At 37.3% G+C, this 51,279-nt stretch carries 57 protein-coding genes and 1 pseudogene (1 of these 58 cut by a window edge); 32 read left to right on the top strand and 26 right to left on the bottom strand.

Annotated features, from left to right (window positions below):
• The 3 genes from EXE09_RS11220 to EXE09_RS11210 form a co-directional block, all read right to left on the bottom strand.
• Positions 1-899: NACHT domain-containing protein (locus tag EXE09_RS11220; RefSeq protein ID WP_130117328.1), on the bottom strand; the 899-nt coding region annotated here is incomplete at its 3' end.
• Positions 856-1,593: an NACHT domain-containing protein gene (locus tag EXE09_RS11215; protein WP_130117327.1), complete on the bottom strand. Its 738-nt coding sequence runs from the start codon at positions 1,591-1,593 to the stop codon at positions 856-858. The genes EXE09_RS11215 and EXE09_RS11220, both read right to left, overlap by 44 nt.
• 67 nt (positions 1,594-1,660) lie before the next feature.
• Positions 1,661-2,383: a YgfZ/GcvT domain-containing protein gene (locus tag EXE09_RS11210; RefSeq protein ID WP_130117326.1), complete on the bottom strand. Its 723-nt coding sequence runs from the start codon at positions 2,381-2,383 to the stop codon at positions 1,661-1,663.
• A 236-nt stretch (positions 2,384-2,619) separates the two neighbouring features.
• Between EXE09_RS11210 and acnD the strand changes: the two genes are divergently transcribed.
• The 10 genes from acnD to EXE09_RS11165 all read left to right on the top strand — a co-directional run bounded on the left by acnD (position 2,620) and on the right by EXE09_RS11165 (position 12,501).
• A complete protein-coding gene (gene acnD, locus EXE09_RS11205; RefSeq protein WP_130117325.1) occupies positions 2,620-5,238 on the top strand; it encodes a Fe/S-dependent 2-methylisocitrate dehydratase AcnD in 2,619 nt (872 codons plus the stop codon).
• A 76-nt stretch (positions 5,239-5,314) separates the two neighbouring features.
• Entirely contained in the window at positions 5,315-6,982 is a 1,668-nt protein-coding gene (locus EXE09_RS11200; protein WP_130117324.1) for an ATP-dependent nuclease, read from the top strand.
• A 94-nt stretch (positions 6,983-7,076) separates the two neighbouring features.
• Entirely contained in the window at positions 7,077-7,238 is a 162-nt protein-coding gene (locus EXE09_RS18820; RefSeq protein WP_165382058.1) for a hypothetical protein, read from the top strand.
• A 32-nt stretch (positions 7,239-7,270) separates the two neighbouring features.
• Positions 7,271-7,633, top strand: a complete 363-nt coding sequence (locus EXE09_RS11195) for a hypothetical protein (RefSeq protein WP_130117323.1) — start codon at positions 7,271-7,273, stop codon at positions 7,631-7,633.
• Positions 7,634-7,864: 231 nt separating this feature from the next.
• Positions 7,865-8,008 (top strand): zinc ribbon-containing protein, encoded by a 144-nt coding sequence (locus tag EXE09_RS11190; RefSeq protein WP_086322766.1) that lies wholly within the window; start codon positions 7,865-7,867, stop codon positions 8,006-8,008.
• Between the two features lie 118 nt (positions 8,009-8,126).
• On the top strand, positions 8,127-8,705 hold the full coding sequence (locus EXE09_RS11185; RefSeq protein WP_130117331.1) for a DUF4126 domain-containing protein: 579 nt from the start codon (positions 8,127-8,129) through the stop codon (positions 8,703-8,705).
• A gap of 245 nt (positions 8,706-8,950) precedes the next feature.
• The gene (locus tag EXE09_RS11180) at positions 8,951-9,154 is read left to right on the top strand and encodes a hypothetical protein (protein WP_130117322.1); all 204 of its coding nucleotides are present in this window, start codon (positions 8,951-8,953) and stop codon (positions 9,152-9,154) included.
• A 282-nt stretch (positions 9,155-9,436) separates the two neighbouring features.
• Positions 9,437-9,880 (top strand): hypothetical protein, encoded by a 444-nt coding sequence (locus EXE09_RS11175; RefSeq protein ID WP_068974935.1) that lies wholly within the window; start codon positions 9,437-9,439, stop codon positions 9,878-9,880.
• A gap of 555 nt (positions 9,881-10,435) precedes the next feature.
• On the top strand, positions 10,436-11,137 hold the full coding sequence (locus EXE09_RS11170) for a DUF1003 domain-containing protein (protein ID WP_068974934.1): 702 nt from the start codon (positions 10,436-10,438) through the stop codon (positions 11,135-11,137).
• A gap of 515 nt (positions 11,138-11,652) precedes the next feature.
• Positions 11,653-12,501, top strand: a complete 849-nt coding sequence (locus EXE09_RS11165; RefSeq protein ID WP_130117321.1) for a GGDEF domain-containing protein — start codon at positions 11,653-11,655, stop codon at positions 12,499-12,501.
• Here the strand turns inward: EXE09_RS11165 and EXE09_RS11160 are convergent.
• The 5 genes from EXE09_RS11160 to EXE09_RS11140 all read right to left on the bottom strand — a co-directional run bounded on the left by EXE09_RS11160 (position 12,496) and on the right by EXE09_RS11140 (position 16,246).
• Positions 12,496-13,029 (bottom strand): GTP-binding protein, encoded by a 534-nt coding sequence (locus tag EXE09_RS11160; protein WP_087552312.1) that lies wholly within the window; start codon positions 13,027-13,029, stop codon positions 12,496-12,498. The genes EXE09_RS11165 and EXE09_RS11160 overlap by 6 nt on opposite strands.
• A 12-nt stretch (positions 13,030-13,041) precedes the next feature.
• Positions 13,042-14,007 (bottom strand): hypothetical protein, encoded by a 966-nt coding sequence (locus tag EXE09_RS11155; RefSeq protein WP_130117320.1) that lies wholly within the window; start codon positions 14,005-14,007, stop codon positions 13,042-13,044.
• A gap of 449 nt (positions 14,008-14,456) precedes the next feature.
• Positions 14,457-15,116: a hypothetical protein gene (locus EXE09_RS11150; RefSeq protein WP_130117319.1), complete on the bottom strand. Its 660-nt coding sequence runs from the start codon at positions 15,114-15,116 to the stop codon at positions 14,457-14,459.
• 15 nt (positions 15,117-15,131) lie between these two features.
• Positions 15,132-15,569 (bottom strand): ClpXP protease specificity-enhancing factor, encoded by a 438-nt coding sequence (locus EXE09_RS11145; RefSeq protein WP_087552314.1) that lies wholly within the window; start codon positions 15,567-15,569, stop codon positions 15,132-15,134.
• Entirely contained in the window at positions 15,569-16,246 is a 678-nt protein-coding gene (locus EXE09_RS11140; RefSeq protein ID WP_130117318.1) for a glutathione S-transferase N-terminal domain-containing protein, read from the bottom strand. Before EXE09_RS11140 ends, EXE09_RS11145 begins: the two co-directional genes overlap by 1 nt.
• Before the next feature lie 155 nt (positions 16,247-16,401).
• On the opposite strand from EXE09_RS11140, the gene EXE09_RS11135 reads away from it, so the two are divergent.
• Positions 16,402-16,671 carry a hypothetical protein gene (locus EXE09_RS11135; RefSeq protein WP_130117317.1) on the top strand — a complete coding sequence of 90 codons (270 nt, stop codon included), beginning with the start codon at positions 16,402-16,404 and terminating at the stop codon, positions 16,669-16,671.
• Between the two features lie 147 nt (positions 16,672-16,818).
• Here EXE09_RS11135 and rpsI read toward each other — a convergent pair whose 3' ends face one another.
• Positions 16,819-17,205 (bottom strand): 30S ribosomal protein S9, encoded by a 387-nt coding sequence (gene rpsI, locus EXE09_RS11130; protein ID WP_068974925.1) that lies wholly within the window; start codon positions 17,203-17,205, stop codon positions 16,819-16,821.
• A gap of 12 nt (positions 17,206-17,217) precedes the next feature.
• Positions 17,218-17,646: a 50S ribosomal protein L13 gene (gene rplM, locus EXE09_RS11125; protein WP_068974924.1), complete on the bottom strand. Its 429-nt coding sequence runs from the start codon at positions 17,644-17,646 to the stop codon at positions 17,218-17,220.
• 334 nt (positions 17,647-17,980) lie between these two features.
• Between rplM and pdxA the strand changes: the two genes are divergently transcribed.
• The 7 genes from pdxA to EXE09_RS19065 all read left to right on the top strand — a co-directional run bounded on the left by pdxA (position 17,981) and on the right by EXE09_RS19065 (position 22,958).
• Entirely contained in the window at positions 17,981-18,952 is a 972-nt protein-coding gene (pdxA, locus tag EXE09_RS11120; RefSeq protein ID WP_130117316.1) for a 4-hydroxythreonine-4-phosphate dehydrogenase PdxA, read from the top strand.
• 64 nt (positions 18,953-19,016) lie between these two features.
• Complete coding sequence (locus tag EXE09_RS11115; protein ID WP_130117315.1) at positions 19,017-19,865, top strand: pilus assembly protein PilJ; 849 nt, start codon at positions 19,017-19,019, stop codon at positions 19,863-19,865.
• Positions 19,866-20,231: 366 nt separating this feature from the next.
• Positions 20,232-21,044: a 16S rRNA (adenine(1518)-N(6)/adenine(1519)-N(6))-dimethyltransferase RsmA gene (rsmA, locus tag EXE09_RS11110; protein ID WP_130117314.1), complete on the top strand. Its 813-nt coding sequence runs from the start codon at positions 20,232-20,234 to the stop codon at positions 21,042-21,044.
• A 3-nt stretch (positions 21,045-21,047) separates the two neighbouring features.
• Complete coding sequence (locus EXE09_RS11105) at positions 21,048-21,899, top strand: symmetrical bis(5'-nucleosyl)-tetraphosphatase (protein ID WP_130117313.1); 852 nt, start codon at positions 21,048-21,050, stop codon at positions 21,897-21,899.
• Positions 21,900-22,112: 213 nt separating this feature from the next.
• Complete coding sequence (locus EXE09_RS19075; protein WP_228257202.1) at positions 22,113-22,265, top strand: hypothetical protein; 153 nt, start codon at positions 22,113-22,115, stop codon at positions 22,263-22,265.
• Between the two features lie 72 nt (positions 22,266-22,337).
• Entirely contained in the window at positions 22,338-22,526 is a 189-nt protein-coding gene (locus tag EXE09_RS19070; RefSeq protein ID WP_228257201.1) for a hypothetical protein, read from the top strand.
• Positions 22,527-22,583: 57 nt separating this feature from the next.
• On the top strand, positions 22,584-22,958 hold the full coding sequence (locus tag EXE09_RS19065) for a hypothetical protein (protein WP_228257200.1): 375 nt from the start codon (positions 22,584-22,586) through the stop codon (positions 22,956-22,958).
• A gap of 119 nt (positions 22,959-23,077) precedes the next feature.
• On the opposite strand, the gene EXE09_RS11095 is transcribed toward EXE09_RS19065, so the two are convergent.
• The 6 genes from EXE09_RS11095 to hflX form a co-directional block, all read right to left on the bottom strand.
• Positions 23,078-23,527: a DUF2147 domain-containing protein gene (locus EXE09_RS11095; RefSeq protein ID WP_068974918.1), complete on the bottom strand. Its 450-nt coding sequence runs from the start codon at positions 23,525-23,527 to the stop codon at positions 23,078-23,080.
• Positions 23,528-24,038: 511 nt separating this feature from the next.
• A complete protein-coding gene (locus EXE09_RS11090; protein WP_130117312.1) occupies positions 24,039-24,485 on the bottom strand; it encodes a DUF2147 domain-containing protein in 447 nt (148 codons plus the stop codon).
• A gap of 262 nt (positions 24,486-24,747) precedes the next feature.
• Positions 24,748-25,197, bottom strand: a complete 450-nt coding sequence (locus EXE09_RS11085) for a DUF2147 domain-containing protein (RefSeq protein WP_068974916.1) — start codon at positions 25,195-25,197, stop codon at positions 24,748-24,750.
• 91 nt (positions 25,198-25,288) lie between these two features.
• Positions 25,289-25,957, bottom strand: a complete 669-nt coding sequence (locus tag EXE09_RS11080) for an LrgB family protein (RefSeq protein ID WP_130112554.1) — start codon at positions 25,955-25,957, stop codon at positions 25,289-25,291.
• 9 nt (positions 25,958-25,966) lie between these two features.
• Positions 25,967-26,338 (bottom strand): hypothetical protein, encoded by a 372-nt coding sequence (locus EXE09_RS11075; RefSeq protein WP_087552323.1) that lies wholly within the window; start codon positions 26,336-26,338, stop codon positions 25,967-25,969.
• A 43-nt stretch (positions 26,339-26,381) separates the two neighbouring features.
• Entirely contained in the window at positions 26,382-27,713 is a 1,332-nt protein-coding gene (gene hflX / locus EXE09_RS11070; RefSeq protein ID WP_068974913.1) for a ribosome rescue GTPase HflX, read from the bottom strand.
• A gap of 288 nt (positions 27,714-28,001) precedes the next feature.
• On the opposite strand from hflX, the gene EXE09_RS11065 reads away from it, so the two are divergent.
• A complete protein-coding gene (locus tag EXE09_RS11065) occupies positions 28,002-28,814 on the top strand; it encodes a lysophospholipid acyltransferase family protein (RefSeq protein WP_068974912.1) in 813 nt (270 codons plus the stop codon).
• 47 nt (positions 28,815-28,861) lie between these two features.
• Here EXE09_RS11065 and EXE09_RS11060 read toward each other — a convergent pair whose 3' ends face one another.
• Positions 28,862-30,490 carry a phospholipase D family protein gene (locus EXE09_RS11060; protein ID WP_130117311.1) on the bottom strand — a complete coding sequence of 543 codons (1,629 nt, stop codon included), beginning with the start codon at positions 30,488-30,490 and terminating at the stop codon, positions 28,862-28,864.
• A 96-nt stretch (positions 30,491-30,586) separates the two neighbouring features.
• Between EXE09_RS11060 and EXE09_RS11055 the strand changes: the two genes are divergently transcribed.
• Positions 30,587-31,597, top strand: a complete 1,011-nt coding sequence (locus EXE09_RS11055) for a metallophosphoesterase (RefSeq protein WP_130117310.1) — start codon at positions 30,587-30,589, stop codon at positions 31,595-31,597.
• A 17-nt stretch (positions 31,598-31,614) separates the two neighbouring features.
• Positions 31,615-32,145, top strand: coding sequence for a hypothetical protein (locus EXE09_RS11050; RefSeq protein ID WP_130117309.1), 531 nt, complete (start codon positions 31,615-31,617; stop codon positions 32,143-32,145).
• Positions 32,146-32,161: 16 nt separating this feature from the next.
• Here EXE09_RS11050 and EXE09_RS11045 read toward each other — a convergent pair whose 3' ends face one another.
• Both EXE09_RS11045 and EXE09_RS11040 read right to left on the bottom strand, forming a co-directional pair.
• Positions 32,162-32,812: a hypothetical protein gene (locus EXE09_RS11045; protein ID WP_130117308.1), complete on the bottom strand. Its 651-nt coding sequence runs from the start codon at positions 32,810-32,812 to the stop codon at positions 32,162-32,164.
• Between the two features lie 48 nt (positions 32,813-32,860).
• Positions 32,861-33,481, bottom strand: a complete 621-nt coding sequence (locus tag EXE09_RS11040; protein ID WP_130117307.1) for a hypothetical protein — start codon at positions 33,479-33,481, stop codon at positions 32,861-32,863.
• A gap of 198 nt (positions 33,482-33,679) precedes the next feature.
• Between EXE09_RS11040 and EXE09_RS11035 the strand changes: the two genes are divergently transcribed.
• From EXE09_RS11035 to EXE09_RS11015, 5 genes are all read left to right on the top strand, one after another.
• Positions 33,680-34,048 (top strand): ribonuclease E inhibitor RraB, encoded by a 369-nt coding sequence (locus EXE09_RS11035; protein ID WP_068974907.1) that lies wholly within the window; start codon positions 33,680-33,682, stop codon positions 34,046-34,048.
• A gap of 141 nt (positions 34,049-34,189) precedes the next feature.
• A complete protein-coding gene (locus tag EXE09_RS11030) occupies positions 34,190-34,636 on the top strand; it encodes an SRPBCC family protein (protein WP_130117306.1) in 447 nt (148 codons plus the stop codon).
• A 27-nt stretch (positions 34,637-34,663) separates the two neighbouring features.
• A complete protein-coding gene (locus EXE09_RS11025) occupies positions 34,664-35,014 on the top strand; it encodes a DUF488 domain-containing protein (protein WP_130117305.1) in 351 nt (116 codons plus the stop codon).
• Between the two features lie 90 nt (positions 35,015-35,104).
• Positions 35,105-35,449, top strand: coding sequence for a zinc ribbon domain-containing protein YjdM (locus EXE09_RS11020; protein WP_068974904.1), 345 nt, complete (start codon positions 35,105-35,107; stop codon positions 35,447-35,449).
• A 137-nt stretch (positions 35,450-35,586) separates the two neighbouring features.
• A complete protein-coding gene (locus EXE09_RS11015; protein ID WP_130117304.1) occupies positions 35,587-36,054 on the top strand; it encodes a hypothetical protein in 468 nt (155 codons plus the stop codon).
• Between the two features lie 107 nt (positions 36,055-36,161).
• Here EXE09_RS11015 and EXE09_RS11010 read toward each other — a convergent pair whose 3' ends face one another.
• From EXE09_RS11010 to EXE09_RS10995, 4 genes are read right to left on the bottom strand one after another with little or no spacing between them, the layout of a single operon-like run.
• Entirely contained in the window at positions 36,162-36,581 is a 420-nt protein-coding gene (locus tag EXE09_RS11010; RefSeq protein ID WP_130117303.1) for an ExbD/TolR family protein, read from the bottom strand.
• A 16-nt stretch (positions 36,582-36,597) separates the two neighbouring features.
• A complete protein-coding gene (locus EXE09_RS11005; RefSeq protein WP_130117302.1) occupies positions 36,598-37,023 on the bottom strand; it encodes an ExbD/TolR family protein in 426 nt (141 codons plus the stop codon).
• A 14-nt stretch (positions 37,024-37,037) separates the two neighbouring features.
• Positions 37,038-37,904: a MotA/TolQ/ExbB proton channel family protein gene (locus EXE09_RS11000; protein WP_130117301.1), complete on the bottom strand. Its 867-nt coding sequence runs from the start codon at positions 37,902-37,904 to the stop codon at positions 37,038-37,040.
• 55 nt (positions 37,905-37,959) lie between these two features.
• Entirely contained in the window at positions 37,960-38,703 is a 744-nt protein-coding gene (locus tag EXE09_RS10995; protein WP_130117300.1) for an energy transducer TonB, read from the bottom strand.
• A gap of 673 nt (positions 38,704-39,376) precedes the next feature.
• Here EXE09_RS10995 and EXE09_RS10990 point away from each other — a divergent pair.
• The 6 genes from EXE09_RS10990 (at position 39,377) to EXE09_RS10965 (ending at position 48,963) form a co-directional block, all read left to right on the top strand.
• Positions 39,377-41,161, top strand: a complete 1,785-nt coding sequence (locus tag EXE09_RS10990) for an ABC transporter substrate-binding protein (RefSeq protein ID WP_130117299.1) — start codon at positions 39,377-39,379, stop codon at positions 41,159-41,161.
• 21 nt (positions 41,162-41,182) lie between these two features.
• Positions 41,183-42,985 carry an ABC transporter substrate-binding protein gene (locus tag EXE09_RS10985; protein WP_130117298.1) on the top strand — a complete coding sequence of 601 codons (1,803 nt, stop codon included), beginning with the start codon at positions 41,183-41,185 and terminating at the stop codon, positions 42,983-42,985.
• A 110-nt stretch (positions 42,986-43,095) separates the two neighbouring features.
• Positions 43,096-45,096, top strand: a complete 2,001-nt coding sequence (locus EXE09_RS10980) for a M3 family metallopeptidase (RefSeq protein ID WP_130117297.1) — start codon at positions 43,096-43,098, stop codon at positions 45,094-45,096.
• Positions 45,097-45,111: 15 nt separating this feature from the next.
• The gene (locus EXE09_RS10975; protein ID WP_130117296.1) at positions 45,112-46,050 is read left to right on the top strand and encodes an ABC transporter permease; all 939 of its coding nucleotides are present in this window, start codon (positions 45,112-45,114) and stop codon (positions 46,048-46,050) included.
• Positions 46,051-46,057: 7 nt separating this feature from the next.
• Positions 46,058-47,197: an ABC transporter permease gene (locus EXE09_RS10970; protein ID WP_130117295.1), complete on the top strand. Its 1,140-nt coding sequence runs from the start codon at positions 46,058-46,060 to the stop codon at positions 47,195-47,197.
• Positions 47,198-47,208: 11 nt separating this feature from the next.
• The gene (locus tag EXE09_RS10965; RefSeq protein ID WP_130117294.1) at positions 47,209-48,963 is read left to right on the top strand and encodes an ABC transporter ATP-binding protein; all 1,755 of its coding nucleotides are present in this window, start codon (positions 47,209-47,211) and stop codon (positions 48,961-48,963) included.
• 190 nt (positions 48,964-49,153) lie between these two features.
• Here the strand turns inward: EXE09_RS10965 and EXE09_RS10960 are convergent, their stop codons facing one another.
• From EXE09_RS10960 to scpB, 3 genes and pseudogenes are all read right to left on the bottom strand, one after another.
• Positions 49,154-49,594, bottom strand: coding sequence for a hypothetical protein (locus tag EXE09_RS10960; RefSeq protein WP_130117293.1), 441 nt, complete (start codon positions 49,592-49,594; stop codon positions 49,154-49,156).
• A gap of 495 nt (positions 49,595-50,089) precedes the next feature.
• Positions 50,090-50,941: pseudogene (gene rluB, locus EXE09_RS10955) on the bottom strand (23S rRNA pseudouridine(2605) synthase RluB); the annotation flags it as partial.
• Positions 50,942-50,982: 41 nt separating this feature from the next.
• Positions 50,983-51,279, bottom strand: the 3' portion of a protein-coding gene (gene scpB / locus EXE09_RS10950) for an SMC-Scp complex subunit ScpB (protein WP_087552342.1). It continues 294 nt past the right edge of the window; only the last 297 of its 591 coding nucleotides appear in the window; its start codon lies beyond the right edge, outside the window; its stop codon occupies positions 50,983-50,985.

Below are 51,279 nucleotides of genomic sequence, written 5' to 3'. Positions count from 1 at the left end.
CTTGAAATGTAGATTCCAGTATATGAATAGCTTTGAGAGATATGGCTGAAAATTTCTGAAAAAAATTCATTATCTAAATAACTATGGTTTCTAATAATATCGAAATTTTCGCGTTTCATTATAAGAACTGGTTTTGAATCATTGATTACCTTTTGCTTTCCAATAAAGAACATTGTTAAGAATTGTTTTGGTAACACTTGTTTTATGTCATATTTTTTATGCCTTATTTCAAATAAATTTAAAATAAACTCTAATTCACTTTTTAAATAAAATAAATTGAAATAATAAATATTCAAATGTTTTAAAAAATTCAAAATATTTGTGTTTAAAATTTTGGGGATCACTCTTTCAGCATTCTCTTTATTAAGTTTACTAAAAAAGAAAGCTACATAGTATTCGAATATACTTCTATGAATAAAAGTATAACTCAGACCATCTTTAGCAATTAAACAAAGGTAATCACAAAAATCATCTAATATTTGAATTGATGAACATTTGTCAATATTCAGTTTCTTTAAAGTTAAATCTAGAATTTCAATGATTTGAGATTTATCAAATGCGGTTTGGTCTTTTTTATAGCATTCAAAGCAAAATCTTTCAAAAATCTGCTCTAACTTATCTTGCATGAGGTTTGATGAACTTTTTCGAGTAAACCCACCTTTAGTTCTATCATGTGTTGTCGCTACAACTTCAAAAATATTGCGATAGAAACTAGTGATATTTTCAGGAGGTGAGAAGTCTGCATTAAATTTTTTTACATATAATCCAATCATTAATGGCGTAGTTAATAGTTGCTGAATTTCAGGAGTGCTATTTTCTATTGAGTTAATTAAAGTTAATTGTGCTTCAGGATCATCAACAAGGATATGAATCAATTTTTTTTTGATCTTCACTATCATATGGGTTTACTTGAATTGATTCAAAAAAATTAGAAAATTTTATTTCGTGTTCAGGTCTACTACTTACGATGAGTTTTAAATTGGAAAAATTATTTGCTAAATTTTCTATTGTTGAAAGCGTGTCATGGATGTAATCTTTACTTATTTCATCAAAGGCATCAAGAAATAACGAAACATTTCCTGATTGTAATATGAATTTTACTTGTTCATCTGTGATGTTATTTATCCATGCTTCAATTTTTTCTTTAATTAGATATTCAAGGCTTTTTTCTTTTGATATGTTTTTTAGTTCAATGAAAATAGGAATTCTTGAGTTTTTTGAGGCTTCTTTCAAGGCCAAGTATCGCATTAAAATGGATTTTCCTTGTCCAACAGTAGCTTCAATTAAAATACTATGTTCGGTAGTTATTTGATCTAAAGAATGTATTGTACAGATACCATCTTTTGTCGTGATATATGGGGAATAAAAGAAACTATGTAAGTCTACAGGCTTTTCAGCACCTGTAAAAAGAGTTTTTACTAATCCTATTTTTTCAATAGAATCTACGAGTTGTTGGTTATTAATTGAAAATTTTTTAAGATTAAAGCGTTTCTCAAACTCTGTGCTTAGAAATGTATTTGTATTTTTTGCAATTTCAGAAAGTATAGGTCGTAGTGCTAATAAAGTTAGTGTAGTTGAAATTGGTTCAGGCATGATTTATTCGTTATAAAGCTCACTATTGTGAGCTAATATAACAATAATTTATCAATAAGTTAAACACTTACTGCGGTCTAGCTACATCACCACTTAAACTTTCAGGCAAGTCTAAAACAGTCACTTCAAGCTCAGTCAATGCCTCAGGACGAGCAACCACAAGCGCGATAAAACCATTTTCAAAAGCAGTGCTATTCACCACTTGAACACCTTTATTCAACTGTTCACCTTGTGCAGGAACATCACCTGAACCTTGAATTACATGTAACCACGCTTTCGGTTTAGCCTTAAACCAAAGACGTGCAATCACTTCCTGACCCAAATAACAACCCTTGTCATAATTCACAGCACCACGTTGATGCAAACGCAATTCCTGAGGTTGGAATAAACCTTCAATCGCTTGATTGATATAAGCTTGACCATTTTGAATCGCAGCAATTTCCCAAGCAGAAATATCAGTTTCACTGTCAGAAAAGTCAGTTGTCGTGCCATTTACAGTCGGAAAAACAGCGCCAATTTGCTCAAGTTTCATCTTAGAAAATGCACCATATTTTTTAATATGTTTGGCAAATTCTTCCGCTTGATCTTGCGTGGTCACGATTTCAAATTCTTCAGGATTACGTTTTTTTAACCATAAACCAAAATGAATACGACCTTTCAAATCACAAATTGCAGTGTATTGCGATACATTTTCAGCCAAAGCTTCTGTATTTACAGTCACTTGTCCTTGCAGGAATTTTTGTGCATCGACACCGATCAGGGTGAAAGAGGAGAACGCTAAATTGCTCATGAAATATTCATCCAATTTAAATCTAATACTAAAGAATTAGCCTTATTTTCCGCTATTTTTATAAAAAATGCACATTTAAGAAAAATAATTCGAGCAAGATGTTACTAAATATTTCCAAAACCCCTGTTTTTATATCTAAGCTTATGAAATATAAACGATTTGGGAAATGGGTTTTCGGCAGTGTACTATTCGAGCATCAGACACGCAGTACAAAATGATGCAAGAGGCACAATTCAATGAATAACAATTACCGCAAACCACTGCAAGGTACCCAGCTCGAATACTTCGATGTGCGTCAAGCCGTTGAAGACATCCAGCCAGGCGCATACGCGAAACTTCCATATACTTCAAAAGTATTGGCTGAACAGCTAGTCCGTCGCTGTGACCCAGCCATTCTCGAACAATCTTTAAAAGAACTGATTAACCGTAAACAAGACCATGATTTCCCTTGGTATCCTGCACGTGTGGTGTGCCATGACATTCTTGGACAAACAGCGTTAGTTGACCTTGCAGGTCTGCGTGATGCGATTGCCGACCAAGGTGGCGATCCTTCAAAAGTAAACCCAGTTGTACCGACTCAGTTGATCGTAGATCACTCTTTGGCAGTGGAATACGGTGGTTTTGACCCTGATGCATTTGAGAAAAACCGTGCTGTGGAAGACCGTCGTAACGAAGACCGTTTCCACTTCATCGAATGGACAAAAACTGCGTTTGAAAATGTCGACGTAATTCCTGCGGGTAACGGCATCATGCACCAGATCAACTTGGAGAAAATGTCTCCAGTAGTGCAAAACCGTGAAGGCGTGGCATTCCCAGACACTTGTGTAGGTACAGATTCTCATACACCACATACTGATGCACTTGGCGTGATCTCGATTGGTGTCGGAGGACTCGAAGCTGAAAATGTAATGTTGGGTCGTGCATCTTGGATGCGTCTTCCAGACATTATCGGTGTAGAATTTGTGGGTCAGCGTCAAGCGGGCATTACTGCGACTGACATCGTATTAGCATTGACAGAATTCTTACGTAAAGAACGTGTGGTTGGTGCATATTTAGAATTTTTCGGTGAAGGTGCGGACAGCATGTCAGTCGGTGATCGTGCAACGATTTCCAACATGACCCCAGAATATGGCGCAACTGCGGCAATGTTCTACATCGACCAGAACACCATTGATTATTTAACCCTGACAGGTCGTGAAGCAGATCAGGTTAAACTTGTTGAAACTTATGCTAAAGAAATTGGTCTTTGGGCATCGGATATGAAACAAGCGGAATATCCACGTGTTTTACGTTTCGATTTATCGCAAGTCACTCGTAATATCGCAGGTCCTTCAAACCCACATGCACGTGTATCAACTGCTGATTTAAAAGCGAAAGGTATTGCAGGTAACTTGGAAGCGGCTCGCGCGCAGGAAGCTGAAGGTTTAATGCCGGATGGTGCGGTGATCATTGCGGCGATTACCTCTTGTACCAATACGTCTAACCCACGTAATACTGTTGCGGCGGGTTTGCTTGCTCGTAAAGCCAATGAACTTGGTTTAGTACGCAAACCTTGGGTGAAATCATCATTTGCACCAGGTTCTAAAGCAGCGGCTTTATATCTTGAAGAAGCAGGCGTATTGGGCGATCTTGAAAAACTCGGTTTCGGTATCGTGGCATATGCATGTACAACGTGTAACGGTATGTCTGGTGCGTTAGATCCTGTGATTCAACAGGAAATCATTGATCGTGACTTGTACGCAACTGCGGTACTTTCAGGTAACCGTAACTTCGATGGTCGTATCCATCCTTATGCAAAACAAGCGTTCTTGGCTTCTCCACCGTTAGTTGTTGCGTATGCAATTGCAGGTACGATTCGTTTTGACATCGAAACGGATTCATTGGGCAATGACAAAGATGGTAATCCGATTTACTTAAAAGACATCTGGCCATCAGATGAAGAAATTGATGCACTTGTGAAAGTGGCGGTTAAACCTGAACAGTTTAAGAAAGTGTATATCCCAATGTTTGATTTGGGTGAGCGCGTACAGGCTGCGAGTCCGTTGTATGACTGGCGTCCGCAAAGTACCTATATCCGCCGTCCGCCGTACTGGGAAGGTGCTTTGGCTGCGCCACGTACTTTGGCAAATATGCGTCCGCTTGCAATTCTTCCTGACAATATCACGACAGATCACTTGTCACCATCGAATGCCATCTTGATGGATTCGGCAGCAGGTGAATATCTGCATAAAATGGGCGTACCTGAGGAAGACTTTAACTCATACGCAACGCACCGTGGTGACCATTTAACTGCGCAACGTGCAACATTTGCGAATCCGAAATTGTTTAATGAAATGGTGGTTCGTTCTGATGGTACGATCAAGCAGGGTTCTAAAGCACGTGTTGAGCCTGAGGGCGAAGTGATGCGTATGTGGGAAGCGATCGAAACGTATATGAACCGTAAGCAACCTTTGATCATTATCGCCGGTAAAGATTATGGTCAAGGTTCAAGCCGTGACTGGGCAGCTAAAGGTGTGCGTCTTGCCGGTGTAGAAGTGATTGTTGCGGAAGGTTTTGAGCGTATTCACCGTACTAACCTTGTAGGTATGGGCGTGTTACCGCTTGAGTTTAAAGCAGGTGTTGACCGTAAGACGTTAAAGCTTGATGGTACTGAGTTGTATAGCGTGATTGGTAATATCGCACCGCGTTCGACTTTAACTTTGGTGATTGAGCGTTCTACGACTGATGGTCAAAATGAGATCGTGAAAGTGCCTGTAACCTGTCGTTTGGATACCGAAGAAGAAGTACATGTGTATGAAGCGGGTGGTGTATTACAACGCTTTGCACAGGATTTCTTGGAAGGGAATGTGGCTTGAGATTTTAAGCTGAAATAATTGATTTTGTTGTAAAAAGACCCTACATTTGTGTGGGGTTTTATTTTTAGTAATGATTATGATTAAGAATGTTAAGTTAAAATTTGGTCGTGCATTGAATGTTGAACAAACAATAGTAAATACTTTACCAATTACTGTATTTGTTGGACCAAATAATTCAGGGAAAAGTCAAATTCTAAGAGAAATACATCAGTTTTGTGTAAGTGGTGACCAAAACTCAAATAATAAAATAATTGATAATATTCAATTAGCAGCCGTTTCAGATGATCAAATTGAAAATGTAATAAATAAGTTAAAACTTGAACCAGCTTTTAATGAAGTCATTCATAATGACCATATTCTATTGGGGCGAAATGGTGAAAGACAGCAAGTACATTTAACATCGTATAAAATGGCATTAGTTAATCCCACACAAAATCTTTATCAATTTTGTACATCTTATTTAAGATATAATACATTGATATTAAATGGTAATAATAGAATTAATATGGTTAATGCTCAGGGGGCTGGAAATCTTCAAGATCCTGCACATTCTAGTTTTCAAATGTTATTTAGAAATAATGAAAAAAGATATGAAGTTCGAAGAATAATTTATGAAGCCTTTGAAAAATATCTAGTTATAGATCCAACAAATCTAGGGCAACTATCATTAAGGTTATCTAAAAAAAGTCCAGAAAATGAATTAGAGGAAAGAGGCATTCATGAAGCTGCTGTAAACTTTCATAAAAATGCTGAGCCTATAGATTATGCAAGTGATGGTGTTAAAGCATTTACGGGAATGGTTATAGAAATGGTGGCGGGTGATCCATCTGTTCTTCTAATGGATGAGCCAGAAGCTTTTTTACATCCATCCTTAGCATTTAAGCTAGGTAAAGAAGTAGCAGGCATTATGTCTCATTCAGAAAAGAGACTGTTTGTGGCAACACATAGTCCAAATTTTATTATGGGATGTATTCAGTCTGGAACACCTGTGAATATAGTGCGCTTAACATATAGGGATGAAGTTGCTACTTCAAGGATTCTACCCAATGATGATATTTTGACATTAATGAGAAACCCTTTACTTCGTTCAGTAGGTGTACTAAGCGCATTATTCTATGAATTTGTTATTGTAACTGAGTCAGATGCTGATCGTGCTTTTTATCAAGAAATAAATGATAGGCTTTTAAAATTTAGCGATAAAGGTATTCCTAATTGTTTATTTCTTAATGCTCAAAATAAACAAACAGTTAAAACTATTATTAAACCATTGCGTAGTTTAGGTATTCCTGTTGCTGGCATTGTGGATATTGATATTTTAAAAGAAGGAGGAAGTGTTTGGGCGGACTTCTTAGATAGTGCTTCATTCCCTGAAATTGAAAAACAGGCATTAGCACATACTCGCCAAGCAATTAATAAGAAATTCACAGATTCTGGCAAAAATATGAAGAAAGATGGAGGAATTAATATTTTAGATGGTCAAGATAAAGAAGCTCTATCAAATCTTTTTGAGAAACTTGCAGAATATGGTTTATTTGTAGTACCAAATGGCGAGTTAGAGTCATGGTTAAATAGGTTAAATGTTCGTGGGCATGGTCCAAATTGGTTAATTGAAATTTTTGAGAAGATGGGAGAAGACCCTTATACATCTGAATATATAAAACCTGAGGATGAAGATGTATGGGGATTTATTGAAAAAATAGGTCATTGGTTTTTGAATCAAGCCCGAAAAGGGATTCCTAATTAATTATCTATTATCAAAATTTGAATCAAGCTAAATTACTATCTAGTTCCATCCATTTGTGGTGGAACTAAAACTCTAGAAAATTAGGAGTTTAAAAATGACTAAAGAAAAAGAAACTCTTCCTAAAATTGAAGAAAATGTACTTCAAGATGAAACCATTGGCATAGAAAAGCTGTTTAATTCACTTTCTGAAATGCCTTTTGATTTTTATTCCGAAGAAAGGGAGGATGAACCACCACAAGAGCGTGAAGAACTGTAATATATTAAAATTAGAAAATATTAGAGATTAAAATGCCCAAAAAATCCCCCGAACAAAAAGCCGAAGAGGAACGTCGCTATATTTTGGCAAGTGGCGCAGCCAATACAGCCGAACTCGAACCTTTCTTAACAGACCCTAATCAAGCGATTCGAGCCACAGCTGCCATGAACCCCGATGCAGATGCCGAAATCCTTGACCGCTTTGCAAACGACAAATTTTGGGGAGTACGCATGGAAGTCGTCCACCATGCCAACGTCAGCGAAGCCACACTACGCAGACTACTCGAAACCAAAGTCAGCAAACGGGGCGTTGTCCATCACGCAGCCTGTGAAAAACTCAAAGAACGAGGCGTAGTATTTGGAGCAGACGGCATGCCACTCGATATGCAGAAATAAATTGAAACAAATAGAATTGCATAGAAAATTCGATTCAATTTGGAAAAAATAAGCGAAGAAAAAACAAAAAGTGGCGATTTATATCTCAAAATTGCAATAAAACTGACAATAAATTCGTTTAAGTCATTTCTTGCAAAAATGACACCATCATTTTGCAAAATAGACAATAGACATTTACTTCGATAGCAGTATACTGAATTCACCATTTCTAAATACCTATGGAGAACAAAAATGGTTACTGCTGGTCAAAAACCCGGAACAGGCTTCTATTTTTGTGTCAAATGCGGACACCGCACCTACTTAGAAATTGGTACAGATCGTCTACCACCGTGTACCAAATGCCTTGGCAATCAATTCAACAACAAGAATGCCTAAGCAGCACCAACAAAACAGTTACTCACTGTTTTAAGAAAAAGCCCTATCATCCCATAGGGCTTTTTTGTTAACGTATAAAAAGTTTAAACAATAAATAAAACAAGGAAGACACGTCATGATCGAAACAATCCTCAGTCTATGTATTGGTATTGGTCTAAGTGCGGCATGCGGTTTTCGTGTATTTGTACCTTTATTGGTCATGAGTGTTGCAGCCATCATGGGATGGTTTGAACCGATGAAAGGTTTTGAATGGCTCACGATGCCATCGGTCTGTATCGGGCTTGCAGTGGCGACAGTCTGTGAAATCGGGGCTTACTATGTACCTTGGGTCGACAATGTACTCGATACCATTGCAACACCAGCCGCATTAGTCGCAGGAACACTGACAACTATGGCTGTGAGTACAGGTGAAATGTCACAATTTACCAGTTGGGCAGCAGCACTGATTGTGGGTGGTGGAACAGCATCTGCAGTACAACTCAGTACCGTTGCCGTACGTGGCGTATCCACAGCAACCACAGGTGGGATCGCAAACCCTGTAGTATCGACAGGAGAGTGGATCAGTGCGCTCGTCGTTTCATTACTGTCTTTTGTTGTCCCTGTTTTGGTGGTGATTGTTGGTATTATTGCCATGATCATTGTTGTACGCTGGGTGATGAAAAAGAAAAAAGAGAATGCGGTCAGCCCATTATCCTAAACACTACAATGACTATCGTCCCATCTTAAATGCACTCTTAGAGTGCATTTTTAACATTAGAACAATAAATTAAGTAATTGTTTTATATTTACAATTTGAAATTAAAAAAAGAATAAATTTCAGTAATAAAGGATTGATTTTTGCTCAATAAAACCATATTTTTAGTATGGGATCAATAAAAGGCATACTTATTGTATGGATTAATAAATTAAACACTTGTGAAATAAATTTTGGGGGAACTTTATATGGACAGATTCATTATCAATTCCGAAGCACAAGCCAATGGTGCGTATGAAATTCATAACATGAGCAAAGGTTGTGAACATTTACCTATGGCTAAAAATCAAAACCAATTGGGCTTCTTTGCAACTTGGGATCTGGCGCTAAAAAGAGCAAGAACCAATTGGCCACGTGAGAAAATAAGCCTGTGTCAAATATGCTGTAAATAATTGGTATCTATGTCTACGCACTGTTTTGGTGTTATTCACAAGGGCAGTGCGATCAAACTTAAACAATGCAGTTAAATTATAAATACGTCTAAAAGGCATATAGACCAAAGGCGTATAAAAACTAAGCAAAACTACGTCAAAAAAACGATGTGAAAGTGTGAAAAATAGCCATTAAAATTCAAGAAATTTTAATGCGTTAACATAAGATAATTGTTTTAAAACAGTTATATAAGTGCTATTAAATTAACCATAATACAAATATCACATGGATAGGTGAATACAATGAGTAAATTTGAGGTCGAAATTAATTTGCCTGAGCAAAATACCCAGTCATTTGAAACAGATGACATTAACCAAATTCAGGCGAAGTTTTATGCCATAAATTGGCGTCGAATATTTATGAGTCCATTGAATAAGACTGAAATTTCCTTTGCTGTATTAAATACTGAAACACAGCAGTATCTGGATATTCAGCTCAATACCCAGTCCAGTCAATCAGAACCCGTCTTTCAAGTTGAAAGTAATATTCAAGTGGTGACTGAAAATAAAGAGTTTTTAGGCTTGTTAACACGTAAGAAAAACTATGACTTGGTTTATAAAAATTTAAATCAAGCCAAGGTATCCGAGCAGCTAGATTTATTCTTAAAAGAGAATGTTGAGGCAATGACTGAGCAATATAAGCAATTATTGCACAAGAAAAAGCTACAAGAGCAACGTCTCGCCTAATTGATGATGTTGAATGATTTACCCACTTAAACTTGATGTTTAAATTTGCAGATATTCATGGTTTTTTGCAATAAAAAATCATGAATAATGTCTATTTGGAATTTTTTTCTTTTATAGTGAAATTATTTGGGAAAATTTTTCAAATAAACTTTAATTGGGGCAATCTCAGGGAAATAATCCCGAGCCGAATTGGTTAATATTTACATCAAGGGTGAAGGGATCGGAAAGAGTAGATTGCTACCAGTTGCGTACAACGTGTGTGTAGTACATACCCAAAAGGTCTCGATTCGGCTTAGGACGCTATAGATCAAAAGTGTATAGGCAATAGGATTAGAACTTACAAAGTTTTAATAGTTGAAGTAAACCAGAGTTGTGTTTTCCCACTCGCCCTAAAAAATTCGTTGTAAATAATAAGAAATTAAAAATCTAAAGCATTAAGAAACTAAGCATTTTAAAATAAAAGCAATCCTAAGATAGATCAGATGTTTAATCCATTTTAAAATATCCTAAATAAATGAAAAATATTTCGTATTTCAATCATAAGGGGATCATTTGATGAATGGAAAAATTGAAAATCACGTCTGTTTGGTATGTAAGCAATCTTTCCCACAGCATCACCTTGTTCCTTTGGGTGCGATTCGTAGCGTGATTATGGAAGAAATTATTAAAGATTACCCCGATTGTTCCAAGCAAGATTTTATATGTAAAGCAGATTTAACCAAATATCGTATGCAGTATGTGCAAACATTACTTCAATCTGAGCAAGGGGAAGTTTCAAACCTTGAGTATGAAGTCTTAAATAGTATGCAACAACATGAATTGATAACAAAAAATACCGAAGGGCAAGTTGAACAAAATTGGTCACTGGGGGAGAGACTTGCGGACAAAATAGCGACTTTTGGTGGTAGTTGGGCTTTTTTAATTTGCTTCACACTATTTTTGACGATTTGGATTTTAGTGAATACCGTTGTTATGGTGAAACAACCAGCTGATCCTTATCCATTTATTCTGCTGAATTTGATTTTGTCATGCCTAGCTGCTGTGCAAGCTCCCATCATTATGATGAGTCAAAATCGTCAAGAAGCAAAAGATCGTTTACGCTCACAAAATGATTATCAGATCAATTTAAAGGCAGAATTAGAAATACGTCATTTACATGAAAAAATTGATCATCTATTGATGCATCAGTGGGATAAACTCGCCAAAATTCAGGAGATTCAATTGGACTTGTTGTCTGAGATGAGCAAAAAGAAATAATGACGGCGTCTTTGAAAAAATTTAATGTTTTAAATGTGTGAGAAATATATTTCTTATAAGTTGTGGTTTATGAGAATAAAATGGGATTAAAAATTACTTGAGAATAAAAAATTCTTTGTTTATTGCAATACGCGGGAAAATTTCCTCTATTTACCCAAAAACGCTGAATCATAGGGAAATAATTCTGACTCAGTTTCGCTAATATTTACATCAAGGGTGAAGGGATCGGAAAGAGTAGATTGCTACCAGTTGCGTACAACGTGCGTGTAGTACATACCCAAAAGGTCTCGATTCGGCTTAGGACGCTATAGATCAAAAGTATATAGGCAATAGGATTAAAACTTACCAAGTTTTAATAGTTGAAGTAAACCAGAGTTGTGTTTTCCCACTCACCCTCAGAATTTTTAAAAATAATTATATAAATTACATTGTTTTATTGAATATTTTAATTTTTAATAAAGTTTGCTTTGAATCATGTTGATTCGTTTGTGTTTTGTCATCAAGGATAGGGTTATATGATTAAACAATTGGAGACATTTTTATTTATTGATTCATCTGTTATTCGTCGTTTGACTCTTCTGCTTATTATATTAACTTGGGGAATCATTGACCTCGCAACAGGTTATGAGTATTCCTTTGCAGTTTTCTATTTAATCCCAGTTTCAATCGCAGCATGGTATGACAATAAATATATCGTGATTGCGACTGTCATTTTATCTGCATTGACATGGTTATATGCAGATTATGGTGCAGGTCATCATTATTCAAATCCTATAATTCCTTTCTGGAATGCCTGTGTCAGACTGGTTTTTTTTAGTACAGTGGCGTTTTTATTGCTGAGAATCAAAAGAAATTTAAATGATATGACTTTGATGGCAATGAAGGACTCTTTGACATCTTTAAATAATACACGTGCTTTGAATTTAGAATATCAGATATTAAAAAAGAGAAACCCTAAAAAAGAACAAACACTGGCTGTGGGAATCATTGATTTAGATGGCTTTAAGGCTGTGAATGATACCTATGGGCATAGTAAAGGTGATGCGGTATTGATTGAATTTGCGCAAGTGCTTCAGCAGGCAACACGTCATTCAGATGTGGTTGCTCGTTTGGGAGGAGATGAGTTCGTGGTGATTTTACACGATACAGACTTGTCAGGCATTGAAGATTATGCAAAAAGACTGCGTGAACGATTTGGGTTGAGTGGATTGAAACAACAGTTTGGTGTGGATTTCAGCATGGGGATCCATATTTATAATAAGTTACCTGAAAATATGGATGAAGCAACGCATCAAGCAGATGTGCTGATGTATCAGTCTAAAGCACAAGGAAAGTCGCAAACTACGATTCAAAAGCCACTATAAGTATTTGACTTCAATGGATGTGATCAAGGTTTCTAACAAGAGTAATACATCGCTTTTTTGACGAGCATCCATAAAAAATACTGGAAAATCAAGTCGATGATCCATAAGCCATTGGCGATATTGATGGGTTGATTTGTTCATATCATCATCAATATGGGTAATGCCGATGACAATGTTATCGCTATATTGTTTAAAGGTTTTAATATAATAACTGAGTTCATCTAAAGAATTGTCTAAGCTGTGGTCAATCAATAAGATTGCCCCAATCGCCCCTTTACAGATCACTCCCCACATGAAGTCGAAGCGTCCTTGTCCAGGTGTGCCATAAAGCCCAACTTTACTGCCATCATCTAGAGTTACTTCACCATAATCAATACCGACAGTGGTATTGAGTTTTTTGTGGCTTTGATCATCGGTATTGAAGACTTCCGTTGCCAATACAGGAACTTCAGAAAGTGATTTAATGGCTTCAGTTTTACCTGCTCCCATAGAGCCTGCAAATACGATTTTATATTTCTGCATAATCATTTGAGTAATCCTTTAGAACTTAAATCTACTTTTTAGTTTTCCAAAAAAGCTTTTCAAGATTCCTTTATTTTCAGAAGGCTCATCATGGGGTTGTGATTTATCAAATAAGCTTTCTTTTGCTGAAATGATTTCAGCATTTTGAATCGCCAAATTGGCTGAAATAAAATGTTGAACGAGTGTCACAGGAATATTGAGTTTATCTGAGACATGTCGAATATCAGCCCCTCGGATAAATGCAGCCGTGAGTTGTAACAAAAGCTTTTTATCCATTTCATTGGGCTGAACCCAAAACTTTAATCGATAATGATGATTTATAGGGGGTAAGCTGACAAGGTCAGGATTTTTCCAGATCAGATTAAATAGCCAATTTTCTAAATTCAACTGACGTTTTCGTGAAACTTTAATAAAGTCAGAAGTCGTCGCCGCCTTATAGGAAATTGAGCGGTCAGTTTGATATTCATCACGCGTTGCCTCTAACCAGACAAGGTGTGCATAGTGATCAATGATCGCAACCGTACCCAGTTGATCACTTAAAATAATTTTACGGCTTTCTTGTTTGTAGAGCGCTGCAAAAAAATCACTGTCCTTAATTTGGTTTTGATCTGGCGAAATCTTATTGTTCGTAATTGTCTCTTCTGTATCAGTTGTACGATTTAAAAGTCTAACATTGACCCAGTTTTTTAAAGTACATTCATCATAGATTGGAATACAGAGTAAATTATTTTCCGCGCTTTCAGTTTGTTCGCTATGCTTTGAAATTTTGAGATAGGGAATATTTTTATTTTGAATAATATTTTGAATATTGGAATTTTCAAAAAATTGTTCATTAATCAAAATGCAGCTTATATTTTGATCAGCAATCGTTGTCCAATTTATACCTATGCTCGTTGGTAAAATTTTTCTCAGTCTTATTTTAAGATCATCAGAGGTTGTTAAACCTAACCCTGAGATTGCGATATTGATATATTGATTGTTCATAATATCACTTATCAAATTAGAAATTAAAATGTCTGTTTATTTTAACAGGTGTTGTTAATTAAAATTAATGGTTGATTATTTCATTTTATAAATTCAAGTGTATTTCTATGGCTGATAAATATGATTTAAAGATTTTTAATCCTTAACGATATTTTCTTTATGAATTATTAACTTGTGATTAAAATTCAATTTTTCCATAACTTTAAATTAACACTAATTATTATGGAAAATCTATCCCTAATTTAATTATATATTTTAAATATTCTAATAAATTATTTAGTTAAACTTAATGTAAATGAAATTAATGTAGTTGCAATCATGAATATGTATTATCTTGTGATTTTAATCACTAAAAAAATAAAAGGATTAAAATTTTTTAATTATGAAAAAAAGCGATCATCATGACCGCTTTCTATCGCTTTTATTTTTTAAGTGATGTTTTAAAAAAACTAAGCAAATACTTTAGTAACAGCTTCAAAAAGAATATATAACACAACCAGTGCCACGATTGGTTCAGCAATTTTAGCCCAAGTTGGATTTACTGTTTCTATTACAGTTGTTTCAGGGTGATCTGTGTGTGCATCGGTATGTTGAACATTAACCATTTGATTGAACTCCTTCATCGTTTCATCTAATGATACCTCTTCTTGCTCAATAGGTTGAGAGCCAATCAGTTCGGTTAGTTCATTTGTTGACCAAACCCAATCTTTAGCTTGCCCAGAAAGATGTTCAATTTGACCAATGACCAACTCTCTTAAACCACGTTTACCTAAACTACCTGCGGTATCAAGCTGTTTTAATTCTAAAATTTGTAATTCAAGAATATCTGTAGTGGCCTGTTCAAGCACTATTTTTTCTAAACTAGATTTGTTCTGTGTCGAGGTTGTGAGATGGCGTGAAATTTCTTGGATATATAGATGATTTGGTGTAAAAATTTCTTGGTACAGGACGTCTTCATCTTTACGCCATAGCGTGATCAATTTACCTAAAGTCAAAGCATTAATTTCCTCAATATTTGCTTGACGTTGTTCAGGTGACAACTGAGATAGGAGCTGAGGCTTTTGAATTTTTACCTGCTCAACGAAGTATTGTACGAGATCAAAAGCCATTCAGTTCTCCTTGCTCTATTCTAAGATTCTTAAACTTGGTTTCTTCTTGGTTGTGTCTGATGTTTCAGCCTCTTGGCTAACGTTTGATTTTAAAGCATCTTCATCTATTTGCACATTGGCATATTCGTCAGGATCAAAGAATAATCCTTGTCCATTTTCTTTGGCATAGAGTCCGAGTATGGCATTCATTGGAACATAAATGTCCTTGGATACACCACCAAAACGTGCTGAAAAAGTCACAGCTTCATTGCCAATATTTAGCATATGTACTGCATGAGGAACGATATTTAAAACAATTTGTCCATCATTTACAAACTGTTGCGGAACATCTGTATAAGGTTTAGTGGCATCCACAAGCATATATGGTGTTAAGTTATTGTCGCAAATCCATTCATAAATTGCACGGGCAAGATATGGACGCGTTGGAGTGAGGTTTAATTCTTGTTCAGACATTAGAAATTGCTCTTTTGATTTGCTAACGATGGATTTAAAAATTCACTATATCGGTTTTTTTCTTGAAATGTCATAGATTTCAAAAAAGCAGGGCGGCTAAAAATCCGCTGACAGTATAGAAAAATTGGACGACATTGCTGTTTGGGTAATTCAATTCCCATTTGTTTTAACCGTATGAAAATTGGCGCTAACATGCAATCTAAAATTGTAAAGTGTTCAGACATAAAATAAGGATAATGCTGAAACAAAGGGGTTAGTGAAATAAGTGTATCTCGTAATTGCTTTTGTGCTTTTTGACTTGCGATCTGATCAAGCGTGTCTGGATGACGTAACATGATGTCAGCAAGTCTTAGCCAGTCTTGTTCTAAACGCCAAATATACTGTCGTTGTTCTGCCCGTGGCGCAGGGGCGTCAGCATAGAGTTTGTTTTGACGATAACGATCATCAAGATATTCAGAAATAATTGTGGTATTAAATAGTTTTAAGTCATTCTCAATGAGCATTGGCAACTGATTGTATGGGTTCAGGCTTGCTAAATCCTCATCATCTTCATCGACAATAATTAAATTGTATTTGATTTGCTTTTCAGCAAGTAGAAATCTAATCCAATGTGAGCGAAAGTCATCCTCGTGGCTATACAGTGTAATCCCTTGCAGAGGTGCATTTTCGACGGTCATATTTCCCAAATTGGTGTTAAAGTGAATAGGATAGGATACTAAAATTAGCGAACAAAATCATCTGCCGTCGAGCATTTTAAGTCTAGTATTAGTCTATAGGGTTAAATAGATAGAAATAGGAATGGAAAATGTTAAATAAAATAATGAGTAAATATATGTGTTTTAACTTGGTTGTGGTATTTCTGTTGAGTGCGTGCAACAGTGTTCCTAGTTCAAAACTAGCTGAGATGGCACAAGTGGCAAAACCAAATACAGTAGATCAAAAGGACGATACAAAACAGCATTTGTCTGAAGACGCTTGCGCTGGCATAGAAAATTGTACTGTAGTCGTACCTTGTGAAGATAATCCTCATGCGGCTGTATGTTCACACATACCACTAGCCCCTGAAATTCCAGGTGGGGATGCATATGCAAGTCATGAGTAATTTAAAAATTATTGATTAATAAAGAATGTAGTGAACTTATCAGTGTTGGAGATTTGATTTATCGAATCATATTGGATTTCAAGCTTATTTAGCACATAAAAAAACCTTGGCAAAAGCCAAGGTTTTTTGTCCGATTCGGTAAACGAATTAACGTTTAGAGAATTGAGGACGTTTACGCGCTTTACGTAAACCAAGTTTCTTACGTTCAACTTCACGAGCATCACGAGTAACGAAACCAGCTTGACGAAGAGCAGGTTTTAAAGTTTCGTCAGCAGCGATCAATGCACGAGTAATACCGTGACGGATAGCGCCAGCTTGACCACCGATACCACCACCAGCAACAGTGATGTAAAGGTCATATTTTTCAGTAGCTTCTAAAAGCTCAAGTGGTTGACGAACAACCATACGAGCAGTTTCACGACCGAAGTACTGTTCAAGAGTACGGTTGTTGATTACGAGTTTACCAGTACCAGCTGATAGGAAAACACGTGCAGTTGCGGTCTTACGGCGACCTGTACCATAATTAGTAGCCATGTGCAGTATCCCTTAGATGTCCAAAACTTGTGGCTGTTGAGCAGTATGTGGATGCTCAGTACCAGCGTACACTTTCATTTTCTTGATCATTGCATAACCAAGAGGACCTTTTGGCAACATGCCTTTAACAGCACGTTCGAAGATTTCTTCTGGTTTGTGAGCAACTAATTTTTCGAAATTAGTTTCACGAATACCGCCAGGGAAACCAGTGTGGCGATAGTATTTCTTATCAAGTGCTTTTTTACCAGTCACTTGTACTTGCTCAGCATTGATAACAACGATGTAGTCACCAGTGTCAACGTGAGGAGTATAAGAAGTTTTGTGTTTACCGCGTAAACGACGAGCGATTTCAGTCGCAAGGCGACCTAAAGTTTTGCCAGAAGCATCAACAACGTACCAGTCGTGTTGAACTTCAGCAGGCTTAGCGCTGAGAGTTTTCATTAAACCACTACCTATTATAGTTGGTTTGGACTATGGAATCTGTCCAAACAAAAGGAGTGCGAATTCTATCTGAAACATGAAGAATCCACAATCGAAATTTAGAATTTCAGGTGCATTATTATACTGATTGTTGATTTAAAAAGCAAAGCTTAATTGGGATGGATTGTTGAGCTGTTTAATCAGTGTATTAGAATTGAGGAGCGCTCAATTGAAAATCAAAATCGAAGCTGAATAACCATGAATATTGATGAGCAAATATTTAAAAGCTTAGAAAAGAAAAATAGTTATTCACGCGTATAATAGAATTAATTTAGATTGGCTTGAGTGGATTGTCATGCTTCCTTTATATGTCACAAGTGGCGAACCTGCAGGTATAGGTCCTGATATTTGTTTGAGTTTGGCAGATCGTGTCGATGAGCGCCCAGTCGTGGTCTTAGCAGACATTCATATGTTGCGTGATCGTGCCAAAATTTTAAATACAGAAATAGAAATTATTGAATATCAACAACAAGAGCAATCATCACTTCAAGGTCAACTATTTGTCGAGCATGTACCTTTAAACCAAGATGTGGTTTTAGGTGAATTAAATCCTGAAAATTCAGCTTATGTATTAGAGCAGCTTCGTCGTTCTGCTTATTATGCTGTGGAAGAGCAAAGTGTTGGCGTGGCAACTGCACCTGTACAAAAGTCTGTGATCAATGATGCTGGTATTCATTTTAGTGGGCATACTGAGTATTACCAAGAGTTTGCTGGTGTGGATCGTGTGGTGATGATGCTTGCAACCAAAACATTGCGTGTGGCGTTAGCAACTACACATTTACCCTTACGTGATGTTGCAGATGCGATTACCAAACAACGTTTGCACCAAGTCATTGACATTCTGATTCATGATTTAAAAACCAAATTTAAAATTGAGCATCCCCACATTCTTGTGTGCGGTTTAAATCCACATGCAGGTGAGGGGGGGTATCTCGGGCATGAGGAAATTGACACCATTAATCCAGTGCTTGAAAGCTATCGAGCGCAAGGTGTGAACATGAGTCTGAGTATGCCGGCGGATACTTTATTTACCCCTGAAAATTTAAAAGATGCAGACGCTGTTCTCGCAATGTATCACGATCAAGGCTTACCTGTGCTAAAATCTCAAGGGTTTGGTGAAGCCATTAACATTACTTTGGGCTTACCATTTATACGAACTTCGGTGGATCATGGTACTGCACTTAATTTGGCAGGAACAGGTTTAGCCAAAAGCTCAAGTTTACATGTAGCTGTGGATTTGGCATTGGAGTTAGCGCGTCGTAAATAATTGGTTATTTAAAAATTATTATTTAAAAAAATTGCTTTAAAACAACATAAGTAAGGGTTTGAAAATGTATAACAAGATACGCCATAAAAAAGCAGATTATTCCTTATTGAGCTTTAGGTGGATGAGTATGATCGGGGCGGTCATGATCGCCTCCATGCTGTCTGCCTGCTCGTTGGGGACAGATCAGAAAAGTCTTTGTGATCTAAAGATTCTATCTTTATTGATTCCTAAACAAACTGAACAGGTAATGGCTTCGGGAAGCATAGAAACAATAAAAGCACTCGAAAATAGCCAAACAAAACTCAAAGACGCTTTAGCTGTGATTCAGAAAGATTATTCAAATGACAAAGAAGCCAATCAAATATTGCAAGATGGACAAGAGATTAGTGCAAATATTGATATTTTTGTAAAGAATAGTAAACAAATTAATCATTTATATGACCTTAGAATAGCTACTATGGATGTCATTCCAGGTATTCAAGCTGAATATAATTTGATGGTTGATCAAATGGCGCGAGGTAATTATCCATCAACTCAAGTGGTTGTTGCTAAAAATCAAGTGTTTATCGCTGAACGTATTCTGCGATCATTAACCAATATGATGGAAAATGATGAGTTTTCACGTTCAAGTATGGAAGATTTTGAAGCTGATCTAGAAACATTTAACGCATATTTAAAAGCTCAACTGGAAGGAAATGCAGAATTAGGTGTCAATAAAATAACAGCGAAAGAATTACGAGACAGTTTGCTTGCCATTCAGCAAGATACCGATGAGGTTTTAAAAGCAGCCACAATAGATTTACAGAAAAATAGAGATTCGCTAATGCGAGTTTTTCTTGCTTCACAAGACAATATTAGCAAATCAGAAGATCTTTTTACGCGTATCAATAGATTAGAGACAAATTCGCATTAATGATCCAACAAATGCTGTGAAATATTGGAATAATCTATTAACAAGGCATAGCAAAGCTTTAAGGTTGCGCTATGCTTTTTTGTTGAATGATTTAGTACCTTGTATGGTTGAAAAGCTGAGATCATTGAAAAGATCGTTGTGCGATTTAGCGATGTATCACGTTTAAGCTAGAGCTGTGTTAAAATCTCAAAATGAGCTAAAGCAATCGCATGATTTTAGACTCATCCATTTTTGTAAATTATGTGTACCGTTTCTCCCTCTTAGCATCACAGTATTCAAAAACTGGTTTTAAATGCTGTTGTTTTGTTCGGTGCTTGATTTCGCTTATTACTGATTTTGTATCAATTTTTCACGTTGGATTTTTTTATGTATCAAATTAATGCCTTAAACCCAAAAGATGAAGGGCATCATACGCGTAAGCGTTTTGGACAAAACTTCTTACATGACCAACGTGTGATTGCTAAAATTGTACGTTCTGTTGCACCACGTTCAGGTGACAATATTGTTGAAATTGGGCCTGGTTTAGCAGCATTAACTTCGCCTTTAATTGGTGAGTGTGATGCACTCACAGTGGTTGAACTTGACCGTGATTTGGCAGCAGGTTTACCAGGACGTGTGCCGCATCCTGAGCGTTTAACAATCATTGAAACCGATGCTTTGAAATACGATTTCACTGAACTTTTCCAGCAAGATCGCCCTTTACGTGTTGTTGGCAACTTGCCATATAACATTTCAACACCGCTTTTATTCCACCTCTTGGAGTTTGGCGACAAAGTTAAAGACATGCACTTTATGTTGCAAAAGGAAGTGGTAGATCGCATCACAGCTTCGCCAAATACCAAAGAATATGGTCGTTTGTCGGTGATGATTCAGTATTTCTGTAAACCGACATTCTTATTTGAAGTACCGCCTGGTTCATTCAATCCACCGCCGAAAGTGACTTCTGCGGTGTTTCGTTTAGAGCCGTATGCAACTAAACCGATTGTGGCAAAAAATGAAAAAGCTTTAGCGCGTTTGGTATCACATGTCTTTACGCAGCGTCGTAAAACATTACGTAATAGCTTAAAAGGTATGCTGGTGGAAGATGGTTTTGAAAATGCTGGTGTTGATCCAATGGCACGTCCAGAAACCTTAACTTTGGCACAATTTGTGGCATTGTCAGATCAAATGGTGGCTTAATAGATGACCCGTGCAATTCGATATAACTATGTGATTGGTGATGTACAAGGCTGTTTTGAAGCACTAAAAGCTTTGTTAAAAGAAATCCAATTTGATTCAGACCAAGATTTTATTTGGTTTGCAGGTGATTTGATTGCACGTGGTGAAAATTCAGTCGGTGCGATTCGTTTCATTAAAAAACTCTGTGAACGTGGTGCGGCAGCAACGATACTGGGAAATCATGATCTAAATTTACTTGCTGTGGCGCGTGGGATTAAAAAACTCAAAGACAAAGATCGTATCGATGATGTGATTCACGCACTTGAAAGTGATGACTTGATTGACTGGTTGCGTAAACAGCCCCTGTGTGTATTTCCTAATGATCAAACCATTTTGACCCATGCGGGTATTCCGCATATTTGGGATGCAGCTCAAACGGCTCAATATGCCAAAGAGGTCGAAGCGGTTATTTCACATGAGGATTTTGCAGTTTTAGATACATTTTTAACAGAAATGTATGGCACTGAACCTGATGTCTGGTCAGAGGATTTAACAGGAAATGCACGTTTACGTTGCATTACCAATTATTTGACCCGTATGCGTTTAATGGATACAAACGGGCGTTTAGAGTTTAGCTTTAAAGATGCCTTAGATGAGCCAATGCCTGAAGGCTTTAAACCTTGGTTTGAGTATGCGTCTAAAACAGCCCAAACGCATCAAATTGTCTTTGGGCATTGGGCTGCGTTACAGGGCAGGACGATTAATCCTCATATTCAAAATGTCGATGGTGGCTGTGTTTGGGGACATCAATTGATTGCTTATCGTTTAGAGGATAAAGAGGTTTTTAAAGTCGATAATCCAATGTTTTCGGAATGATTAAAAAATGCCGCTGATTTGTGGCATTTTTTTCGCTACTTTTTGAGTGAAAATAAATAATCATTAAATTCACGATGATTTCAATTGTTTCGAAGATGGGTTTTTTATAATATCAAAGCGTTGCAAACTAAAATGATTATTTTAAAATTTAAAGAAAATATTGAATTAATAAAGTTTGTGCTCATTGGCTTTGAATAATGATGGAAATAAAAAATGTTAACAATTGAAGAGTTAAAGTCGATTTATCCGCTAGTTGTGACTCCAAGTCATGATGGCAAGTTTTTTCATAATTATTTGACTTCACTGCTTAATTTTCAGCATCAAGCTTTACATAAGGGTATGCCTTTGCAATTTCTATTGATGTAAGGTGAAAGTTTAATCACACGTGCAAGAAATAACTGTGTTGCGACATTTTTAGAAAATCCTGAATGGACACATTTGTTTTGGATTGATTCTGATATTGGATTTAGCGCAGAGGCAGCTTTCCGTCTATTACAAGCGGATTATGATATTGCAGCAGGTGTTTATCCATTGAAACGTGATCACTGGCCTGCCGATGGCTTACCTGAAAAGATGACTTATGAGCAATTTTTAGCAAACTATCAGAGGTATACGGTCAATGCGTGAGCTGAAGAAGGTAAAGAACATCTTGATATTTATATTCAAGAAGATGGCTTTATCGAAATGAGTGAAGCACCAACAGGATTTATGGTGATTAAACGCGCAGTATTTGAAAAATTGATGAAACATTATCCTGAGTTAAAATATGTACCAGACTCGTTAGATGTCGTAGATCAAGGACTGCATTATCGTTTCTTTGATGTCATGGTTGATCCAGAAACGGGACGTTATCTGTCTGAAGACTACGGTTTTTGTCGTTTATGGGAAGGCATTGGAGAGAAAATATATATTGATGCCAAGTCGAATTTAACCCATCAAGGCATGAAAATTTATCAAGGTGATTTTGCTGCGAGTTTAAAAAATAATTTTAGTTTAGCCATTCCTGCAAAAGAAGGTTTGATGATGACTTTACATGGTCTCCATCATTTAACAGATTAATATTGTTATCAGTGCTGATTATTATTTTGGGCGAGCTGTTGACTTAAATATTTGGATTTAAGTTTATGCTGATCATGTTTTGAAAATATGATCAGCATTTGTTAGTGTAGAACTAGGTTTTAGTCTAAACGAATCCATGTTTGGCTTCTTCCTAGTACAGATACCCCCATATAACCTCTTAAAACGAGACGTTTGCCATTAGGGCTTAATTTTGCTTTTAAGCTATAGATTTTTCCTGTATTGGGATCTAAAATTTTTCCATTAACATAGTTGAAGTCATCGACCTTTTTCAAACCTTGAATTACACCTAGTCCAATCATGGGTTTATTGGTAAATGGTGCAGGGCAGTCAACACAAAATTCTTTAGGTGTATAACCAACGCGCGGTGTCAATTTGGTAATGGTACCTGTATAAATATTATTTTCATCTTTTGTGATTTTAACAGCGCCTTTTGGCGCACCTGTTTTATCATCGATGCTTTGCCACATGCCTAGAATATCTTGAGCTAGGGTGACACTACTAAATCCAAGTAAGCATGCTGATAAAATGATTTTATTAAATTTTTTCATATTATATTCCTTTAAATAGTTCAAATGAGGTTTGATTTAAGAGAACTCCATTTTGAAACCACCGTAGTTAAAGTTGGCATTGAGTCAACTTCTAACCTTGCTTAGATATGACCGAGTATGATGATACCCATATAGCTTTTGAGAAGAATTTTTTCTCATTTGTTAAAGCTTATTTATATCACCAATAGATCGTTTTACTTTAACAAAAATAAATTTATTTAGTTTTAATTCATAATCTACATTATATAATTAAATTCTATTAATTAATAATGTATTTATGAATGACTTAAATGTTATTGTGTTTTATATCACAAAAAAAATTATTAATGTGAGTTTTTGTTTGGTTATTTTTTGTGCTGTATTAAATAGCAGTAAATTGACTATATTTAAAACTTAAGAGATATAGCCAATTTACTAAGTATTGATATTGCAGTGGTTTTTATTGAGTAGAATTAGTTTTTAATATAAAGAAGTGATTTACTCTATTCGACAGAGCAAATGAATCCTTTCGCTATTCTTGTCTGATCCATGTCTGACTACGCCCAATCATGGAAATACCGATATAGCCTCTTAGCGTTAGGCGGTTTCCACTTGTATTTAGGCGTGCCTTCCCGTGATAAAGTTTTCCTGCACGAGGATCAAGGACTTCACCGTCAATATAGTGATTGGGATTATCTGGATCAACTTTCATTTTTTGCAGAATGGTAAGCCCAATAATCGGTTTATTGGTAAATGGAGCAGGGCAATTACGGCATTGAGTCAGTGGGGTTTCACCAGGTGCTGGAAAGTCTTTGATAATTTTACCGATATAAGTATCATCGCTTTGTTTTTCAATTTTAATATAAGCACGTACATATCCTGTTTTATCGTCAACAGTTCGCCAAGTTCCTATAATATCGGCTGCATGTGTCCAGCTTGTTATCCCTAATAATATACAGCTGAAAAGTCCTTTTTTCATTTATACATCCCTAGTAAAGCCTTATTTGGCATAAAAATTATTATTGCTTCATCCATCTAAAACCAAGTCCTATGATTTATATACAAATATATACATGGAGAGAAACATTATTGCTCATTATTTATAAAATTTTGGTTTGGTGTTTTAATTTCGAATAATATGCAGAGTCTAGTGCAGAGTAGTAATCTTAGTCGGTGTGTATGACTAAGAACCACATTGATCAAAGATCAGCAGACTAGACTTATTGGGCAATATTAGCGATTTATTGGCTTTCACGAATCCAAGTTTGGCTTCGCCCCAATGCTGAAACACCGACATATCCTCTGAGTGATAAACGGTTACCCGTTGGATTAAGTTTGGCTTTCATTGAATAAATTTTACCTGTTAGCGGGTCTATAATTCGTCCACCAGTAAAATCATCTTCATCCGTTTGTTTGAGGTTTTTAAGTACATCCATACCTAAGATTGGTTTGTTTGTATAGGGCGCAGGGCAGTCGATACAAGTTTCTTTAGGTGTATAACCAGGGCGTGGTGTGATTTTAATAATTTTAGCTGTATAGGTTCCGTTGGATTCTTTACGAATTTCTAGGACTGCTTTGGATGAGCCAGTTTTATCATCAATATTTTTCCAAATACCAGTGATGTCCTTTGCCATACTGCTAAAACTTATAGAACAGAATAAAGCACTTAAGATAAATTTATTGAGCCTCATTTATCGAATCCTTATCGAAATGGGTAATTTAATTTATCTTAAGCTGAATAATTACTCTATGCAATCACGTGAAAAGTGAATAAAGTCGCAATTATTTTATAAAAAGTATAAATGTTGGCAACCAGATTGCGGTGAATACAGCATTTACTGCCATTCCAAACGCAGCATAACGACCCGCAACTGTACCGCGTTGCCATGCCTGAGCAGTTCCAATCGCATGCGCCGCAAGGCCTAGAGCAAGACCTGATGCACGTTCATCATTGATATTACGTAAAATAATGGATGAAAATGCTGATCCAATCACACCTGATAAAATAACAATTAAAATCACTAAAGTGACTGGTGAGTGCAACAAAGTTGCGATGTTGATCGCAATTGGCGTGGTGACAGCACGTGTTGCAAACGCCATGATGGTTGGTTCAGACATATGCAGTAAGTATGCCAAGCTCATCGGTAAGGCAACTGCACTGACACTGGCGAAGACTAAAATACCGACCACAGATTTGAGTGGTAGATCGTCATAGCGCATGGATGCCAAAGGAATTGCTAGAGCTACAGTGACATAGCCTAAGAGGTGGCTAAATAGCCCATTCATATTCGCATTATATTTTTCATAAGGTATTCTCAAAATGAGCAAGATTCCGATCACAAGAAACATCGCGATCACTAAAAGTGGAACTTGAGGAAAACGCTTATTTATCGGTTTTGCAGCAAGGTAAGCAATTAGGGTGATGAAAAATCCGGTGAGTACACTTAACATTTCAATCTCCTATAGCCACTTTTTTGCCATTTTTGCGTAAATCCACAATGGAATCAGCGTACTAATAAACATGACGACCAAAAATAACGGAATTTCTTTGCCCATACTGACCAGCATGATCAGTGAGCCTGCGCAGACGGGTAAAAAAGCAAAACCACTTTCTCTCATCAATTTATTATTCGTATCGACCAGACGAGCAGGGATTTTTTTAAATCTACGCCAAATGACCAGTACAAATAACAAGCTAAGAAGCCCTGTTAAATTTCCAAGTTCAGGATGATTAAACTGTGACATGACCCAAACAGAAGCTTCTCGGAAAAAAATAATTAACCCGATGGTAAAAATCCAAGCTTGCCAATCAATGCGTTTTAACTGTTCCATGTGTTTTGATTTATAAAGTTTGACCTTTCACGTTTTAACCGATTTAAGGCTTTATTTCAAACTCTTCTAATGGTTTTTTGAACTGATTGGCTTTCGTTCCAAGGATTTCATCAATAGGTAAATGCGCTTGTTTAATTAATTGTTCTAACTTTTGAGGTGCCATGCGGACATTTAAAAGTAAGTTTGCTTCATCATCATAGTGTTCAGATTCAATGACATTCAGTGCATAGAGTTGATTTTTCAATTTTCCATAAGCAGGTTTTAAACGCACTTCAAAGCGCTGAATTTGCCCCATTAAACATTCATGCACTGCTTGGCGGAGTAAGTCTAAGCCTTGTTGGCTATGGGCTGAAACATATACACGTTCAGGTTGATGAGGTTTTGCATAAATGATTTTAGCTTCCTCACCACTTTGATCAATCTTGTTATAGACCCTTAGGGTCGGAATATCAGCCCCTATTTCATGCAAGACTGTTTCTACTGCATCAATTTGTTCCATCATGTCTGGGCTACTTGAATCGATCACATGGAGCAATAATGTGGCTTCTAAAGTCTCTTCTAGAGTCGCTTTAAAAGATTCGACCAAAGAATGAGCCAGATTGCGCACAAAACCGACAGTATCAGCAAGAACCAATGTACCAATCCCATCCCAATTTAAGCGTCGCAATGTCGGATCTAGCGTAGCAAAGAGCTGATCTGCTGCGTAAACATCACTTTTAGCTAAAATATTAAATAGCGTTGATTTTCCAGCATTGGTATAACCAACCAGAGAAACTGTTGGAATATTGGCTTTTTGACGTGCTGCACGACCTTGAATACGTGTTTTACGGACTTTCTCTAGACGATCTTTAAGTTGATCCATGCGGATACGCAGTAAACGGCGGTCTGTTTCAAGGATGGTTTCACCTGGTCCACGTAAACCGATGCCGCCTTTTTGACTGTCGAGATTGCTATGTCGACGAACTAAACGAGAAGAAAGGTGATCTAACTGAGCCAGTTCAACTTGTAATTTACCTTCATGGGTACGCGCACGTTGCGCGAAAATATCGAGAATTAAGCCTGTGCGGTCAATCACACGACATTTTAAAATATGTTCTAAATTACGTTCTTGAGCAGGGGAAAGGGCTTGGTCAAAAATCACCAGTTGTACTTCTTCAACATGCACCAGTTCAGCAATTTCTTCTGCTTTTCCTGAACCGATAAAAAACTTAGGATCAGGTTTAATTCTTTGTACAGTTAAATGTTCAAAAATCTCCGCACCTGCAGATTTTGCCAGCAAACGAAATTCTTCAGCATCCAAATCCTCTAAAATTTGTACATTGACACTGACTAAAATGGTTTTTTCACCACCTTGATTTTGCTGTAAGTATTCCACAGATGATTAAACTCAAACATAAAATGAATAGATTCATTCTAAAGGAAATTGTGCTGTAAATCCTAAACAGGTGCTTGAGTATGACAATTAAATTCATGGGGTTTGATTTGAAAGTAAATTTTTATGAAACATTTAAAATTAAATCATGCTTATTTTTGTGCATTTTGCCATGCTAAATTTTAAGTGTACGAATTATCGTTTATGTCTTTATGATCAATGCAAGTTGTTCAAGATGCGTATACAATAATCTCAGTTTAATATGAAATATATTCTGTTTAGTGAATGTCTATGACTCAACAACAAGCAACCAAAAAGTCGAAATCAAGTTTAAATCCATTCTCAAAACTATTTTTATACAGTAAAAAATTGGTGGCAGGGACTTCAGCAGTCGCTGAAGGTTTTTATTTGGTTTATCGCCATCAGCTCTACAAAGATCCAAATAATCCTAAAAATACTCGTTATGTTCAGTATTTCTGTCGTCGTTTAAGCGAAGTCTTTAATGTCGATGTTCGTGTACATGGGGAAATTCCACGTGAACCTGCGCTGTGGGTGAGTAATCATATTTCTTGGTTAGATATTGCAGTTTTGGGTTCAGGTGCGCGAGTCTTTTTTTTGGCAAAAGCTGAAATCGAGAGTTGGCCTGTTTTAGGCAATCTTGCTAAAGGTGGAGGGACTTTATTCATCAAACGCGGGTCGGGTGATTCAGTTCGTATTCGTGAGCAAATTGCTGAATTTTTAACGAAAGATATCCCCGTTTTATTCTTCCCAGAAGCAACCACGACCGATGGCACGAAGGTTAAAAAAGTCCATGGTCGTATCCTTGGTGCAGCGATTGAAGCGAAAAAACCAGTGCAAACTTGTGTGATTTGCTATGTCAATAAACAAGGTCAGTTAGACAATGTTGTACCATTTATCGGCAATGAAACTTTTGTTGAAAATGTGCAGGGTGTGTTGGAAATGCCGAAAGTCACAGCACATTTAAAAACTTTTCCAGCAATTTCAACCGAGGGTCATACTGTTGAAAGTTTGACGGCATTGGTTCAACAAACGATGCAACAGGGTTTAGAAGATTTGCAAAAAGAGGTATTAGGGCAAGTTTAAGCGTCTAATCTATTTTGAATTTTTTACATGATTTATCTATTGAAGGCTTACATAAAGCCTTCAATTGGCAACCATGAAATCATCTTAACTCCAGCTTTTTGCCACCATTTCATTTTAGGTTCTTTACGTAGCGTCACGATGCCTGAAGGCGTTTCTTTGAGCCAGTTAATATTTTGTTTTGAATCAAGCACTAATTTATAAGCATATTTTTTTAAATTATCATCCATGGTTTTATGCACTGCATTTGCCAATGGAGGGCTGTTAATAATTACGCCAATTTCCGTGTTTAAATTGGCTGAACGCGGATCAAAATTAAAAGAACCTATAAAGACTTGTTTTGAATCAAGTGCCATAAGCTTTGCATGTAGGCTTGAACGACTTAAACCTTTTAAACTCACTTTTGCTTTTTTAGAAATTTCTTTGGAGTTTGCATATAGATTTTCTTCCGAAACAGCAGGCAGAAACTCATAAAGTTCTACGCCATTTTTGAGTAATTCTTTTCTATATTTTGCATAAAAAGCATGAACTAAAGCAACGTCATTGGCTTTAAATGAGTTGGTCAGAACACGAACACTCCCACCTTTGTTCGCCAATTCAGTCAGTTTTTCCTTGCCTTCTTTTTGAGGGACAAAATAAGCAGAAATTAGATCTACTTTTTCAGTTGGCGTTTCTAAGCGATTAACCATTTGGAAGTCAAGATGCTGTTCTTTCTTGGCTTTTGCTTGGATTTTATCTGGTGCATCTTTCACAACTTCAGCTTTGACCCAATCAAGTTGAATGTTATGGTTGAGCCATTGATCAAAATCGTGAGTACGGTTACTAAGATCCAAATAGTTTTGTACGGTAATTTCTTGATAATGTTTGGTGAGTTGTTCTTTTAAGCTGTCATAGCGTAAGGTGTATTTGTTATGGTTAACAATATTTCTCACAGGATAGGCATAGCTATGATTCCAATATTCATCGAAAGAATGTGCTATATCATCAACTGCTTGCCCAACGAGCATCACATCTACATCTGAAAACTGATAATTATCACTGACATTGTAGTATTGATTACTCATATTGCGTCCGCCAATCAATGAAATTTGATTATCTGCGGTAAATGTTTTGTTATGCATACGACGGTTGATACGTTTTAAATCTAAAACCATATCTACAGGGCGTAAACTTCTAAAACGATAGGGATTAAAGAGCTTTACTTCAATATTGGCATGTTGATCAAGTGCAAGATAAACACCCTCCATTTTACCTGCATTATTATCATCAATGAGTAAGCGAACTTTTACTCCACGATCTGCTGCTTCGATGATTTTATACAATGCCAATGAACCAATTTTGTCATTGTCCCAAATGTAATATTGTAGATCTAATGTCTTTTCGGCTTTTTCGATTAGATTAATTCGTGCGGCAATCGCTTCAAGTGGATCATATAAAACGTGATAACCTGTTAGCTCAGGATTTTGACTTTTTAGAGGTGTGATAATTTTTGCTAAATCAGTATCTTGAGTGTCTGTGTCAAAAGCATATTCTGGCTTAATTGTTTCCTGTTTCGGAAGTGTACTACAAGCTGAAAGGCTAAGAAAAAGGCATGAACTGATCACAATTAACCATGATGTCGCAGGTTGATTGTCATGTTTTTGCTGTAATTGAGTATTACGATTGATCGTTCGTTGCATAATATTTTCTGAGATTCATCCGTGCTAGAGTATAATCAGGATATTCTGAAAGATAAATAATGAGATGACGAGTACTTTGTACTTAAGAGATTGAATATGTTTCCAACCCTAACTATAAGCTCAATTTTTTATCTTAGCTTTATCGTGCTTGCAGTTTGGGGGATAAGCCAAGCATGGTTAAGCCAGTCTAGAACTGAAACGATCCATCCTTTTAAGTCATTTGTCCATTTATTAGCATTCTACCTGTCTTATTTATTAATTCCGTTATTATTTTTTAGCATTTATGCAGGTTGGAACGGTCAATTTTCCTTACACGAAAGTATTTTTATATTTTTGCTTAGTGCTTTATTGATTTATGCACGCTTTATAGAGCCGCATACGGTGCATGTTCATCATATTCAATATAAATTAGGACAAGACAAAGCCTTTACTAAACCGATTAAAGTGGCACTACTTGCGGATTTACACATTGGACTTTTTTCAGGGCATGAGCGTCAACTCAAAACCATTGTCAAAAAAGTGAATTTAGAACAGCCTGATTTTGTTGTTGTTGCTGGAGATTGGACTTACGAGCCTGAAAATAAATTGGCAAAAGAATTGTCGATTTTAAAAGACATTCAAGCTCCTGTTTATTCTGTCAATGGTAATCATGATGAACAATATCCAGGACCTCCGATTCAAGCTTTATTGGCACATGCGCTTGAAGTCAATAATGTCATGGATATTGAAGGTAAAATTGTCGAATTTGATGATTTTAGGCTGATTGGGGTAGGTGATCTGTGGGCGGGTAAAGCAGATATGCGTTATATGCCTGATTTACCACAAGATAAACCTTGGTTAATTCTTTCGCATAATCCAGATACTGTGGATATGGTTCCAGTACTTTCAACACGTCCTTTGATGCTGTCAGGGCATACCCATGGTGGACAAGTGGAATTGCCGTGGCTGACCAGTTATGTCATGAAAAAAGTATCAATCTTGGGACATAAACGTGGATTATATAAACATGCCAATGCGGATGTGTTTGTCAGTGTTGGAACGGGAATGGTTGGTGTTCCATTCCGTTTTCGAGTACCGCCCACCATTGATATTATTGAATTGAGTTAGTTATTTGTGGATATGAAATGATTTTAGAATCAAGTTTTTGGAAAGATGATCTTTTAAAATTAGCAGATAAGTTACAATCTAGAATTATTCAAAAAAGATGGGGAAGTAAGAATATTTTTTCCTTGGAAAAAGATTTATTCATTGGTTTTTATGCGATTAGAAAATTAATTGAATCTCAAAAAATATCAGATTCAGTTAGGCTAAAAGAATATAAAGTTTTAGAGTTTGAGTATAAAAACTCTAAAAAATCAATAATTAATAATTTTTCTGCTGAAAAATATAATTTTGATCAACCAAAGCAAAGTACTTTGACAATCGTTCAACTTTGTAATCAATTTATACACAGCTTTTATTTTTTACCGAGTTTTTCAGAAGAAGGAAATCTCATAGGTTTTTATATTTGTTCTGATCATCAACATATAAAAAGTATATATTTAATTACAATATTTGATGTTGTCGATATATATGAGGTAGTTGGAAATAACTACCCATCAAAAATTACTAAGCTTAAATCAGGTAATGGTAAAATAGTTGTTAATATTGAATAAATTAATCTTCTAGAAACTAGGCTTTAAAATAGTACAACCCAAGAATGCCACAGAAAATAATCAATCCAATGATAAGTAAAATGGAGTTCGATTTCTTAGACTTTGTTAAATCTTCTACACCGGAATTGGGCATGTTTGGGTGATTTGAAGTTGTATGCTGTGTGGTCTCGGTGGTTTGATTGTTGGTAAAAATTGAGTCAAAATTTTTCGAATCAAAGCCTTTGGACTCGGTACTATTCATTTGCAAATGTCCATCCATCAAGTTCTTTGCAAGATTGGATAGCGCATCGGGTTGCGATAAGTCGATGTTAAGCTGTTTTTTAATGTTGTCCCATTCAGGGCTTTGATCATTAATTTCGGTGGTTTTTCCATCTTTATTCGTCATCTTAATTTTACTAGAATGAAAGTTGAACTCAAAAGTGTTTGATTCTATTTTGGATTTCGTGTTTGAGCCAGTTTGCTGTTGATCTAAAATTTGAGGATTTTCTTTAAACATTTGCAGTGCATCCGCATCTTCGTGCAGAAGTTGAACCAAATTATTTGCCGCAGTGGGTTTTAAGTTGATTGTTTCGATCAAGAATATTTTAGCTTGATCTAATCGATCAGCCTGTATGTAATCAATAAAGGTCTGTAACTGTTCAGGATTAAGTTCCTTTAATTGGTTCATTTTTATTATTTTCCTATGTAAAGGCTTGGTTTGACGAACAATAGAATATCAAGACTTGCCAATAAACTGATAAGCCATGACCGCAATAATCACGATCACAATGATCATAACAAGACGTGAAAGACCACTTTTCTTAGATTGATCTTCGATGCCTACAGGTTGAGTCTGTGTTGAAGTAGGGCGAGAGTATGAGTGTTGGTTTTGGGAAGTATTTGTAGTGTCACTTTGATAATCTCGATGAAAAATTTCCTCATTTCTCACTTCCATTGCATCTAAAAACTCATCGGCTGTTTCAAAGTGTTCTCCATGAGCAAATTGATCCATGATGGCATCCCATTCAGGATGATCTTCATCGATGAGTTCTTTGCGACCATCTTGATAAAAGATATAGATTTCACCTGTGTCATATTGGCTTTGAAGTGCCTTATAAGTACTGCTATGAAGAGGGTAAAGCGTTTCATCGGGTTCAAAGTCTAAATTACCAGAGTCGAGATGATAACTATCGCTATCATCAAAATTAGGATTTTCAATCAGTTGTTCAACCCAGTCTTTAGATTCTTTTAAGCCTAGATCTGAATGTTCCTTGACCCATTTGACCGCTTCAACTTTACGATTTTGTTGAAGGAGTGAGAAAATTTCTTGGCGTTGTTGTGGGCTAAATTGTGGCATTCTACACCTATATTTTTCTTTAATTATTTTTCGCCCAACACATCAGGCGTGTCATTTTCAATTGATAATATTTATTTTTATTACAAAACAATGTGAAATAAAAGTAGTAATTTGTGTGTGAATCGGCAATATTTTAAAACTGTCATAAATCTTTGATATTGTAAATTCAATACTTAAAACTGAAATGAGGACGATGCCATGACTCGTGATTTAGAAAAATTCCCAGAAAATGACAATGGTAATTTGCTTTGGCAAATGCACGAAGATGGTGACGATCTTGAAGAAATTCATGAAATTGAATTTTCTTTGTATTTTAAAACACAGCAATTGGCTGAAAAGTGTGCCATTTATTTACTTCATGAAGAACAAAAAATTTCTTTATATTTAGATGAGGAAGTTGATCCGAATGAATGGGTGATTACGGTTTATGTTAACATGTATCCTGAGCATGAAGATATTGATGATTTAGAACAATGGTTTACCAAGATCGCAGAGCAGCATGAAGGCGAATACGATGGTTGGGGCTGCACAGCTTATGTCTTTGATGATGAAGATTTAGAAGAATAATTCTTATCGATCGAAAGTAAAAAAAGCATATCTTGTCTGATATGCTTTTTTATTTAAGTTTCAAACTACTAAAGCCATACAAAGCTCAATAATAGATCGCAGTAGACTGAATTTTTAAGAAAAACACTCAAGGATATGAGTATGAGCAATACTGTGAAATTGCACCGTGTATTTAGTGCCCCACCAGAACGAGTGTATAAAGCCTTTTTAGATCCAGATGCTATTGTAAAATGGATGCCACCGCATGGTTTTACTGCCAAAGTTCATCAGATGGATGTCGCAGTGGGGGGCTCGTATCGAATGTCTTTTACTAATTTTTCTACAGGTTCGACACATTCTTTTGGCGGAACGTATGTTGAACTGATTCCCAATCAGCGGATTCGTTATTTTGATCATTTTGATAACCCTAAACTGGCAGGGGAAATTGAAGTGATTATCGAGATCAAAGGCGTGCTTGTTGGTACTGAGGTCAATATTACTCAGTCTGGAATTCCAGAGATGATTCCTGTTGAGGCTTGTTATTTAGGGTGGCAAGAATCACTACAATTGTTTGGACTTCTCGTGAATCCAAGTATTCCAGATCAGTAAAATTTAAATAAGAAATAAGGCATAAAAATGATTCAAACCAAACGTATTTATGAGGCGCCGTCTGAAAATGATGGCAAACGAATTTTAGTTGATCGTTTATGGGCGCGCGGTATTAAAAAGGAAGACGCAAAAATTGACCTGTGGCTAAAAGAAATCACGCCATCCAATGAACTGCGTAAATGGTATCACGAAGATATTGAAAATCGTTGGGATGAGTTTCAGCAAAGGTATAAGGCTGAGTTGCAAAGTGTTCAGTCTCAATTGGCTGAGTTAAAGCAATTGACCAATGATGAAACGGTGACCTTGCTTACAGCAGCGAAAAATGAAGGGCGTAATCATGTCACGGTATTGATCGATGTATTGGCGACATTGAAATAGTATTTATTCCTTAATTTAAATATGGTTTTAAGTTGATGAAAAATATATAAATGATATGATCGTCTTTTTGAATTGTTCTTGAGCTTTATTATGTCTTTACCTGCATGCCCAAAATGTAATTCTGAATATACTTATCAAGACGCAGATTTGTTGATTTGTCCTGAATGTAGCCATGAGTGGAAAGAGGGTGAACAGGGGCAAGCCGATGAGCAAACCATAATTAAAGATGCGGTTGGAAATGTTTTAGTCGATGGTGATACGGTCACTGTGATTAAAGATTTGAAAATCAAAGGTTCATCATCAGTGGTGAAAGTCGGTACGAAAGTGAAGAATATTCGCTTAGTTGCAGATAGCAGTGATGGTCATGATATTGATTGTAAAATTGATGGTATTGGTCAGATGAAACTAAAATCTGAGTTTGTGAAAAAAGCTTAATACGCATTGAGATTGAGCGAAAATTTATTGAGAACAGCGGAGGCTTTTAGTTATTCTGCGCTGGGTGTATTGTAAGGATGTTATTGAATATTCAATAACATCCTTTTGTGTATAACTGTTGAATAAGAATAGCGAAGATGAATCAAAATCAAGACGTTCAATCTCAGATCTTAAACCACTTAAAGACATTCGATGACTTACTCGTACCTGTATTAGTGCAACTCATTCAACAGCGTTATCCGCTTGAAGTGAAAACTTTAGCTTTTGAGATATTCTCTGAGCAATTTACAGAACAATTTCCAATTCGAGTGTTCTTTTTAGATGAAAATCATTCTGAACATTTTGTTTTAGTCAATGGTGAAGCTCGTTATCCAAGTGTCATCGATCCAAATTTGATTTTGATTGATGGGGTTTATCCTCAGTCATTCGAGGCTGAATATTTAGCGCAAGGCATAGATATTTGGTCTGTTGCTTCACAGGTTTGTATGCAGTGGTTTATTGAGCACTGGAATAATGTAGGTGGGGCAAACTTTGCGTTACACGCGACGATTGCACAACATGATTCTTCTGAACAATTTGATTTAATTGAACAAACGCGGATGTAGCGGTTTGAGTAATTGTACAGTCTTTATGAATTATTAAAGAACCGCTTTTACTTATATAAAAACCGCCCATACAATTATGTTGAGCGGTTTTAGATCAATTTTGACGTTTATTGACTGGCTGAAATACCAATCTTTTTCACATTTAAGCGTTGAGCAGCTGCCATGACCATTGCAACATCTTTATATTCAGTCATTTTGTCAGGTTGCACTTTGATCGTGTCTTGATCTTTTTGTTGTGCTACACCATTAAACAAAACTTCTAAAGCCTGTTTATCTGCAACGGGCTGACCATTCCAAAAAATTTTACCTTGCGTATCAATTTTTAAGTTAACAGGCTCAGGTGGTTTCTCATTGGTTGGTGGTGGTGGCGCGCCATTAGGCAAGTCAATGTTAATCGAGTTATTGGGAATTGGTATGGTGATAATAAACATAATCAACAATACCAACATCACATCAATAAGTGGTGTCATATTGATGTCTAACATCACATCATCATCGTCTTTATTGGAACCAACATTCATACCCATAAGATGTTTCTCCCGACTATGGTGCTGCGACAGGTGTAGTGACAAAAGCGATTTTACCGATCCCTGCATTCTTTGCGGCACTGATCACTTCATCGATGGCTTCAAATTTTGTAACTTGGTCACCGCGTATATGAACTTCAGGCTGAGGCGTTTTCTTAGCTTCAACTTGTAGACGGCTGATCAGTGTTGTTTTGTCTGCAATGTACTTTTCATTCCAAAAAATATCACCTGCTTTATTGACGGCAATTTGAATATTGATGGGCTGAGTGACATAAGGCGCAGTTTTTTCCTCAGGTAATTTTACAGGTACAGTATGGATCACAACGGGGACAGTGATAAGGAAAATAATTAACAAAACCAACATAATATCCACCAAAGGAGTAGTGTTGATAGTTGCAATGAAATCATTTTCATCATCGTCTGAGCGGATATTCATTTCCATGATTGTTGGCTCTCTTATTTGCTGTTGCTTTTCGAATCATTTTTGATTTCGCCACTGAGCAAGACCATATGTAAATCTGAGCCAAAAGCACGTACGTTGTCTAAAACAGCTTTGTTGCGACGTATTAACCAGTTATAACCCAGTACAGCAGGGACTGCGACAGCAAGACCGATTGCAGTCATAATCAATGCCTCACCAACAGGGCCAGCGACTTTATCAATCGAGGCTTGACCTGAAATACCGATCGCTGTTAATGCATGGTAAATTCCCCAAACTGTACCAAACAATCCAACAAATGGTGCGGTTGAGCCAACAGTTGCTAGGAAAGCTAAGCCACCACTTAAATGGCTCTGGATTTTATCAATGGCACGTTGGATAGAAATCGTCACCCAAGTGTTGAAATCGATTCGTTCAAGTAAGTTGCCACCATGCTTTTTAGTAGAATTAATGCCTTTTTCAGCAATAAAGCGATAGACACTGGCTTCGGTTAAGGTTTCAGCGGCTGTATCAATTGAAGACGCTGCCCAAAATTTAACTTCAGCTTCTTTGGCTTGCCGTTGAATTTTTGCTTGTTGGATAAACTTGGTAATGATGATGTACCACGTCCCAATTGACATGAGTAATAAAATGAAGATTGTTGACTTTGTAATCACATCACCATCATTCCATAAAGCTTCAAAGCTGTATGGATTAGATACAGGCTGAACAGCAACAGGTTGCAGTGGAGGTACAGGTACATCATTTGATACTGTATTTGTTGTTTCTACAGCTACAGGTGTTGCGGACTCTTCTTCTGCAAACACTGCAACAATAGGAAGTAAAGTGCTCGTTGCTAAGATTCCTGCGAAGATAAAACGTTGAATTGATCGCGTGTTATACATCTGTTATCTCCAAAATTTTTATTAATTTATTCATTGCTAATTTGTGCATTAGTTTTTATTCATCCAGTTCAAATTCATAAGGAATGTCGTACCACGCATCTTGAGGTTCACCATCTTTTAATGCGGGTTTGAAACCACATAAACTGAAAGCCTTAGCAGCTGCTTGGTCTAAAGCTTTACTCCCAGTGGTTTTTTTAATTTTCGATTCTTTTACAACACCATTACGACTGACAAAGAGTGAAACAATAACGCTCCCTTGTTCTTTCTTTGCTATTGCGTCATCTGGATATTCTGGGCGCTTACAGGCTTTTTCCCCAGCGGTGACACCACGCGTTTCACCTTTTGGTTTTATTGTTGTGGTTGAAGAGGATGCTGTTGATGTTAATGAGGCTTGTGGACTTGAAGCAGGTAATTCGGTATCTGTTGCCGAACTTGCCGAACTTGCCGAACTTGCCGAACTTGCCGAACTTGCCGAACTTGCCGAACTTGCCGAATTGGATGAAGTCGATTTAGTTTTCCCTAATGGTTTTTTATTGGTTTTGGCGTGTGTCGTTTTCGCTGTTTTTTTTACTGCGATAGTGGATTTAGATTGCAGATCAACCACATGTAAACTTTCAGATTTAGGTACAGTGTCCTGAAAAATAAGAGCTTCGACAGGAGCTTCTGTTGGTTTTTCTACTTTTTTTGATAGTGCTGTGCTTAATCCGTAGAGAACTATAAGATGTAGGAGAATAACGATACCCAAACTAACAAAGCGCTTGGTTGTGCTATTTTCTAATTCTGTAAAACGCTTGCCCATCTTTACTCCCATAATAAGCGTTAAACAATAAAATATTGACAACATTTAATTTTTGATTGATTTAAAATCATTTCAAAAATCTGGTCTAAATTTGCCTAAACAAGATTTGAAAAGTACCAATGAAAATCTATACGTCATTATTCAGATAACCAAACTCATCAGTTAGTTTAAGAAATATGTGTCATAACTGTATTGGAAATTATCTATTTATTGTATTTCTCGATATTGCTGTATTGTTATCGGTGAACTAAGTGCAAACTATATCGCTATAACTCTTAAAAATATATAGTATTTTACTAAAAAAATCCTATTCGTATGGTGAGTACAAAAGATCTAAGATTTTTATCACCTGAAAGATTGATGTAGAAAATAGTCATATGACTACAATGCAGGACAATATAGTGCAGGATGCAGAGCATTAATTCCTCGTTTTAATCAATTTACTATCTCTTTATTTTTACGCAACAAATGTCAACAGACCCCAAGATAAAAATAAATTAAATTGGGTTGAGTTGGACTTAAAAAATGAAATTTGATTTAAATTTAAACTGTTATAACATCTAATTTTCTCTAGTGTTATTTTACTGTTTAAGGCGTTGCCAAATGGCGCATAAAGATGATGGAAATATAAACAGGATGTTTAACCCAATTTGATAAATAAAAATAGATAGGTATGAATTTGGAATCGAAGTTTTTACAAGTTGTGCTACTGGCGTGTGCAATAAGTGGTGGGGAGCTAGCAGTTGCGAAAACACCTGCACAGCCAAATAAAGTTTTAAATCTAGCATTTGAAGCACCAGATGATGGTTTTGATATGGTCAAAACTTATAATTTTTATAGTGGCAATATTGCAGAGGCGATTTTTGAGCCATTATTAAAATATGATTACCTTGCTCGACCAGTAGTACTCGTTCCAAACACCGCTCAGACCTTACCTAAAATTGAGCAAGACGGTAAAGTCTATACTTTTAAAATTAAACAAGGAATTTATTTTACCGACGATCCTGCTTTTAAAGGAAAGCGTCGTGAGTTAACTGCGCAAGATTATATTTATTCGATTCAGCGGATCAGTGACCCTAAAAATGTTTCGCCAACGTTCTCATTCATTGACGGTAAAATAGTTGGCTTAAATCAACTGGTCGATTCAGCGAAAAAAACAGGTAAGTTTAACTACGACGCACCGATTGCTGGGCTAAAAGCACTGGATAAATATACCTTACAAATTACTTTAACGCGTTCTGATTATAATTTTCCGTATATTCTTGCCTATGTGACCTTTGGTGCTACAGCTAGAGAAGTGGTTAAATTTTATGGTGATCGTCTAGGCCAACATCCAGTCGGAACAGGACCTTATCAACTCAGTCGCTATGTGCCACGCAGTAAAATTGAATTGGTCGCAAACCCTGACTATCGTGGTTTTACATGGAATTACAAATCCACGGGCACTGCATGGGACAATCAGCTGGTCAAGGAAATGTCAGGCAAGCAGATGCCTCAAGTCGGCAAGGTCAATATCAGTATTATCGAAGAAGAACAATCACGTTGGTTAGCATTTAAATCGGGGCAACTAGATTACGATAAACTTACTTCAAATGCTGTCCCGCAAGCTTTAGATGGCAAGCAGCTCAAACCAGCGCTACAAAAGCTCGGCATTAAGTTATTTCAAAATAAAGATCCTGAAGTGACTTATACCTCGATCAATATGAAAGATCCTGTGATTGGTGGTTTTAGTCTCGATAAGATTGCGTTACGTCGTGCTATTGCGATGTCTTATAATGATGAAGAGTCGATCAAACAATTATATAAAGGGCAAGCAACAAAAGCTGAAATGTTCATTCCAGAGGGGGTGCAAGGTTATGACCCTAAATATAGAAGTAGTATTGCTTATAACCCTTTACTTGCCAATAAATTACTCGATCGCTTTGGTTATAAAAAAGGTAAAGATGGTTATCGAACCTTGCCAAATGGTAAGCCTTTAAGCATCAAATTCTTGATGCAAAGTAGTTCAAAAGATGCGATTTTATCTGAATTATGGAAAAAGAATTTAGATGCAGTTGGATTGCGCAGTGAGTTTATTGTGAGTAATTTTGCTGACAATATGAAAGCCGCCATGCAATGTAAATATATGCTGTGGGGCAGTGCATGGATTGCTGATTTTCCCGAAGGTGAAAACTTCGCACAACTTTTATATGGACCGAACTCTGGTCGAGGTAATATCAGTTGTTATCAGTCCAAAGCCTATGATTCACTTTACACACAAGCTTTAGCATTACTACCTCAGCAACGTATTCCTTTATATGAAAAAATGAATCGTCAAATTGAAGCGGATAATCCATGGATTGTGGGGAGCACACGCTTACGTAGTTGGCTAATGCATCCGCAAGTGCAAGGTTATAAAGCACATCCAATGATGAATAGCGTGTGGCAATATGTTGATATTCAGCCAGTTAAAAAATAAAGAATGAAGTTGAAGGGAATGATGAAGGATAATTTTAATCGGAAGTTCAAACACATAGGCTTAAGTATACTATTCGCAAGTGTGGCTTTAACTGGCTCAATGCATGGGTTTGCCCAGAGCAGTGCTGATCCTAACAAGGTCTTACGTTATGTATTCCCCGTTGCCGAAACAGGCTTTGATCCAGCAGGTACACAAGATCTCTATTCTGCTCATGTGCATAATTCTATTTTTGAAGGTTTGTACACTTACGATTATTTAGCCTCACCTGCAAAATTAGTTCCACGCACAGCAGTCGCATTGCCTGAAGTCAGTGCGGATGGTCTGACTTATACTTTTAAAATTCAAAAAGGCATTTTTTTTGCCAAAGATCCTGTATTTAAAGGAAAACCACGAGAACTCACTGCGCAAGATTATGTCTATTCTTATAAGCGACTGTTAGATCCTAGTTTACATTCACCGAATAGTTGGTTGCTTGATGGCAAAGTGGCAGGAATGGATAGTGTTCTTGCAGATGCCAAAAAAACAGGCAAATTTAATTATGATCGTCCTGTTGATGGTTTAAAAGCGACTGATCGCTATACATTAGTGATTAAATTGACACAACCTGATCAAAATTTTCCTATGCTATTGGCGCATCAACCCGCAGGGGCTGTCGCACGTGAAGTGATTGAACACTATCGTGATAAAGCTGGATTTGCAATGAAGAATCCAGTGGGCACAGGGCCTTATGTCTTATCAAAATGGGTGCCAGGTTCACGGATCATCCTTAAAGCCAATCCTGATTTTCGTAGTTATATTTGGGATTTCAAAGCATCTACACCTGAAGATCAAAAAATCGTAGATGCAATGAAAGGCAAAAAAATGCCTCAAATTGGTGTGGTCGATATTCAAGTGATGGAAGAAGGACAATCACGTTGGTTGTCATTTAGTAAGAATGAAACTGATCTTTTTATTTTAGATGGTGATTTGGTGGTTCAAGCCATTCAAGATGGAAAGTTGAAACCAGAATTGGCAAAAAAAGGGGTACAACTGTCTCGTATTCTTGATCCATCTATTGACTATCATTATTGGAATATGCGGAATCCTGTTGTTGGTGGTTTAAGCAAAGATAAGATTGCATTACGCCGTGCGATGGCAATGGCATATTCAGCAGATACACAGATCAAAGTGTTATCGAAAGGTGATGCTGAAAAACTGCAATATCCAATTCCACAAGGTATTGTCGGTCATGACCCGAACTATAAAAGCAGTATTCCTTATTCAATCAAAGCCGCCAATTTACTCTTAGATCGTTATCACTATAAAGTCGGCGCTGATGGTTGGCGGACATTGCCCAATGGTGAACCTTTGGTGATCGAAATGACGACAGGGAATACTGCACGTAGTCAGCAGGGTGCTGAGTTTTGGAAAAAGACTTTGGATAATATCAAAATCAAAATGGCCACCAAGTCGATGCCATTTGCTGAATCATTAAAAGCAGAAAAGCAGTGTAAAACCATGTTTAAAGCGTCTGCTTGGGTGGCGGATTATCCTGATGCAGATAATTTTATGCAGTTGTTTTATGGCAAAAATATTCATGCTACCAATAATGGTTGTATGAAAATTCCTGAATATGATCGTTTGTATGAGCAGACGCAAAAAATGAAACCGGGTCCTGAGAGAGATGCTTTATATCGCAAAATGGCAAGAATAATGGAAGTGTATATGCCTGTGCAATTTGCGTCCTCACGTTATCGTAATGCCTTGGCACAACCACGCGTGATTGGTTTTAAAAAGCATCCGATTTTACCATCTGAATGGATGTATTTTGATTTAAAAAAGTAAGTTAAATCAAACTCTCACAGTGGGCTGGATGTGATATCTAGGCTAAATTTTGAAATGTAAATAGATTGAAATTAGAAATTTAATAAATTGAAGAATGGAGAAAATGGAAAATGAAAGCATTCAAACTCACAACACTATGTGTGCTTACGATAGGAATGGGGCAATTGGCTTTTGCTAATACTGAACGTAGTACTTTACCTAAGCTTCAAGCCAAAGATATTCCTACACAGTGCGATGCCAATATTGCAGGGACGAAAGCAAAATTGGCTGAATTTGCTAAAATTAAATTAAAGAAAAATGCATCTGCCGCGGATGTTTTAGCAAAGTGGGATCAGATTTTCTCAACATTTGAAGACTTTTATGGTCCAGTGGGGCTAATGAGTAATGTCGATCCAAGTGCTGATCTACGCAAAGCAGCGGATGATTGCGAAGTTAAAATTAGTCAGTTTCTTACTGAAGTATATCAAGATAAAAAATTGTATCAGCAAATTGTGAAATCCAAAGCGGACAATGAGATTGATCAAAAGTTTCGCCAAGATATTTTAGATGGTTTTGAAGATACAGGCGTGCAATTGCCTGCGGAAAAGCAAGCACGTTTAAAAGTGATTTTGGACGAGTTGACCAAGATTCAACAAGAATATGCACGTAATGTGCGTGATAATCCTGAAAAACTAGAATTTACCCCTGCTGAGTTAAATGGTTTACCTGACAGCTATATTGCCAATTTGAAGAAAAATGAAAAGGGTAATTATCTGCTCGGTTTTGAGTATCCTGAATATCTTCCATTCATGCAGTTAGCCGATAGTGATGAAGCACGTAAGCGTTATCAAATCGCGTATACACGTCGTGGTACAGAAAAGAATTTAGTATTGCTGAAGCAAGCAATGGACTTGCGCTATGAGTCGGCGCAGTTGTTTGGTAAAGCCAGTTATGCAGATTGGACATTGAAAAATCGCATGGCGAAAAATCCAGAAACAGTCAACAACTTCCTAAATGATGTACACAAAACCGTGACACCTTTAGAAAAGCAAGAAGTACAAACTTTACGTGAATTCAAAGCCAAAACTTTAAATATTCCGATTGAAAAAGCTGAGATTAATCGCTGGAGTGAGGGCTATTGGAGTGAGAAGTTACGCCAAGAAAAATACAAAGTAGACCAAGAAAAACTACGTGAATATTTCCCAACTCAGGCTTCTCAAGATTGGTTATTTGCCATTTCATCCAACCTTTATGGCATCGATTTCAAACCTGCCAAAGTTGAAACTTGGCAAGATGAAGTTGAATATTATGATGTCACTGATAAAAAAACAGGTCAGCTTTTAGGTGGCTTGTATATGGATAAATTTCCGCGTGAAGGCAAATATGGTCATGCTGCGGTGTGGAGTGTACATGGCGGAAGCACTTTAACAGGACGTAAACCAATTTCAGCATTGGTCACCAACTTTAACCGCAAAGGTTTGAATAGTGATGAACTAGAAACTTTTGTACATGAGTTTGGTCATGCACTACATGGCATTCTTTCAAATACACGCTATGCCTCACAATCAGGGACTTCTGTAGAACGCGACTTTGTTGAAGCACCTTCGCAGATGTATGAGGAATGGGCACGTCGTAAAGAAACTTTATCGACACTTGCAGATTACTGTAAACCAGATTGTCCACGTGTCGATGATGCACTGATTGAAAAACTCAAAGCGGTACATAACTATGGTCGTGGCTTGCGCTATGCACGTCAGACTTTATATGCACAATTTGATATGGCATTGCATACGAAAGATGCACTTAAAACGCAGCCTTTAGATGTTTGGAAAAAACTCGAAGGAGATACCGCACTTGGTCATGTGCCAACGACAGAATTCCCAGGACAGTTTGGTCATATCATGGGGGGTTATCAAGTCGGCTATTATGGCTATATGTGGTCGGAAGTCATGGCACTCGATATGCTCTCAGCATTTGGTGATAACTTAAATAATCCAGAAGTTGGCGCGCGTTATCGTAAGGCGATTTTGTCACAAGGTGGTCAGAAGAAAGCTGCGCAATTGGTAGTAGATTTTTTAGGCAGAGAACCAGATAACAAAGCGTTCTTTAAAGAAATTACAGGACAACGTTGATAGGAATTTAAAACCATGTTGGCATATATCACACGTCGTATATGGCAAATGATTCCTACCATGTTGGGAGTCGTGTTGCTGATATTTTTCCTGTTTAACTGGGTTGGGGGTGACCCTGCTTATATCCTTGCAGGGAAAATGGCGAATCCAGAACAAATTGAGAATATTCGTCAACAGTTGGGTGTTGACCAACCCTATTATGTGCAGTTATGGATTTTCATTAAACAAATCGTCACTTTTGACTATGGTTATAGTTGGAGTACAGGCGAATCAGTATCAGACATTATTTTGACTCGTCTGGGACCATCGCTCACTATCATGATTCCACTGGTTATTTTACAAACCGTGATTTCAATTATCCTTGCTCTAGCGGTTGCTTCAGTGCGTGGTTCTTTGACAGATCGTATGGTGATGATGCTGTGTACGGTGGCAATGGCGATCAGTATTTTGGTCTACATCATCGTGTTCCAATATGGGCTGGCTTATAAATTGGGTTGGTTTCCTGTCCAAGGTTGGAGTGATAGCTTTAGTGAAAATCTATTCAAATATTCATTACTCCCAATTCTAATCATGTTGGTGGTGAGTATTGCACCCACTTTACGTTTATATCGTAGTTTTGTTTTAGATGAAGTCAATCAAGATTATGTGTGGACTGCACGTGCCAAAGGGGCGAGTGAGGGACGTATTCTCGGTATTCACGTTCTTCGTAATGCTTCGATTCCAATTATTACCGATGTAATGTCAAGCTTACCCGCATTGCTGATTGGTGCTTTCTTAATTGAGCGATTCTTCGGGATTCCTGGGATAGGTCGTGAGGTGATTATCGCGGTGGAACGGAGTGACTTTCCTGTTATTAAAGCGATTACGGTATATGTTGCTGCTGCAACGATGATTTTTAACCTTGTGGCTGACTTGATTTATAAAGTGGTCGATCCACGCGTACAGTTGAAGTAGGTGAGCCATGCTTGGAATTTTATCTAAAAAAGTAGATGCTCAAGACGAACAGACTTCACCTGGACTGTGGAAGTTGGCAATGCGACGCCTGAAAGCAGATCGTATCGCGATGGTATCCTTATTTGTGGTGCTATGTTTCTTTGTCATGTTAACTCTGTCGATGACAGGATTGATTGCAAAAGATTGGAATAAAGAAGTCGCGGTCAGCTATGCACCGCCGACCTTTATTGGGGCTGATCAAAGTAATACTGATCCTGCTAAAAAAGCAGCAACAGTCGAAGCACTGCCTGAAAATCCTGTTGACCCTTTGAAAGATGTGATCAAAGAACTGAATGCTGAAATTGCAACAGAACAAGCTTCGGGTGGTGCGATTGATTATTACGGTATTCAAGATCCACTTGCAGAAGATATGAAAGCGATTGATCAACAGTTGGGTGGGCATTTACTTGATCAAAAAAGTGAACTCAAACAAACCTTGCCTTTTGGTGCAGATAAATGGGGACAAGATGTTCTGTTAAAAACCATTAAAGGTGCTGAAACCTCAATTATTGTCGGTGTGGTCGCAGCATTTGTCGCAGTTTTGATTGGGACAATTTTAGGTGCAATTGCGGGTTATTTTGGTGGATGGGTGGATGATATACTGAACTGGTTTTATAACATTTTCACTTCTATTCCATACTTACTTTTGGTTTTGGCAATCGCTGCGGTGCTTCAACAGAAAGGTATTCTTTCCATTGTCCTCATTCTCGGACTAACGGGATGGACTGGGGTATTTCGTTTAATTCGTGCGGAATATTTGAAACATACTTCTCGTGAGTATGTACTGGCTGCCAAAGCGATTGGTGTCAGTAATATGCGCCGTATGTTTGTACATATTTTCCCGAACGTGAGTCATATTGCCTTGGTTCAAATGTCGATTCTTGTGGTTTCATTTATCAAATCAGAAGTGATTCTCAGCTTCTTGGGTTTTGGTGTTCCTGTGGGCGTGGTGTCTTGGGGAAGTATGTTGAATGAAGCGCAAAGTGAATTGATTTTAGGTAAATGGTGGCAATTGGTTGCTGCATCAGTCGCGATGGCGATTTTAGTCACAGCATTCTCCATGTTCACCGATGCATTGCGTGATGCATTAGACCCGAAACTCAAATAAGGAGCAGAACGATGTTAGAACAAGCAACAACAACTTCTGCATCAACAAATTCTGATGTTTTGTTGAGTGTTGAAAACCTGAGCGTTAGTTTCAAGGGTGAAAATAAGCAATTTGTGGAAACTGTGAAAGGGATTTCTTTTCAAATTCCAGCCAATACCACTGTGGCTTTGGTGGGTGAATCGGGCAGTGGTAAATCGGTCACGTCTTTGGCAACCATGGGTTTATTGCCCCAAGGTCAGTCTAAAATTGCTGAAAAAAGTAAAATTATATTTGAAGGAAAGGATTTACTCAGTCTTAGTAAAAAGGAAATGCGTGCAATCTGTGGTAAAGAGATTGCCATGATTTTCCAAGAGCCGATGTCTTCATTGAATCCTGTTTTTACTGTGGGCGATCAGATTGCTGAAATCATGCGGATTCATTTAGGTTATGGACGCAAGCAGGCAAGAGCGCGAGCATTGGAACTACTCAAAGAAGTCGGTATTCCTGCACCTGAAAGTAAGATTGATGCTTATCCAAGTCAGTTGTCTGGTGGTCAGCAACAGCGAGTCATGATTGCGATGGCGATTGCCTGTGAGCCGAAATTACTCATTGCAGATGAACCAACCACGGCACTTGATGTAACCATTCAGAAACAAATTATTGATTTATTAGAATCATTGCGTAAACGTCGTCAAATGTCGATGTTGTTTATTACCCATGATTTGGCATTGGTTGGTGAAATTGCAGATGAAGTGATTGTAATGCGTCATGGTGAGATTCGTGAACAAGGCCTAGCTAAAGCGGTATTGGAAAATCCGCAAGATGCTTATACCCAAGCACTGCTAATGTGTCGTCCGCAACTTTCACGTCGTCCGTATCGCTTACCGACGATCAATGATTTTATGACGCAAAAAGATGATCAAGCCATTGAAAATGGGAACTTATCAGAAGCGAAAAAGGCTGATCGTCAACGTGGTTTAACAGGCAATGAAGAAATCATTCTCGATGTGCAAGATTTGAAAAAATCATTTTTTAGTCGTAAAGGTTTCTTTGCTAAAGATGAATTCCAAGCGGTGAAAGGTGCATCATTCCAACTGGCAAAAGGTAAAACTTTAGGGCTGGTCGGTGAATCAGGCTCAGGTAAAACCACCATTGGTTTATTGCTGATGCGTTTGCAACAAGCTTCAGGTGGTAAGGCGCTGTTCCAAGGCAAAGATATTTTGGCAATGTCTGACAAAGATTTTGCACAATATCAACGTAAGATTCAGATCATTTTCCAAAATCCATACGCATCATTGAATCCGCGCTTTACTGTGGGGCAAATCTTGATGGAACCCATGCAAGTTCATCAGATTGGCGCGAATGATGCTGAACGTAAAAAAATGGCTTTGGATTTACTGGAAAAAGTCAGTTTACCTGCACAGGCATTTCACCGTTATCCGCATGAATTTTCAGGCGGGCAACGTCAACGTATTGCGATTGCACGTTGTTTGACTTTAAAACCTGAAATTTTGATTTGTGATGAATCTGTTTCTGCACTGGATGTCTCAGTTCAGGCGCAAGTATTGAATTTACTTCAAGATTTACAGGATGAATATGGTTTGAGCTATATCTTCATTTCACATGATTTGTCTGTGGTGAAATATATTTCTGATCAAATCATGGTAATGAATCATGGTGATATTGTTGAAATCGCCAATTCAGATGAGTTGTATGCATCGCCAAAACATGAGTATACCAAGCGTTTGTTAAGTGCGATTCCGCAAGGGACGAGTGAATATATTTGATTGTCTTATTTGGATGAAGCCACTTTAAGGAGTTAATACTGATCGGCTAAGTAAAATTATTGGGAAAAATTCTGAAATCTCCCTCTAACGCCTCTTTGGAAAAGAGGGGGAACTTCTTATAACTAAAATAATTTTTAGTGATCTTACTTAGCTGTGCTACTCATCCCTCTAAGCAGTGGCTTTTTTGCACTTAATTAAGATGCAGATGTACTTTGTTTGGATAAACATATTTACGATAAACAGGTATGAGTGCAGGAAGTAATAAAAAGTGTAGTAATGTGGTTGCGATGCTGATGAGAATAAATGCAATGACATGAAGTGCGGATACAAAGGCGATGAAAAATCCATAGGACGATAAGAGGATCGGAAGGATTGAACACAAGGTATACGTGATATATGGATGCTTTACGCTCCAATTGGAACACAAAAGAAAAGCATAACTGAGAAGCCATATTCCATAAATAAACGATAAGGTTAACACTTGAAAAATGGGATATGGGTAGTTTTGCGGTTGCTTTTTTAGAAACTCAATCAGGTATTCTGAATAAAATTGCCCTTGATAGGCGATTACTAGACTTGCAATTAACCAAATACAAAATAGTGGAATCAAGATGAAATAGCGTTTATTCATTTTGTTATTTTTATCCCAATAAAAAAAGCCACTATACAAAGATAGTGGCTTTTCAAGTTTTAGTCTATTGATGACTTAGAACTTTTTAAAACCTTTGTTCACAACAAATGGTTTTTTCTTTTCAGGTTGCTCACGTTCTTGACGGTCACCTGTTTCTAAACGTTCATTTGGGTTGTAACGTCCTTCGACACGGTTGTTACGGTTTTGTTGACCATAACGATTGTCTGAGCGATTGCTGTTAAACGTGTTACCACGATTGTCGCTACGATCTTTATTGTAGCTATTACCGCCATTGCCCGCAGAGCGTGCTTTGTTAAAACGATTTTCAGAACGTTCATTGCGGCTGTCAGAACGATCGTTGCGATTGTCAAAACGGTTTTCGCTACGATTTTCAGAACGGTTTTGACCATATTGGTTCATAGTCGGTTGAAAACTACGGCGTTCTTGCTGTTGGTGGTTATTCCCATGATGATTTTGTGATTGAAAATCATCACCTTCGCTATCACGACGTTGTTGACGTAAGAAACCACCGCGACGTGCTGCCATCGGTTTATCTTGCATACGTTCAGTACGACGTTTTGCCATACCAAATAAACCCGTGCCTTGACGTGGTTTAAGTTCTACGGCTTTAGTCAAATTATCAATTTCAGCTTTATCTAATTCCATCCAACGACCTGTACGAAGTTCACGAGGCAAAATCACTGTGCCGTAACGTGTACGAAGCAAGCGACTTACTTTTAGACCTTGTGATTCAAAAATACGGCGAACCTCACGGTTACGACCTTCTTTTACTACGACTTGGTACCAGCGGTTGATCCCTTCTCCACCAATTTCAGAGAAAGATTCAAATTTTGCTGGACCATCATCTAAAACAACGCCATTCATCATGTTGTTTTTTAGTTGAGGCGTTACTTCTCCCATGACACGAACGGCATATTCACGTTCGATTTCATTTGAGGGATGCATTAAACGATTGGCAAGTTCACCATCGTTTGTAAATAGGAGTAGACCCGTAGAGTTAATATCCAGACGACCCACCATCACCCAGCGATCGTTGGCAATAGGAGGTAAGTGATCAAACACAGTCGGACGAGATTCAGGATCATTGCGAGAGCAGATTTCACCTTCAGGTTTATAATAAATCAAGACACGGCGACGAATTTCGTCTTCAATTTGGAACTGAACTTTACGACCATCGATGCGAAGCTCATCACCTGGTTCGATACGTTCGCCCACTTGAGCAACCTGCCCATTGACACTTACACGACCAGCCGCAATGACCTCTTCCATATAACGGCGAGAGCCCAAACCAACTCGTGCGAGTACCTTTTGCAATTTTTCACTCATGACAGCATAACCTTAGAAATAATCATCAACAGAGCACCTATTTAAGATTTTGGAGCTTGCGCGTCCAAAGCCATAAAAGCTTCCTTGGCGTCCTGCAGGGGAGGCAATTGATCTAAAGATACTAGACCAAAAGCATTTAAAAACTGTGGCGTTGTCACTAACAACGCAGGTCTACCAGGGAGTTCACGGAAACCAGATTCTTTAATCCAGTTCCAGTCGAATAAAGTCCGGAGTATTTGACTATTATTCGTAACTCCTCGTATTTGCTCAATATCAGCACGGGTTACAGGCTGATGATAAGCGATCACTGATACTGTTTCTAACAGTGATGGGGATAA

This window comes from Acinetobacter sp. WCHAc060025 (assembly GCF_004209355.1).
Classification (GTDB): domain Bacteria; phylum Pseudomonadota; class Gammaproteobacteria; order Pseudomonadales; family Moraxellaceae; genus Acinetobacter; species Acinetobacter wuhouensis.
The sequence above is the reverse complement of the archived record's forward strand: the minus strand, read 5'-3'. Positions and strand labels throughout refer to the sequence as shown.

Excerpts from the sequence above, each read along its gene's own strand:
- EXE09_RS11215 (WP_130117327.1), bottom strand. The coding sequence starts at position 1,593 with ATGCCTGAACCAATTTCAACTACACTAACTTTATTAGCACTACGACCT.
- EXE09_RS11210 (WP_130117326.1), bottom strand. The coding sequence starts at position 2,383 with ATGAGCAATTTAGCGTTCTCCTCTTTCACCCTGATCGGTGTCGATGCA.
- acnD (WP_130117325.1), top strand. The coding sequence starts at position 2,620 with ATGAATAACAATTACCGCAAACCACTGCAAGGTACCCAGCTCGAATAC.
- EXE09_RS11200 (WP_130117324.1), top strand. The coding sequence starts at position 5,315 with ATGATTAAGAATGTTAAGTTAAAATTTGGTCGTGCATTGAATGTTGAA.
- EXE09_RS18820 (WP_165382058.1), top strand. The coding sequence starts at position 7,077 with ATGACTAAAGAAAAAGAAACTCTTCCTAAAATTGAAGAAAATGTACTT.
- EXE09_RS11195 (WP_130117323.1), top strand. The coding sequence starts at position 7,271 with ATGCCCAAAAAATCCCCCGAACAAAAAGCCGAAGAGGAACGTCGCTAT.
- EXE09_RS11190 (WP_086322766.1), top strand. The coding sequence starts at position 7,865 with ATGGTTACTGCTGGTCAAAAACCCGGAACAGGCTTCTATTTTTGTGTC.
- EXE09_RS11180 (WP_130117322.1), top strand. The coding sequence starts at position 8,951 with ATGGACAGATTCATTATCAATTCCGAAGCACAAGCCAATGGTGCGTAT.
- EXE09_RS11175 (WP_068974935.1), top strand. The coding sequence starts at position 9,437 with ATGAGTAAATTTGAGGTCGAAATTAATTTGCCTGAGCAAAATACCCAG.
- EXE09_RS11170 (WP_068974934.1), top strand. The coding sequence starts at position 10,436 with ATGAATGGAAAAATTGAAAATCACGTCTGTTTGGTATGTAAGCAATCT.
- EXE09_RS11165 (WP_130117321.1), top strand. The coding sequence starts at position 11,653 with ATGATTAAACAATTGGAGACATTTTTATTTATTGATTCATCTGTTATT.
- EXE09_RS11160 (WP_087552312.1), bottom strand. The coding sequence starts at position 13,029 with ATGATTATGCAGAAATATAAAATCGTATTTGCAGGCTCTATGGGAGCA.
- EXE09_RS11155 (WP_130117320.1), bottom strand. The coding sequence starts at position 14,007 with ATGAACAATCAATATATCAATATCGCAATCTCAGGGTTAGGTTTAACA.
- EXE09_RS11150 (WP_130117319.1), bottom strand. The coding sequence starts at position 15,116 with ATGGCTTTTGATCTCGTACAATACTTCGTTGAGCAGGTAAAAATTCAA.
- EXE09_RS11145 (WP_087552314.1), bottom strand. The coding sequence starts at position 15,569 with ATGTCTGAACAAGAATTAAACCTCACTCCAACGCGTCCATATCTTGCC.
- EXE09_RS11140 (WP_130117318.1), bottom strand. The coding sequence starts at position 16,246 with ATGACCGTCGAAAATGCACCTCTGCAAGGGATTACACTGTATAGCCAC.
- EXE09_RS11135 (WP_130117317.1), top strand. The coding sequence starts at position 16,402 with ATGTGTTTTAACTTGGTTGTGGTATTTCTGTTGAGTGCGTGCAACAGT.
- rpsI (WP_068974925.1), bottom strand. The coding sequence starts at position 17,205 with ATGGCTACTAATTATGGTACAGGTCGCCGTAAGACCGCAACTGCACGT.
- rplM (WP_068974924.1), bottom strand. The coding sequence starts at position 17,646 with ATGAAAACTCTCAGCGCTAAGCCTGCTGAAGTTCAACACGACTGGTAC.
- pdxA (WP_130117316.1), top strand. The coding sequence starts at position 17,981 with ATGCTTCCTTTATATGTCACAAGTGGCGAACCTGCAGGTATAGGTCCT.
- EXE09_RS11115 (WP_130117315.1), top strand. The coding sequence starts at position 19,017 with ATGTATAACAAGATACGCCATAAAAAAGCAGATTATTCCTTATTGAGC.
- rsmA (WP_130117314.1), top strand. The coding sequence starts at position 20,232 with ATGTATCAAATTAATGCCTTAAACCCAAAAGATGAAGGGCATCATACG.
- EXE09_RS11105 (WP_130117313.1), top strand. The coding sequence starts at position 21,048 with ATGACCCGTGCAATTCGATATAACTATGTGATTGGTGATGTACAAGGC.
- EXE09_RS19075 (WP_228257202.1), top strand. The coding sequence starts at position 22,113 with ATGTTAACAATTGAAGAGTTAAAGTCGATTTATCCGCTAGTTGTGACT.
- EXE09_RS19065 (WP_228257200.1), top strand. The coding sequence starts at position 22,584 with ATGAGTGAAGCACCAACAGGATTTATGGTGATTAAACGCGCAGTATTT.
- EXE09_RS11095 (WP_068974918.1), bottom strand. The coding sequence starts at position 23,527 with ATGAAAAAATTTAATAAAATCATTTTATCAGCATGCTTACTTGGATTT.
- EXE09_RS11090 (WP_130117312.1), bottom strand. The coding sequence starts at position 24,485 with ATGAAAAAAGGACTTTTCAGCTGTATATTATTAGGGATAACAAGCTGG.
- EXE09_RS11085 (WP_068974916.1), bottom strand. The coding sequence starts at position 25,197 with ATGAGGCTCAATAAATTTATCTTAAGTGCTTTATTCTGTTCTATAAGT.
- EXE09_RS11080 (WP_130112554.1), bottom strand. The coding sequence starts at position 25,957 with ATGTTAAGTGTACTCACCGGATTTTTCATCACCCTAATTGCTTACCTT.
- EXE09_RS11075 (WP_087552323.1), bottom strand. The coding sequence starts at position 26,338 with ATGGAACAGTTAAAACGCATTGATTGGCAAGCTTGGATTTTTACCATC.
- EXE09_RS11065 (WP_068974912.1), top strand. The coding sequence starts at position 28,002 with ATGACTCAACAACAAGCAACCAAAAAGTCGAAATCAAGTTTAAATCCA.
- EXE09_RS11060 (WP_130117311.1), bottom strand. The coding sequence starts at position 30,490 with ATGCAACGAACGATCAATCGTAATACTCAATTACAGCAAAAACATGAC.
- EXE09_RS11055 (WP_130117310.1), top strand. The coding sequence starts at position 30,587 with ATGTTTCCAACCCTAACTATAAGCTCAATTTTTTATCTTAGCTTTATC.
- EXE09_RS11050 (WP_130117309.1), top strand. The coding sequence starts at position 31,615 with ATGATTTTAGAATCAAGTTTTTGGAAAGATGATCTTTTAAAATTAGCA.
- EXE09_RS11045 (WP_130117308.1), bottom strand. The coding sequence starts at position 32,812 with ATGAACCAATTAAAGGAACTTAATCCTGAACAGTTACAGACCTTTATT.
- EXE09_RS11040 (WP_130117307.1), bottom strand. The coding sequence starts at position 33,481 with ATGCCACAATTTAGCCCACAACAACGCCAAGAAATTTTCTCACTCCTT.
- EXE09_RS11035 (WP_068974907.1), top strand. The coding sequence starts at position 33,680 with ATGACTCGTGATTTAGAAAAATTCCCAGAAAATGACAATGGTAATTTG.
- EXE09_RS11030 (WP_130117306.1), top strand. The coding sequence starts at position 34,190 with ATGAGCAATACTGTGAAATTGCACCGTGTATTTAGTGCCCCACCAGAA.
- EXE09_RS11025 (WP_130117305.1), top strand. The coding sequence starts at position 34,664 with ATGATTCAAACCAAACGTATTTATGAGGCGCCGTCTGAAAATGATGGC.
- EXE09_RS11020 (WP_068974904.1), top strand. The coding sequence starts at position 35,105 with ATGTCTTTACCTGCATGCCCAAAATGTAATTCTGAATATACTTATCAA.
- EXE09_RS11015 (WP_130117304.1), top strand. The coding sequence starts at position 35,587 with ATGAATCAAAATCAAGACGTTCAATCTCAGATCTTAAACCACTTAAAG.
- EXE09_RS11010 (WP_130117303.1), bottom strand. The coding sequence starts at position 36,581 with ATGGGTATGAATGTTGGTTCCAATAAAGACGATGATGATGTGATGTTA.
- EXE09_RS11005 (WP_130117302.1), bottom strand. The coding sequence starts at position 37,023 with ATGGAAATGAATATCCGCTCAGACGATGATGAAAATGATTTCATTGCA.
- EXE09_RS11000 (WP_130117301.1), bottom strand. The coding sequence starts at position 37,904 with ATGTATAACACGCGATCAATTCAACGTTTTATCTTCGCAGGAATCTTA.
- EXE09_RS10995 (WP_130117300.1), bottom strand. The coding sequence starts at position 38,703 with ATGGGCAAGCGTTTTACAGAATTAGAAAATAGCACAACCAAGCGCTTT.
- EXE09_RS10990 (WP_130117299.1), top strand. The coding sequence starts at position 39,377 with ATGAATTTGGAATCGAAGTTTTTACAAGTTGTGCTACTGGCGTGTGCA.
- EXE09_RS10985 (WP_130117298.1), top strand. The coding sequence starts at position 41,183 with ATGAAGGATAATTTTAATCGGAAGTTCAAACACATAGGCTTAAGTATA.
- EXE09_RS10980 (WP_130117297.1), top strand. The coding sequence starts at position 43,096 with ATGAAAGCATTCAAACTCACAACACTATGTGTGCTTACGATAGGAATG.
- EXE09_RS10975 (WP_130117296.1), top strand. The coding sequence starts at position 45,112 with ATGTTGGCATATATCACACGTCGTATATGGCAAATGATTCCTACCATG.
- EXE09_RS10970 (WP_130117295.1), top strand. The coding sequence starts at position 46,058 with ATGCTTGGAATTTTATCTAAAAAAGTAGATGCTCAAGACGAACAGACT.
- EXE09_RS10965 (WP_130117294.1), top strand. The coding sequence starts at position 47,209 with ATGTTAGAACAAGCAACAACAACTTCTGCATCAACAAATTCTGATGTT.
- EXE09_RS10960 (WP_130117293.1), bottom strand. The coding sequence starts at position 49,594 with ATGAATAAACGCTATTTCATCTTGATTCCACTATTTTGTATTTGGTTA.